Origin of the sequence: Streptomyces sp. NPDC059255 (assembly GCF_042752355.1) — a bacterium.
In the GTDB taxonomy this organism is placed as follows: domain Bacteria; phylum Actinomycetota; class Actinomycetes; order Streptomycetales; family Streptomycetaceae; genus Streptomyces.
Window position 1 is genome coordinate 106,181 of record NZ_JBHYZP010000015.1, and the last position, 57,671, is coordinate 163,851.

At 73.4% G+C, this 57,671-nt stretch carries 42 protein-coding genes (1 of these 42 cut by a window edge); 18 read left to right on the forward strand and 24 right to left on the reverse strand.

Features of this window, described 5'->3' with window-relative positions; all coding sequences use genetic code 11:
• Positions 1 to 94 precede the first annotated feature (94 nt).
• The 4 genes from ACFXKG_RS19365 to ACFXKG_RS19380 form a co-directional block, all read right to left on the reverse strand.
• The gene (locus tag ACFXKG_RS19365; RefSeq protein WP_365816955.1) at positions 95 to 535 is read right to left on the reverse strand and encodes a transcriptional repressor; all 441 of its coding nucleotides are present in this window, start codon (positions 533 to 535) and stop codon (positions 95 to 97) included.
• An 87-nt stretch (positions 536 to 622) separates the two neighbouring features.
• Complete coding sequence (locus ACFXKG_RS19370) at positions 623 to 1,552, reverse strand: metal ABC transporter permease (RefSeq protein ID WP_384840070.1); 930 nt, start codon at positions 1,550 to 1,552, stop codon at positions 623 to 625.
• Between the two features lie 2 nt (positions 1,553 to 1,554).
• Entirely contained in the window at positions 1,555 to 2,424 is an 870-nt protein-coding gene (locus tag ACFXKG_RS19375; protein ID WP_384840073.1) for a metal ABC transporter ATP-binding protein, read from the reverse strand.
• An 81-nt stretch (positions 2,425 to 2,505) separates the two neighbouring features.
• Positions 2,506 to 3,528 (reverse strand): metal ABC transporter substrate-binding protein, encoded by a 1,023-nt coding sequence (locus tag ACFXKG_RS19380; RefSeq protein WP_384840076.1) that lies wholly within the window; start codon positions 3,526 to 3,528, stop codon positions 2,506 to 2,508.
• Between the two features lie 155 nt (positions 3,529 to 3,683).
• Here ACFXKG_RS19380 and ACFXKG_RS19385 point away from each other — a divergent pair, with 155 nt between their 5' ends.
• Both ACFXKG_RS19385 and ACFXKG_RS19390 read left to right on the forward strand, forming a co-directional pair.
• A complete protein-coding gene (locus ACFXKG_RS19385) occupies positions 3,684 to 5,063 on the forward strand; it encodes a glycine--tRNA ligase (RefSeq protein WP_382888856.1) in 1,380 nt (459 codons plus the stop codon).
• A 190-nt stretch (positions 5,064 to 5,253) separates the two neighbouring features.
• Positions 5,254 to 5,469 carry a hypothetical protein gene (locus ACFXKG_RS19390; protein WP_384840078.1) on the forward strand — a complete coding sequence of 72 codons (216 nt, stop codon included), beginning with the start codon at positions 5,254 to 5,256 and terminating at the stop codon, positions 5,467 to 5,469.
• 101 nt (positions 5,470 to 5,570) lie between these two features.
• Here the strand turns inward: ACFXKG_RS19390 and ACFXKG_RS19395 are convergent, their stop codons facing one another.
• Both ACFXKG_RS19395 and ACFXKG_RS19400 read right to left on the reverse strand, forming a co-directional pair.
• A complete protein-coding gene (locus ACFXKG_RS19395; protein WP_384840081.1) occupies positions 5,571 to 6,155 on the reverse strand; it encodes a TetR family transcriptional regulator in 585 nt (194 codons plus the stop codon).
• Positions 6,156 to 6,319: 164 nt separating this feature from the next.
• A complete protein-coding gene (locus ACFXKG_RS19400; protein WP_384840084.1) occupies positions 6,320 to 7,339 on the reverse strand; it encodes an aldo/keto reductase in 1,020 nt (339 codons plus the stop codon).
• Between the two features lie 327 nt (positions 7,340 to 7,666).
• Between ACFXKG_RS19400 and ACFXKG_RS19405 the strand changes: the two genes are divergently transcribed.
• Complete coding sequence (locus ACFXKG_RS19405) at positions 7,667 to 7,918, forward strand: DUF6243 family protein (protein ID WP_384840086.1); 252 nt, start codon at positions 7,667 to 7,669, stop codon at positions 7,916 to 7,918.
• 121 nt (positions 7,919 to 8,039) lie between these two features.
• Here ACFXKG_RS19405 and ACFXKG_RS19410 read toward each other — a convergent pair whose 3' ends face one another.
• Entirely contained in the window at positions 8,040 to 9,389 is a 1,350-nt protein-coding gene (locus ACFXKG_RS19410) for an MFS transporter (protein ID WP_384840241.1), read from the reverse strand.
• A 284-nt stretch (positions 9,390 to 9,673) separates the two neighbouring features.
• Here ACFXKG_RS19410 and ACFXKG_RS19415 point away from each other — a divergent pair, with 284 nt between their 5' ends.
• Positions 9,674 to 10,600, forward strand: a complete 927-nt coding sequence (locus tag ACFXKG_RS19415; protein WP_384840089.1) for a helix-turn-helix transcriptional regulator — start codon at positions 9,674 to 9,676, stop codon at positions 10,598 to 10,600.
• Here ACFXKG_RS19415 and ACFXKG_RS19420 read toward each other — a convergent pair.
• Positions 10,549 to 12,105, reverse strand: coding sequence for an MFS transporter (locus ACFXKG_RS19420; RefSeq protein ID WP_384840092.1), 1,557 nt, complete (start codon positions 12,103 to 12,105; stop codon positions 10,549 to 10,551). The genes ACFXKG_RS19415 and ACFXKG_RS19420 overlap by 52 nt on opposite strands.
• Positions 12,106 to 12,170: 65 nt before the next feature.
• On the opposite strand from ACFXKG_RS19420, the gene dusB reads away from it, so the two are divergent.
• From dusB to ppdK, 3 genes are all read left to right on the forward strand, one after another.
• On the forward strand, positions 12,171 to 13,301 hold the full coding sequence (dusB, locus tag ACFXKG_RS19425) for a tRNA dihydrouridine synthase DusB (RefSeq protein ID WP_384840094.1): 1,131 nt from the start codon (positions 12,171 to 12,173) through the stop codon (positions 13,299 to 13,301).
• Positions 13,302 to 13,449: 148 nt separating this feature from the next.
• A complete protein-coding gene (locus tag ACFXKG_RS19430) occupies positions 13,450 to 16,854 on the forward strand; it encodes a S8 family serine peptidase (RefSeq protein ID WP_384840097.1) in 3,405 nt (1,134 codons plus the stop codon).
• Positions 16,855 to 17,244: 390 nt separating this feature from the next.
• Positions 17,245 to 19,971 carry a pyruvate, phosphate dikinase gene (gene ppdK, locus ACFXKG_RS19435; RefSeq protein WP_384840100.1) on the forward strand — a complete coding sequence of 909 codons (2,727 nt, stop codon included), beginning with the start codon at positions 17,245 to 17,247 and terminating at the stop codon, positions 19,969 to 19,971.
• A gap of 239 nt (positions 19,972 to 20,210) precedes the next feature.
• On the opposite strand, the gene ACFXKG_RS19440 is transcribed toward ppdK, so the two are convergent.
• From ACFXKG_RS19440 to ACFXKG_RS19460, 5 genes are all read right to left on the reverse strand, one after another.
• The gene (locus tag ACFXKG_RS19440) at positions 20,211 to 20,570 is read right to left on the reverse strand and encodes a hypothetical protein (protein WP_384840103.1); all 360 of its coding nucleotides are present in this window, start codon (positions 20,568 to 20,570) and stop codon (positions 20,211 to 20,213) included.
• On the reverse strand, positions 20,567 to 21,430 hold the full coding sequence (locus ACFXKG_RS19445) for an extradiol ring-cleavage dioxygenase (RefSeq protein ID WP_384840105.1): 864 nt from the start codon (positions 21,428 to 21,430) through the stop codon (positions 20,567 to 20,569). Before ACFXKG_RS19445 ends, ACFXKG_RS19440 begins: the two co-directional genes overlap by 4 nt.
• Entirely contained in the window at positions 21,423 to 22,364 is a 942-nt protein-coding gene (locus ACFXKG_RS19450) for a citryl-CoA lyase (protein ID WP_384840108.1), read from the reverse strand. Before ACFXKG_RS19450 ends, ACFXKG_RS19445 begins: the two co-directional genes overlap by 8 nt.
• The gene (locus ACFXKG_RS19455) at positions 22,357 to 23,580 is read right to left on the reverse strand and encodes a CaiB/BaiF CoA transferase family protein (protein WP_384840110.1); all 1,224 of its coding nucleotides are present in this window, start codon (positions 23,578 to 23,580) and stop codon (positions 22,357 to 22,359) included. The genes ACFXKG_RS19450 and ACFXKG_RS19455 overlap by 8 nt, the downstream gene beginning before the upstream one ends.
• An 85-nt stretch (positions 23,581 to 23,665) precedes the next feature.
• Positions 23,666 to 24,487: an IclR family transcriptional regulator C-terminal domain-containing protein gene (locus ACFXKG_RS19460; RefSeq protein ID WP_384840113.1), complete on the reverse strand. Its 822-nt coding sequence runs from the start codon at positions 24,485 to 24,487 to the stop codon at positions 23,666 to 23,668.
• 244 nt (positions 24,488 to 24,731) lie between these two features.
• Here ACFXKG_RS19460 and ACFXKG_RS19465 point away from each other — a divergent pair, with 244 nt between their 5' ends.
• Both ACFXKG_RS19465 and ACFXKG_RS19470 read left to right on the forward strand, forming a co-directional pair.
• A complete protein-coding gene (locus ACFXKG_RS19465) occupies positions 24,732 to 26,180 on the forward strand; it encodes an amidohydrolase family protein (protein WP_384840116.1) in 1,449 nt (482 codons plus the stop codon).
• A 355-nt stretch (positions 26,181 to 26,535) separates the two neighbouring features.
• Complete coding sequence (locus ACFXKG_RS19470; RefSeq protein WP_384840119.1) at positions 26,536 to 27,558, forward strand: ArsR/SmtB family transcription factor; 1,023 nt, start codon at positions 26,536 to 26,538, stop codon at positions 27,556 to 27,558.
• Here the strand turns inward: ACFXKG_RS19470 and ACFXKG_RS19475 are convergent.
• From ACFXKG_RS19475 to nirB, 3 genes are all read right to left on the reverse strand, one after another.
• A complete protein-coding gene (locus ACFXKG_RS19475) occupies positions 27,528 to 28,685 on the reverse strand; it encodes an alkaline phosphatase PhoX (RefSeq protein ID WP_384840122.1) in 1,158 nt (385 codons plus the stop codon). The genes ACFXKG_RS19470 and ACFXKG_RS19475 overlap by 31 nt on opposite strands.
• A gap of 186 nt (positions 28,686 to 28,871) precedes the next feature.
• Entirely contained in the window at positions 28,872 to 29,246 is a 375-nt protein-coding gene (gene nirD, locus ACFXKG_RS19480; protein WP_384840125.1) for a nitrite reductase small subunit NirD, read from the reverse strand.
• On the reverse strand, positions 29,243 to 31,792 hold the full coding sequence (nirB, locus tag ACFXKG_RS19485) for a nitrite reductase large subunit NirB (protein WP_384840128.1): 2,550 nt from the start codon (positions 31,790 to 31,792) through the stop codon (positions 29,243 to 29,245). The genes nirD and nirB overlap by 4 nt, the downstream gene beginning before the upstream one ends.
• A gap of 269 nt (positions 31,793 to 32,061) precedes the next feature.
• On the opposite strand from nirB, the gene ACFXKG_RS19490 reads away from it, so the two are divergent.
• Positions 32,062 to 32,841, forward strand: coding sequence for a TSUP family transporter (locus tag ACFXKG_RS19490; RefSeq protein ID WP_384840131.1), 780 nt, complete (start codon positions 32,062 to 32,064; stop codon positions 32,839 to 32,841).
• A 402-nt stretch (positions 32,842 to 33,243) separates the two neighbouring features.
• Here the strand turns inward: ACFXKG_RS19490 and ACFXKG_RS19495 are convergent, their stop codons facing one another.
• A complete protein-coding gene (locus ACFXKG_RS19495) occupies positions 33,244 to 34,032 on the reverse strand; it encodes an aminotransferase class IV (protein WP_384840134.1) in 789 nt (262 codons plus the stop codon).
• An 87-nt stretch (positions 34,033 to 34,119) separates the two neighbouring features.
• On the opposite strand from ACFXKG_RS19495, the gene ACFXKG_RS19500 reads away from it, so the two are divergent.
• The 3 genes from ACFXKG_RS19500 (at position 34,120) to ACFXKG_RS19510 (ending at position 35,760) form a co-directional block, all read left to right on the forward strand.
• A complete protein-coding gene (locus ACFXKG_RS19500; RefSeq protein WP_384840137.1) occupies positions 34,120 to 34,764 on the forward strand; it encodes an NADPH-dependent FMN reductase in 645 nt (214 codons plus the stop codon).
• Between the two features lie 79 nt (positions 34,765 to 34,843).
• A complete protein-coding gene (gene cutA / locus ACFXKG_RS19505; RefSeq protein ID WP_384840140.1) occupies positions 34,844 to 35,215 on the forward strand; it encodes a divalent-cation tolerance protein CutA in 372 nt (123 codons plus the stop codon).
• Entirely contained in the window at positions 35,212 to 35,760 is a 549-nt protein-coding gene (locus ACFXKG_RS19510) for a gamma-glutamylcyclotransferase family protein (protein ID WP_384840143.1), read from the forward strand. Before cutA ends, ACFXKG_RS19510 begins: the two co-directional genes overlap by 4 nt.
• Here the strand turns inward: ACFXKG_RS19510 and ACFXKG_RS19515 are convergent.
• The 6 genes from ACFXKG_RS19515 to ACFXKG_RS19540 all read right to left on the reverse strand — a co-directional run bounded on the left by ACFXKG_RS19515 (position 35,744) and on the right by ACFXKG_RS19540 (position 49,613).
• The gene (locus ACFXKG_RS19515) at positions 35,744 to 36,568 is read right to left on the reverse strand and encodes a vancomycin high temperature exclusion protein (RefSeq protein WP_384840146.1); all 825 of its coding nucleotides are present in this window, start codon (positions 36,566 to 36,568) and stop codon (positions 35,744 to 35,746) included. The two genes, ACFXKG_RS19510 and ACFXKG_RS19515, sit on opposite strands and share 17 nt — an antisense overlap.
• Positions 36,569 to 36,733: 165 nt before the next feature.
• Positions 36,734 to 38,611: a hypothetical protein gene (locus tag ACFXKG_RS19520; protein ID WP_384840148.1), complete on the reverse strand. Its 1,878-nt coding sequence runs from the start codon at positions 38,609 to 38,611 to the stop codon at positions 36,734 to 36,736.
• Positions 38,608 to 42,321, reverse strand: coding sequence for a DUF5682 family protein (locus ACFXKG_RS19525; protein ID WP_384840151.1), 3,714 nt, complete (start codon positions 42,319 to 42,321; stop codon positions 38,608 to 38,610). Before ACFXKG_RS19525 ends, ACFXKG_RS19520 begins: the two co-directional genes overlap by 4 nt.
• A complete protein-coding gene (locus ACFXKG_RS19530; RefSeq protein ID WP_384840244.1) occupies positions 42,308 to 43,462 on the reverse strand; it encodes an AAA family ATPase in 1,155 nt (384 codons plus the stop codon). The genes ACFXKG_RS19525 and ACFXKG_RS19530 overlap by 14 nt, the downstream gene beginning before the upstream one ends.
• Positions 43,463 to 43,617: 155 nt before the next feature.
• On the reverse strand, positions 43,618 to 48,678 hold the full coding sequence (locus ACFXKG_RS19535) for a hypothetical protein (RefSeq protein ID WP_384840154.1): 5,061 nt from the start codon (positions 48,676 to 48,678) through the stop codon (positions 43,618 to 43,620).
• Positions 48,675 to 49,613: a DUF4132 domain-containing protein gene (locus ACFXKG_RS19540; protein ID WP_384840156.1), complete on the reverse strand. Its 939-nt coding sequence runs from the start codon at positions 49,611 to 49,613 to the stop codon at positions 48,675 to 48,677. Before ACFXKG_RS19540 ends, ACFXKG_RS19535 begins: the two co-directional genes overlap by 4 nt.
• A 152-nt stretch (positions 49,614 to 49,765) precedes the next feature.
• On the opposite strand from ACFXKG_RS19540, the gene ACFXKG_RS19545 reads away from it, so the two are divergent.
• The 5 genes from ACFXKG_RS19545 (at position 49,766) to ACFXKG_RS19565 (ending at position 57,267) form a co-directional block, all read left to right on the forward strand.
• Positions 49,766 to 50,647, forward strand: coding sequence for a sirohydrochlorin chelatase (locus ACFXKG_RS19545; protein ID WP_384840159.1), 882 nt, complete (start codon positions 49,766 to 49,768; stop codon positions 50,645 to 50,647).
• Positions 50,648 to 50,748: 101 nt separating this feature from the next.
• Positions 50,749 to 52,095 (forward strand): deoxyguanosinetriphosphate triphosphohydrolase, encoded by a 1,347-nt coding sequence (locus ACFXKG_RS19550; protein WP_384840162.1) that lies wholly within the window; start codon positions 50,749 to 50,751, stop codon positions 52,093 to 52,095.
• A gap of 211 nt (positions 52,096 to 52,306) precedes the next feature.
• Positions 52,307 to 53,584: an NAD(P)/FAD-dependent oxidoreductase gene (locus ACFXKG_RS19555; RefSeq protein ID WP_384840165.1), complete on the forward strand. Its 1,278-nt coding sequence runs from the start codon at positions 52,307 to 52,309 to the stop codon at positions 53,582 to 53,584.
• A 156-nt stretch (positions 53,585 to 53,740) separates the two neighbouring features.
• Entirely contained in the window at positions 53,741 to 55,645 is a 1,905-nt protein-coding gene (gene dnaG / locus ACFXKG_RS19560; RefSeq protein ID WP_384840168.1) for a DNA primase, read from the forward strand.
• 452 nt (positions 55,646 to 56,097) lie between these two features.
• Positions 56,098 to 57,267, forward strand: a complete 1,170-nt coding sequence (locus tag ACFXKG_RS19565) for an RNA polymerase sigma factor (protein ID WP_384840247.1) — start codon at positions 56,098 to 56,100, stop codon at positions 57,265 to 57,267.
• Positions 57,268 to 57,418: 151 nt separating this feature from the next.
• Here the strand turns inward: ACFXKG_RS19565 and ACFXKG_RS19570 are convergent, their stop codons facing one another.
• Positions 57,419 to 57,671, reverse strand: the end of a protein-coding gene (locus tag ACFXKG_RS19570; protein ID WP_384840171.1) for an ABC transporter ATP-binding protein. Its footprint extends 1,679 nt past the window's final position; 253 of the gene's 1,932 nt are visible here — the last part of the coding sequence; the start codon falls outside the window, past its right edge; it ends in the stop codon at positions 57,419 to 57,421.

Genomic DNA, 57,671 nt, shown 5'->3' on the forward strand with positions numbered 1-57,671 from the left:
CCCGCCCCCCGCGCCGGCGGGGGCGACGCCCCCTCTATGGGGGGGGGGGGGCCCCGCCCCCCGGGGCGGGCCCCCCACCACCCTCCACTCCGGTTCAGTTCTTGGTGGCCGCCGCCGCGCACTCCGCGCAGGTGCCGAAGATCTCCACCGTGTGCGCCACGCTCACATACCCGTGCTGCGCGGCGACCGTCTCCGCCCACTGCTCGACGGCGGGCCCCTCGACCTCGACCGCCTTGCCGCAGATCCGGCAGACGAGATGGTGATGGTGGTCGCCGGTCGAGCAGCGCCGGTAGACCGATTCGCCGTCGTTCGTGCGCAGTACGTCGACCTCGCCGGCGTCGGCGAGCGACTGGAGCGTGCGGTAGACCGTGGTCAGACCGACCGAGTCGCCCCGGTGTTTGAGCATGTCGTGGAGATCCTGAGCGCTGCGGAACTCGTCCACCTCGTCGAGCGCCGCCGCCACCGCGGCGCGCTGGCGGGTCGATCGGCCGCGCACGGGGGCCGCGCTCGGTCCGCCGCTGGGCGCAGTCGTCACAGGTGCCTCCTTGCCTCTGCCCGTGTCCCTCGGGCGTTGCCCGCTTGTTCTACGGGCCCATTCTGCCAGTCCGGGACCGGCCCGCGGTCATGCCGGGGCGTCCTCCGTGGGTCGCCGGGCACCGGGGACGTCCGGAGGGCCCGCCGGTTCCGGCCCGGTTCCGGCCGCCTGTACGAGGCCCGCTTCCGCGTTCCGCAGTGCGCGGGCCCGGCGTCGGGCCAGCGGCGTCGCGAGCGCGGTCAGGAGCACGAAGACCCCGATCGCGATCAGCACGATCGTCGCGCCGGGCGGTACGTCCTGGTAGTACGAGGTGACCGTGCCGGCCACCGTCACCGCCGTACCGATCACGACGGCCAGCACGAAGGTGACCACGAACGAGCGCGTGACCTGCTGCGCCGCCGCCACCGGCACCACCATCAGCGCGCTGACCAGCAGCAGCCCCACCACCCGCATGGCGACCGTGACCGTCACGGCGGCCGTCACCGCGATCAGCAGGTTCAGGGCGCGCACGGGCAGCCCGGTGACCCGGGCGAACTCCTCGTCCTGGCTGACGGCGAAGAGCTGCCGCCGCAGCCCCACCGTGACCAGCACCACAAAACCGGCGAGCAGCGAGATCGCGGTGACGTCGGACGGCGAGACCGTCGAGAGCGAACCGAAGAGGTACGAACTGAGGTTGGCGTTGGAGCCGTTCGGCGCGAGGTTGATCAGCAGCACCCCGCCCGCCATGCCGCCGTAGAAGAGCATCGCCAGCGCGATGTCGCCGCGGGTGCGGCCGTACGCCCTGATCAGCTCCATCGTGACGGCGCCGGCGACCGCGACGAGGGTGGCCATCCAGATGGGGCTGGTGGAGAGCAGGAAGCCCAGACCGACGCCGGTCATCGCCACATGGCCGATTCCGTCGCCCATCAGGGCCTGGCGGCGCTGGACGAGGTAGATGCCGACGGCGGGCGCGGTGACGCCGACCAGGACGGCGGCGATCAGCGCCCGCTGCATGAGGGCGGTCTCAAGGATTTCCATGGTCAGGTCAGCAGTCCTGTACGGAGCGGCTCGCCGGCCGCGTGGGGGTGACAGCTCGGATCGGTCGGAAGGCCGGGGCCGGAGCCGGGCGGGGCGTGCCCGTCGGCCGCCCTGGGCGGCGGCCCGTCGTGTACGACGCGGCCGTCGCGCAGCACCACGGCGCGGTCGATCAGCGGCTCCAGGGGGCCCAGTTCGTGGAGGACGAGCAGGACGGTCGTGCCGGCGGCCACCTGCTCGCGCAGGGTCGCCGCCAGGATCCGCTGGCTGGCCAGGTCGACGCCGGCCATCGGCTCGTCCATGATCAGCAGTTCGGGTTCGGCGGCGAGCGCCCTGGCGATCAGTACGCGCTGGTGCTGGCCGCCCGACAGGGCGCCCACGGAGTCCCTGGCGCGCTCCCCGAGGTCCACCAGGTCGATGGCCCGCTGAACGGCCGCCCGATCGGCCTTGGTGGGCCATCCCAGCCGCGCCCGGCTCGTACGGGAGAGCCGGCCGGAGGAGACCACCTCGCGGACGGTCGCGGGCACGCCGCTCGCGGCGGTGGTGCGCTGCGGTACGTAGCCCACGCGCCGCCAGTCGCGGAAGCGGCGCAGCGGGGTCGAGAAGAGCGAGATCTCGCCGTCGCTCAGCGGGACCTGGCCGATCACGGAGCGTACGGCGGTGGACTTGCCGGAGCCGTTGGCGCCGAGCAGGGCGACGACCTCGCCGCGGCGCACGGTGAGGTCGATGCCGCGCAGCACGGGGCGCGAGCCGAGCGTGGCGGTGGCGCCGCGGACGGTGAGGACGGGCGGCGCGGCCGGCTGCCCGCCGCCCGTGCCGGGATGCGCGGCGGCGGGTTCCGCCGCCGCGGCGTGGTCGCTCTCCACCGTCGCCATGTCAGGCGCCTCCGTCGCTGCTGTCGCCGCGGTCGCGGCCGTTTCCGCCGTTGCCGGGCGAATCGTTTCTTTTGTGCCGGGTCACGTCAGGTCCTTCGCGCCGAGCGCGGTGCGCAGCGCGCCGAGGTTGGACCGCATGACCTGGATGTAGTCGCGGCCCCTGGTCTTGTCCGTGATCCCCTCCAGGGGGTCGAGGACGTCGGTCCTGAGCCCGGAGTCCCCGGCCAGCGTCTTCGCGGTCTTGTCGCTGGCCAGCGTCTCGAAGAATACGGTGGTGACCTTTTCCCGCTTCGCGACGGTCTCCAGTTCCTTCACCCGGGCGGGGCTCGGCTCCGACTCGGGGTCGATGCCGGCGATGGCCTCCTGCTCCAGGCCGTAGCGCTCGGCGAGGTAGCCGAAGGCGGCGTGGGTGGTGATGAAGGTCTTGGTGGCCGTGTCGGCGAGGCCCGTCTTGAACGACGTGTTCAAGCCGTTCAATTTGGTGACCACCTTGTCGGTGTTCTCCTTGTACGCGGCGGCGTGGGCCGGGTCGGCCTTCTCGAAGGAGGCGCCGACGCCCCGGGCGACCTCGGCGAACCGCACCGGGTCGAGCCAGATGTGCGGGTCCTTGCCGTCCGTGCCCGCCTCCTCGTGTCCCGCCCCGTCCGTGGCGGCCTCACCGGAGTGGCCGTCGTCGTGTCCGTCCTGCTCGTCGTCGCCGTGGTCGTGCGCGCCGGCCGCCGTGCCGTGGTTCTCCAGGGTGGTGAGGGTCGTCGCGTCGACCACCGTCTTCACCCCGGACTGGTCGATGGCCTTGTCCACGGCGGGCTGGACGCCCTTGAGGTAGAGGATGACGTCGGACTCGCCGAGCTGGGCGGCCTGCCGGGGCTTCAGCTCCAGGTCGTGCGGCTCGACGCCGGGCTTGGTGAGGGTGGTGACGGAGACGTGGTCGCCGCCGATCGCCAGGGCCAGGTACTCCATGGGATAGAACGACGCGGTCACCGCGAGCTTGCCGTCCCTCTTCTCCGCGGCGCCGGAGGAGGAGCAGGCGGACAGTGCGACTATGGCGAGTGTGACCGCTCCGGCGAGAGTGGCGGTGGGTATGAGGCGTCGTCGTACGTTCATGACAGTCATTTTCAACAAACCTGGAAACGATTGTCAACAAGAGGCGGTCGGCGGCCCGGAATGCTTGTTGCCGCGCACCGATTTGATCGAAGGGGTGCGCGCGCCGCTAATCTGAAGCATTCGCCGTTCGTCGTCGTCGTAATGAAGAGAGACCCGTGGCCGCCGACAAGATCGACAGCATCGTCAACCTGAGCAAGCGCCGTGGCTTCGTCTACCCGTGCAGTGAGATCTACGGTGGTCAGCGGGCCGCCTGGGACTACGGGCCGCTCGGAGTCGAGCTGAAGGAAAACCTCAAGCGCCAGTGGTGGCGCTACATGGTCACCTCGCGCGAGGACGTTGTCGGACTCGACTCCTCGGTGATCCTCGCCACGGAGGTCTGGGAGGCGTCCGGCCACGTCGCGACCTTCACCGACCCGCTCACCGAGTGCACCTCCTGTCACAAGCGCTTCCGCGCCGACCACCTGGAGGAGGCGTACGAGGCGAAGCACGGCAAGGCCCCCGCGAGCCTCTCCGAGCTGAACTGCCCCAACTGCGGCAACAAGGGCACCTTCACCGAGCCCAAGCAGTTCTCCGGTCTGCTCTCCACCCACCTCGGCCCGACGCAGGACTCCGGCTCGGTCGCCTACCTGCGCCCCGAGACCGCGCAGGGCATCTTCACCAACTTCGCGCAGGTGCAGCAGACCTCGCGCAAGAAGCCGCCGTTCGGCATCGCGCAGATGGGCAAGTCCTTCCGGAACGAGATCACTCCGGGCAACTTCATCTTCCGCACGCGCGAGTTCGAGCAGATGGAGATGGAGTTCTTCGTCAAGCCGGGCGAGGACGAGCAGTGGCAGGAATACTGGATGGAGCAGCGCTGGAACTGGTACCGCGACCTGGGTCTCCGTGAGGAGAACATGCGCTGGTACGACCACCCGGCCGAGAAGCTCTCGCACTACTCCAAGCGCACCGCCGACATCGAGTACCGCTTCCAGTTCGGCGGCAGCGAGTGGGGCGAGCTGGAGGGCGTCGCCAACCGTACGGACTACGACCTCTCCGCGCACTCCAAGGCGTCGGGCCACGACCTGTCGTACTTCGACCAGGAGGCCGGCGAGCGCTGGACCCCGTACGTCATCGAGCCCGCCGCCGGTGTCGGCCGCGCGATGCTGGCCTTCCTCCTCGACGCGTACAACGAGGACGAGGCGCCCAACGCGAAGGGCGTGCTGGAGAAGCGCACCGTGATGCGCCTCGACCCGCGCCTCGCGCCGGTGAAGGTCGCCGTGCTGCCGCTCTCCCGCAACCCGCAGCTCTCGCCGAAGGCCAAGGGCCTCGCGACGGACCTGCGGCGCAACTGGAACATCGAGTTCGACGACGCGGGTGCCATCGGCCGCCGCTACCGCCGCCAGGACGAGATCGGCACGCCGTTCTGCGTGACCGTCGACTTCGACACCCTGGACGACAACGCGGTGACGGTGCGCGAGCGCGACACGATGAAGCAGGAGCGCGTCTCGCTGGACCGGATCCAGAGCTACCTGGGCGAGCACCTGCTCGGCTGCTGACCCCGGCGGCTCCTGCGGCCCCGGAGGCCCACCCGAGGCATCCAGAGGCCCGAGAGGTACGGACAGGCCCCCGGTTCCGTCACGGAACCGGGGGCCTGCTCGCGCGCGCCGCCAACTCGGCAGGGGAGCGGAGCTGTTGACGCCGACCGTGCGGCACACTGGGCGCTCCCCGACAAGAGAGGAACGGATCATGCCGTCCTCCACCACCAGCAAGGTCAGCCGATGGGACCAGCACGGACGGGAACACGTCGTCCGTGTCCAGAAGGCGGGTGTGCAGCGGTCGTTGACGTGTGACACCTGCGGCTGGCGGAAGGGGGCGCAGTTCCTTCCCTGGCTCAAGGCCGAGGAACACCTCACCGAGGCCCACCAGGCCACCGTGGACCCGGCGAAACCGGCGACGGGCTGACGCCGGGCGGTCGGCGGGCGCCGGGCGGGCCGGAGAGGCACGGGCGGGCAGGAGAGGGCCGGAGAGGCACGGACGGGGAGGCTCCGTCCGTGCCTCTCCGGTCAGGGCTTGAGGCCGCGCAGCAGCAGATCGGCGACGGCGGTGAACTCGGCGTCGATCGTGGGCTTCTGCCACTGCGGGGCGTAGCACGGGTCGTGGAAGCGCGCCGTCGCGACGAAGAGCGCCCCGGCCGCGCCCGCCGGGTCGGGCGCCGCGAACTCGCCCGCCCGTACGCCCTCTTCGACGATCCGGGTGAGCTGTCCGGTGAGCTTCGTCAGATGCGTGTCCACCGCGCCGCTGTGCTCCCCGGCGAGCACGGTGTACGTGGCGAACAGCTCGGGGTCGTCCCCCGCCTTGTGGCGCTTGGCCTCGAACAGGGTCCGCAGCCAGCCGCGCAGCTTCTCCGGCCCCGCCCCGTCCGCCCCGTCGACGATCTCCTGGAGCGCCGCCTCCGTACGGCTCAGCCAGCGTGCCGTGACCGCCTCGCGCAGCGCCGCCTTCGTCCGGAAGTGCCGGTACACGCTGCCGTGGCTGACCCCGAGCAGTCGCGCCACGTCCACCACGGTCGCCTTCGCCGGGCCGTAACGGCGCAGCACCTCCTCGGTGGCTTCCAGGATGCGCTCGGCGGTCAGGGTCTCGGGGGTCATGGGTGTCTGCCCGGCCTTTCATGACTCGTGCGGCTCGTGCGGCGTGACGTGGCAGCGGTACGCGCCCCGCGTGACAGATGACATTACCTGTCAGGTCCGACAACCCGACGGGTGAGCCGTCCGAGCTGCCCGCCGGCTCCGCGCGCGGTCCTGCCGCGCCCCGGTCACCGCTCGCTGTCCAGGGACGACATCTGGGTGGCCGGATAGCGGTCGCCCGCCGCGACACCCGCCGGGAAGGCCTGGTCGAGGGCCTTGAGATCGGCGGCGTCGAGCGTGACGTCCAGGGAGCCCAGCGCCTCGGCCAGCCGGTCGAGGCGGCGGGCGCCGATGAGCGGGACGATGTCCTCGCCCTGGGCGAGGACCCAGGCGATGGCGATCTGGGCGATTGTGGCGCCCTTCCGCTCGGCGATCTCGCGCAGGGAGTCGACCAGCGCCAGGTTGTGATCGAGGTTCCCGCCCTGGAAGCGCGGGCTCATCGCCCGGAAGTCCCCCGGGCCCAGCTCCTGGTCACGGGTGAAGTGGCCGCTGATCAGCCCGCGCGAGAGCACCCCGTACGCCGTGACGCCGATGCCCAGCTCACGGACGGTGGACAGGATGCCGTCCTCGATCGAGCGCGAGATCAGGGAGTACTCGATCTGGAGGTCGGCGATCGGCGCGACGGACGCGGCCCTTCTGATCGTGTCGCTGCCCGCCTCGGAGAGGCCGATGTGGCGCACATGGCCGGCCTGGACCAGCTCGGCGATGGCGCCGACCGTCTCCTCGATCGGGACATCGGGGTCGACGCGGGCGATCCGGTAGATGTCGATGTGGTCGGTGCCGAGGCGCTGGAGGGAGTACGCGGCGAAGTTCTTGACGGCGGCCGGGCGTCCGTCGTGTCCGCCCCAGCCGTTGTCCGGGTCGCGCAGGGCGCCGAACTTGACGCTGGTGAGCGCCCGTTCGCGGGCACCGGCGGGCGCGGTGCGCAGGGCCTCCGCGATCAGCAGCTCGTTGTGTCCCATCGCGTAGAAGTCGCCCGTGTCGAGGAGGGTGACGCCCGCGTCGAGCGCGGCGTGCAGGGTGGCGATGGACTCGGCGCGGTCCACCTCTCCGTACAGCCCGGACATGCCCATGCAGCCGAGGCCGAGGGCGGAGACCTGGGGGCCCGTGGCGCCGAGGGGACGGGTGGGGAGGTCGTGGGTGGTCATGGCGGTCTTCCTTCGTGGGGTGAATCCGGGGCCGGTGGCCGGGGCCCGGAAGCCTGACACCTCCGACGATGACATGACGGATGACAGATTTCAATATCTGTCACCCCTGTATTTGTCCGGGTTGTCGTCCGCCCCCCCCGCAGGGACGCCCCTGGCGGAGCCGCCCCCGCCGGGCCGGCCGTCGGAAAATGCGTTACGTCCCGGTCGCGCCCGGTGGTAGCGTCACGGGCATGTTCTTCCAGATCTACGAGTGAGAGCGCGGCGGTCCCCGCACCGCCCCCCACCGACGAATCCGCAGATCACTTCTCATCACTTCGGGAGAACCCCGTGGCAAAGAGCCGCAACAACCTTCTCGGCGTGGGCGGACAGCGCACGAAGCTGAGCCGCACGGACCCGCAGTCCACCGGCACCGCCCGCGACGCCAACCGCAAGGCCGCCGCCGACCAGAAGCAGGAGCTGCTGCGCAAGATGCGTGAGCGCGCGACCGGCCAGGGAAAGACCGGTCAGGGAACGGCCGTTCAGGGCGCCCGGCAGGACGACGCGACCCCGGCGAACGGTGAGGGCTCGGCGCAGGACTGACACCGTCCGGCCCGTGTGAACACGTACGAATCCGCATGATTCCGTGCGAACCCCGTGCGAACGGCGCGGGTGTGGCCCCGGATCACCTCGTGATCCGGGGCCACACCGCTGTTGTCCCGCCTCAGCCGATCGCGCGCGGCAGCCGCAGGCTGAGGAGCGCCGTCAGGACCACCGCCGCGAGCTGCGCCAGCAGCGTCACCGCCAGCGCGTCCCGCATCCCCACCGAGGGCACCAGCGTCAGGAAGAGCGAACCGAGCGTCGCCACCCCCAGCGCCAGCGCGGACTGCTGGGTCGTCACCAGCACCCCGCTGCCCACCCCGGCCCGCTCGGCCGGCACGTCCGAGAGCACGATCCGGATGATCACCGGAAGTTGGAGCCCCTGGCCGAGTCCGGCCAGCGCGATCCCCGGCAGCAGGTCCAGCGTGCCGAGCGCGGGCCAGTCGTGCCATACGGTCAGCACCAGCAGCGCCACGCCGATCCCCTGGAGCAGCGAGCCGGCCGTGACGACGAGGCTGCCGTACCGCCGGATCAGCCTTGGCCCGGCCAGCGACGCCCCGAAGAACGCCACCGCCATCGGCACCAGCGCCACCCCGGCGGCCACCGCCCCCATCCCCAGCCCCTGCTGGAGCGCGACGGCGATCACGAACATGAAGCCGCCGAAGCCGATCGAGAACGGCAGGATCAGCGCCAGCCCCCGGCGCAGCGGGACCAGCCTGAACAGGCTCGGCGGCACCAGCGGCGTACGCCCCTCCCGGTCGGCCCGCCGCTCCACGCGCAGGAAGACGTACGCCACGACCGGGAAGGCGGCCAGCGAGACCCACGTCCACGCGGGCCACCCCGCGGCCCGGCCCTCGGTGAGCGGCGCGAGCAGCGTCACCAGGGAGAGCGCCAGCAGCAGCGTCCCCGGTACGTCCACGGGCGCGGGCCGCTGCGAGCGCGTCTCGGGCACCGAGCGGAACGCCAGCACCAGGCCCGCCAGCGCCACCGGCACGTTGACCAGGAAGATCGCCCGCCAGCCGGTGCCCGCCAGGTCCGCGGCGACGAGCACACCGCCGAGGATCTGGCCCACCACCATCGCCAGCCCCGCGGTGGCCCCATACAGGCTCAGCGCCTTGGCGCGGCGCGGCCCGGTGGTCGAGGCGTGGATCGTGGCCAGCACCTGCGGCAGCATCAGCGCCGCAGCCGCGCCCTGCGCGACACGGGCCCCGACCAGCGTCCACGCGGTCGGCGCGAGTCCGCAGGCGAGCGAGGTGAGACCGAAGGCCGCCATACCGGCCAGGAAGAGCCGCCGTCGGCCGAACATGTCCCCGAGTCGGCCGCCGAGGACGAGGAGCACGGCGTAGGAGAGCCCGTACCCGGCGACGACCAGCTCCAGCAGCGCGGGTCCCGCCGCCAGGTCGCGGTCGATGGTCGGCAGGGCGACATTGACGATGAAGAAGTCGATCAGGGGCAGCGCCGCGCCGAGAAGCACGGTGAACAGCCCGAGCGCACCGAGGACGGAGCCGTGGTCCTGTACGTCGTGGTCGCCTGCGCCGCGACTGCCTGTGCCGCGATCGCGGGTTCCGTGGTCGCGTGACGCGGCCGCCGTCGCGCCGGTCCCGATGGTGCCGGCGGCGGTGGACGGGGTGGGGAGGGGTGCGGATGTCTTGCTCACCTCATCGAGGTTGCTCCCCTTCGGAGCCTGGTACCAGAGTCTCTTTATCCGGGTATCAGCACTACCTGGCAACCGGCTCGGCCGTGCGGCACCCTGGAACCATGAGCACCGCTGCGGGGACCGTACAGGCCGGACAGGCGACCGACATCCGGCGGCACGAGCTCGCGGGGTTCCTGCGGAGCCGCCGGGAGCGCATCACGCCCGAGCAGGTCGGGCTCGACCGGGGGCCCCGGCGCCGTACGCCGGGGCTGCGCCGCGAGGAGGTCGCCCAGCTCTCCGCCGTCGGCGTCACGTGGTACACGTGGCTCGAACAGGCCCGGCCCATCCAGGTCTCCGCGCAGGTCCTCGACGCGCTCGCCCGCGCCCTCCTTCTCGACGCCGGCGAGCGGGCGCACCTCTTCTCGCTGGCCGGATCCGTCGACCCGGCCCCCGGGACGCCCTGTCCCACCATCACCCCCGCCCTGCGGGACATGCTGGCCCGGCTCGACCCCTTCCCGGCGTGCGTGCAGAACAGCCGGTACGACATCCTCGCGTACAACCGGGCCTACGGCGTGCTCATGTGCGACCTGGACGCCGTGCCGCCCGAGGACCGCAACTGCATCCTGCTCGCCTTCACCAACGAGGAGTGGCGTTCCGCGCTGACCAACCGGGACGAGACCGTCCGGATCATGGCGGCCAAGTTCCGGGCCGCCATGGCCGAGCACCTCGCCGAGCCCCCGTGGAAGACGCTGCTGGGGCGGCTGCGCGCGGCCTCGCCCGAGTTCCGGGAGATCTGGGAGCGGCACGAGGTCGTCGCCCCGGTGGGCGACCGGACCAAGCGGTTCGTCAACGCGCGCGTCGGCCAGCTCAACCTGGAGCAGACCAACCTCTGGCTCGGACCGGCCTCGGGGCCCCGGCTGGTCACGTACGTACCAGTGGACGAGGAGTCCCGGCTGCGGCTGGATAAGCTGGCACGGATCCCGAAGGATCGGGAGGCTCAGGCGCCGGCCCTGGTGTCCGCGGCGTCCGCGGTGTCCGCGCGGACCTGATACCCCGGCGCGCCTGCCGAAGAAGGCTCGGAGGGCTCGAAGGGCCTGAAGGACTCGGAAGGATCGGTCGCCAGACGGTCCGCCGTACGCCGCGCCGTCCCCCGCGCCCACGCACCGCTGGTCAGCAGGCCCACGAGCAGGACACAGAGCCCGCACGCCGTGATGATCCACCACGCGGTGCCGCTCGCGCCGTCGAAGGCCGTACGGTACGCGGCCGATCCGACCCCGCCGGCCGCGCCCGCGGCGACCCCGCCCGCCAGTACCGCCCCGATCACCGCGACCCCCAGCGTCTGGCCGATCTGGCGGCTCGTGGAGGCGACGGCCGCCGCCACACCCGCCTGGGCGCGGGGCATCCCGGAGACGGCCGTGTTGGTGATGGGGGCGTTCACCATGCCGAAGCCGAGCCCGAAGAGCACGTACCCGGTGAACATCAGCCCGGTCGTCGCCCCGGTGCCCAGCGTGGCGAAGAGCAGCCCGCTCGCCGTCATCGCCGCGCCGGCGATCAGCAGCGACAGACGCGGGCCGCGGTTGCCGACGAGTCGGCCCGACAGCGGGGCGCAGAGGAAGGTCAGCGCCGCCATGGGCAGCATGTAGAGGCCGGCGTGGAGCGCGCCGAGGCCGCGCACGTTCTGGAGATAGAGCGTGTTCAGGAAGAGGAAGCCGCCCAGCGCCGCGAAGGCGCACACGGCGATCACCGTCGCCCCGCTGAACGGCGCGCTGCGGAAGAAGCGCAGGTCGATCAGGGGTTCGGCGCGCCGGGGCTCGTACAGCACCAGCCCCGCCAGACAGAGCGCGGAGAAGCCGGCGAACGACACGATCAGCGGCGAGCTCCACCCCTCCGAGGGCGCCTCGATGATCGCGTACGTCAGCGCCCCGAGGACGCCGATCACCAGGAGCTGTCCCACCGGGTCGGGTCGGCGCGGCTTCGGGGCGCGGGACTCGGGGACGTACCGCCAGGTCAGCAGCAGCGCGGCCAGCCCGATCGGCAGGTTGATCCAGAAGATCGACCGCCAGCCGACCGAATCCACCAGCAACCCGCCGACCAGCGGCCCCGCCGCCATCGAGATGCCCACGACGGCGCCCCAGACGCCGATGGCGCGGGCGCGCTCGCGCGGTCCTGTGAAGGTGTTGGTGATGATCGACATCGCGACGGGATTGAGCATGGAGCCGCCGACGGCCTGCACCATGCGGAACGCGACGAGCGAGGTGAGGTCCGGTGCGAGGGAGCAGAGCACCGAGCCGAGCGTGAAGAGGGCGAGACCGGTCATGAACACCCGGCGGCGGCCGATCCGGTCGGCGGTGGAGCCTGCCAGCATCAGCAGCGAGGCGAGGACGAGGGTGTAAGCGTCGATCGTCCACTGCATCCCGGAGACCGACGCGCCCAGGTCTCGTTGGATGGAGGGCAGGGCGACGTTGAGGACGGTGTTGTCGAGGCTGACGACCAGAAGGCTCATGCAACAGATCGCCAGAACAAGCATTTTCCGCCGGTGGCTCATTTCTGGCATGTCTCGATGGTACGACTGACTAGTACGGCTAACTAATGAACGCCCGCGTGCGCGACAATGGCGGGATGACCGCTCCACTCACCATCGGCCCGTACCCCGTGACCCCGCCCGTCGTGCTCGCCCCCATGGCCGGGATCACCAACGCCCCCTTCCGCACCCTGTGCAGGGAATTCAGTGGGGGGAAGGGGCTGTTCGTCAGCGAGATGATCACGACGCGGGCCCTGGTCGAGCGCAACGAGAAGACGATGCAGCTCATCCACTTCGACGCGTCCGAGACACCGCGCTCGATCCAGCTGTACGGGGTGGATCCGGTCACCGTCGGCAAGGCCGTCCGCATGATCGTGGACGAGGATCTCGCCGACCACATCGACCTCAACTTCGGCTGCCCGGTGCCCAAGGTGACCCGCAGGGGCGGCGGCTCCGCCCTGCCCTACAAGCGGCCCCTGCTGCGGGCGATCCTGCACGAGGCCGTCTCGAACGCGGGCGATCTGCCGGTCACGATGAAGATGCGCAAGGGCATCGACGACGACCACCTCACCTATCTGGACGCCGGGCGGATCGCCGTCCAGGAGGGTGTGACGGCGATCGCGCTGCACGGCAGGACCGCCGCCCAGCACTACGGCGGCACCGCCGACTGGGAGGCGATCGCCCGGCTCAAGGAGCACGTACCGGAGATCCCGGTGCTCGGCAACGGCGACATCTGGTCCGCCGGGGACGCGCTGCGCATGGTGCGCGAGACCGGCTGCGACGGCGTGGTCGTGGGCCGGGGCTGCCTGGGGCGGCCGTGGCTCTTCGGCGATCTGGTGGCCGCGTTCGAGGGGACGGGGACGGTCGCGGCGCCGACGCTGCGCGAGGTCGGGGGCGTCATGCGGCGCCACGCCCAGCTCCTGGGGGAGTGGATCGGGGACGAGGCCCGCGGGGTGATCGACTTCCGCAAGCACGTGGCCTGGTACCTGAAGGGTTTCTCGGTCGGGTCGCAGCTCCGCAAGCAGCTCGCGATCACCTCGTCGCTCGCGGAGCTGGACGAGCTGATGGCCGGGCTCGACCTGGACCAGCCGTGGCCGGACGGCGCGGACGGGCCGCGCGGGCGTACGTCGGGGAACAACCGGGTGGTCCTGCCGGACGGCTGGCTGAAGGACCCGTACGACTGTGCGGGGATCGGCGCGGACGCGGAACTGGACACGTCCGGCGGCTGAGCCCGGCGGCGGGCGAGCCCGGAGGCCGGGCCGACCCCTGCCGGGCCGTGCGTTGTGGAAACGTTATATTCCGGTCCTCCGGTGATCACACTGTCCCAGCAGCCTTCGTCTTTCTCTGACTCTCCGACGAGAAGGACGGGCAGCTCCGATGCGCAGGCCCATCAGGCCCATCAGATCCATTAGATCCATCAGACCCCGCAGGCCCGGGGTACCCGCCGGGTACCGGTCGGGCGCCGTCGCCGTCGCGGTGGCGCTCGCCGCCGGACTGGCGACCACGGCGGGCGCCGTGACACCGGACCTGCCGGGCGGCGGCCAGGGATTAGGGCGGGGATCCGTTCCGCAGGAGGCCACGGTCACGCTGATCACCGGTGACCGGGTCGGTGTGGACGGCCGCGGCAACGTGACGCGGGTGGTTCCCGCCGAGGGCCGCGAGGACATCCGGATGTCGGTCCGCCGGGAGGGGGACCGTACGTACGCGATCCCGACCGACGCCCTGCGGCTCGTCGGCCAGGGCACCGTGGACCGGCGGCTGTTCGACGTGACCGGACTGGTCGAGGCCGGGTACGACGACACCCGCCGGGACACGCTCCCGCTGATCGTCTCGTACCGGAAGGCGGGCGCCGGTACGGCGAAGTCGCGCGTGGCCGCGGCGGGCGCGCGGGCCGGGCGGAGCCTCCCCTCCGTCGACGGGCAGGCCCTCACGGCGGCCAAGGACGGGGCCACCGACGTGTGGCAGGCCCTGACCGCCGGGGCCGGGACGTCCGGGGCCCGGGTCGCGGCCTCCGGCATCAGCCGCGTGTGGCTCGACGGCAAGCGCCGGGTGAACCTGGACCGGAGCGTGCCGCAGATCGGCGCGCCCACCGCCTGGGAAGCCGGGTACAAGGGCGACGGCGTCAAGGTCGCCGTCATCGACACCGGCGTGGACCAGACGCACCCGGACCTGGCGGGGGTGGAGGTCGAGGAGCGGAACTTCTCCGACGCGGCCGACGCCGTGGACCGTGCCGGCCACGGCACCCACGTCGCCTCGACCATCGCCGGCGGCGGCGCCCAGGCCGGCGGGAAGTACCAGGGCGTCGCCCCCGGGGCGGAGATCCTGGACGCCAAGGTCTTCGACGACGACGGCTACGCCTCCGACTCGGGCATCCTCGCCGCGATGCAGTGGGCGGCCGACGAGGGCGCCAAGGTCGCGAACATGAGCCTCGGCGGCTTCGACGACGCGGAGATCGACCCGCTGGAGGAGGCCGTCGACTCGCTCTCCGCGAGCAGCGGCATCCTCTTCGTCGTCTCGGCGGGCAATTCGGGCCCCGGCGCGGGCACCATCGGCTCGCCCGGCAGCGCCCCGGCGGCGCTCACGGTCGGCGCCGTCGACCGCGAGGACGCCATCGCCGACTTCTCCTCCGTGGGACCGACCGCCGACGGATCGCTCAAGCCCGACATCACCGCGCCCGGCGTGGACATCGTCGCGGCAAAGGCGGCCGAGGGAAGCGTCGGCACCCCGGCGGGCGACGGCTACATCGCGCTGAGCGGTACGTCGATGGCGGCGCCGCACGTCGCGGGCGCCGCGGCGATCCTCGCCCAGCGGCACCCGGACTGGAGCGGCGAGCGGCTGAAGCGGGCCCTCACCGCTTCGGCCGTCGCCACCCCGGGGCTGACGGCGTTCCAGCAGGGCACGGGCCGTACCGACGTGGCGAAGGCGATCACCCAGACCGTCGTCACCGAGGAGACCTCGCTCGGGTTCGGCACCCAGCGCTGGGTGCCGGAGGGCGCCGCGCCGGTCACCAAGGAGGTCACGTACCGCAACGAGGGCACCGCGGCCGTCACCCTCGATCTGGCGGCGGACGCCGTCGGCCCCGACGGCGCACCCGCGCCCGGCGGGCTGGCCACGACCGGCACGCGCCGGATCACCGTGCCCGCCGGCGGCACGGCGAAGGTCGCGCTGACCCTGGACACCCGCGTCAGCGACCGGTACGGCGCCTTCTCCGGCGCGCTGGTGGCGACGGAGGCCGGGAAGCCCGAGGGGCAGAGCCTGCGCACCGCCTTCGGCGTCATGCGCGAGGCCGAGTCGTACGACGTCACGATGGAGCTGCTGGACAACAACGGCGAGCCCGCCGAGGCGTCCCCCACGTTCGTCGACCGCGAGACCGGGGAGCAGCGCCGGGAGTGGACCGGCGACGGCAGGGTCACGCTCCGCCTGCCCAAGGGCGACTACCTCGTGGACGCGCCGATCATCACCCCCACGGGCGGCGGGGACACCGAACTCTCGCAGCTGATCCGGCAGAAGCTGAGCGTCACCGAGGACACGAAGGTCGTCTTCGACGGGCGCGAGGCCAAGCCGTTCGACCTCACGGCACCCGTGGCCGGGCAGCCGGTGCAGGCGTCCATGTCCTGGAACCTCGACCACGCCGGCGGCGGCACCTACGGCCTGTTCCACATGGCCTCGCTGGACGGCTTCTCGACCGCCTCGGTCGGCGACTCCGTCTCGGGCGAGGAGTTCCAGGCCGAGGTCAGCACCATGCTGGCGGCCGGCGGGGACACGTACAGCCTGCTCTACACGCGCGACGGCAGCATGTTCGACGGCTTCACCCACCGGGCCGACCGGAGCGAATTCGCCCTGATCGAGGCGCGGGTGGGCTCCCCGGCGCCGGGGAAGCTGGGATCGGTCCACCCCATGTGGTGGAACGACTTCATGGGCGTCGGCGGCGGCGGGGGCGCCGAGGTCCCCATCCCCAGCACCTCGAAGCAGTACGTCACCACGCCGCCCGGCTACTCCTGGTCCTTCGGCGCCGGGCAGATTCCCGCCGACGTGCCCTCCGAGGGCTGGTACGAGGTGCTGTACGACCGGGACGCGGGCCGGCGGTACGAGGCGGGCAAGACCTACGGCGTCACCCTCAACGTCGGCGTCTTCGCCCCGGACCTCCGGGCCGGGGATGTGCGGCGCGTCCAGGACTTCGCGGTCGTGTGCCAGCCGGTGTTCTCCGACACCTCCGGGCGTCCCGGCCACACCGCGGAGGCCGAGGTGAAGGCCGAGATGACGGTGGACGGGAAGAAGCTCGTGGAGCAGGACAACCCGTGTGTCCAGGTCTCCGGGCTGCCCGCGAAGGAGTCCGCGTACACGGTGCGCATCGACGCGTCGCGCGAGCCCGGGGTCGCCCGGGTCTCCACAAGGGTCAGCTCCGAGTGGACGTTCACCTCCGCCTCGCCCGGCGACGAGGTGGTCGACCTGCCGCTGTCCACCCTCGGCTTCCGGCCGGAGCTGAGCCCGACCAGCACCGCGGAGGCGGGCGCCACCCTGCGGGTGCCGCTCGTCGTCCAGGGCAACGCGGTCGGCAAGGGGATCGCGTCCCTGACGGTCGAGGCGTCCTACGACGGCGGCGCCACCTGGCGGAAGGCGCCCGTCACCACCGAGGACGGCGAGCGCGGCATCACGCTGGACCATCCCGCGTCCGCCACCTCGGTCTCGCTCAGGGGCGCGCTGAAGGACACCGAGGGCAACGGGTACGAGGTGACGATCGTGGACGCGTACCTGCTGGCGTCCGGTGCGCCGAAGGCGTGATGTCCACGCGTGATTCTCGCCACGTTTGATGATGGAGAAGCTCAGATGAGCGGATCTTGAGTGGCTGCGCCATGGCTGTACCTCTGGAAGGGGTGGCACTGCGTGCCACCCCTTCTGCCTTCAAGAAACGAACTCACACGTCGATGTCAACGCTCATCTGAGCGCGAGAAGTCATGGGCAGGTCATGCCCGCTTCGAGGCGTGAAGGAGTGACGCGCCCCGCGCCCCCGCCGAGGTCGCTTTCGATCCGGTGGCGGACGGGTGGTTAAGGCCGTATGACAGTTAAGTGGCCGTGCCCAGGCGCCTTCGATCTGGGTATGTTCCTCGCCAGCCAGGTTCCCAGGCAGGTTCCCAGCCGGGTCAGTCACCGCGTCGTCGAGGAGTCGAGACCGTGCCGGAAAACAGTGATTCCCACGTAACCACCTCCGAGAAGTACGTCTACGACTTCACCGAGGGCAACAAAGACCTGAAGCATCTCCTCGGCGGCAAGGGCGCCAACCTCGCCGAGATGACCAACCTCGGGCTGCCCGTCCCGCCCGGCTTCACCATCACCACGGAAGCCTGCAACATCTACCTCGACAGCGGTACGGAACCGGCCGCCCTGCGCGACGAGGTCGGCACCCATCTCGACGCCCTCGAAACCCGGATGGGCAAGAAGCTCGGCCAGTCCGACGACCCGCTGCTCGTCTCCGTACGCTCCGGCGCCAAGTTCTCCATGCCCGGCATGATGGACACCGTCCTCAACGTCGGGCTCTCCGACGCCTCGGTCGCCGGGCTCGCCGCGCAGGCGGGCGACGAGCGCTTCGCGTGGGACTCGTACCGCAGGCTGATCCAGATGTTCGGCAGGACCGTGCTCGGCGTCGACGGCGAGCTCTTCGAGGACGCGCTCGACGAGGCCAAGCGGGCCAGGAACGCCGCCACCGACGTCGATCTGCCCGTGGCCGATCTGAAGAAGCTGGTCAAGCACTTCAAGGCGATCGTCACGCGCGAGGCCGGCCGCGACTTCCCGCAGGACCCGCGCGAGCAGATGGACCTCGCGATCCGCTCGGTCTTCGAGTCCTGGAACACCGACCGGGCCAAGCTCTACCGCCGCCAGGAGCGCATCCCCGGCGACCTCGGCACCGCCGTCACCATCTGCTCCATGGTCTTCGGCAACCTCGGCCAGGAGTCGGGCACCGGCGTCGCCTTCACCCGCGACCCGGCCACCGGCCGCCAGGGCGTGTACGGCGACTACCTCCAGAACGCGCAGGGCGAGGACGTCGTCGCGGGCATCCGCAACACCGTCCCCCTCGCCGAACTCGCCACCATCGACAAGGCGTCGTACGAGCGGCTCCTGGCCATCATGGAGACCCTGGAGACCCACTACCGGGACCTGTGCGACATCGAGTTCACCATCGAGCGCGGCCAGTTGTGGATGCTCCAGACCCGCGTCGGCAAGCGCACGGCGGGCGCCGCCTTCCGGATCGCCACCCAGCTCGTGGACCAGGGGCTGATCGACGAGGCCGAGGCGCTCCAGCGGGTCAACGGCGCCCAGCTCGCGCAGCTCATGTTCCCGCGCTTCGACGAGGAGGCCAAGCGCGAGCTGCTCGGCCGGGGCATCGCCGCCTCGCCGGGCGCCGCCGTCGGCAAGGCCGTCTTCGACTCGTACACCGCGATCAAGTGGTCGCGCTCCGGCGAGAAGGTCATCCTGATCCGCCGCGAGACCAACCCCGACGACCTCGAAGGCATGATCGCCGCCGAGGGCATCCTCACCTCGCGCGGCGGCAAGACCTCGCACGCCGCCGTCGTCGCCCGGGGCATGGGCAAGACCTGTGTCTGCGGCGCCGAGGAGCTGGAGGTCGACACGAAGGCGCGCCGGCTGACCGCGGGCTCCACCGTCATCGAGGAGGGCGACGTCGTCTCCATCGACGGCTCGACCGGCAAGGTCTACCTCGGCGAGGTCCCCGTCGTGCCCTCGCCGGTCGTCGAGTACTTCGAGGGCCGGATGCACGCGGGCGCCGACGACGCCGACGAACTGGTCGAGGCCGTCCACCGGATCATGGCCTACGCGGACCGCCGCCGCAGGCTGCGCGTGCGCGCCAACGCCGACAACGCCGAGGACGCGCTGCGCGCCCGCCGCTTCGGCGCCCAGGGCATCGGGCTCTGCCGTACGGAGCACATGTTCCTCGGCGAGCGGCGCGAGATGGTCGAGAGGCTGATCCTGGCCGACACCGAGGACGAGCGCGAGACGGCACTGGGTGCCCTGCTGCCGCTCCAGAAGAAGGACTTCATCGAGCTGTTCGAGGCGATGGACGGACTGCCGGTGACGGTCCGGCTGCTCGACCCGCCGCTCCACGAGTTCCTGCCCGACATCACCGAGCTGTCGGTACGGGTCGCCCTCGCCGAGGCCCGCAAGGACCACAACGAGAACGATCTGCGCCTCCTCCAGGCCGTGCACAAGCTGCACGAGCAGAACCCGATGCTCGGGCTGCGCGGCGTCCGGCTCGGCCTGGTCATCCCCGGGCTCTTCGCCATGCAGGTACGGGCCATCGCGGAGGCCGCCGCCGAGCGGCGGAACGCCAAGGCCGACCCGCGCGCCGAGATCATGATCCCGCTCGTCGGCACGGTCCAGGAGCTGGAGATCGTCCGGGAGGAGGCCGAGCGGGTCATCGCCGAGGTCGAGCGCGCATCCGGCTGCGAACTCAAGCTGTCGCTCGGCACGATGATCGAGCTGCCGCGCGCGGCGCTGACCGCCGGGCAGATCGCGGAGGCCGCCGAGTTCTTCTCGTTCGGTACGAACGACCTCACCCAGACCGTCTGGGGCTTCTCCCGCGACGACGTGGAGGCCAGCTTCTTCACGGCGTACCTGGAGAAGGGCATCTTCGGCGTCTCGCCGTTCGAGACCATCGACCGTGACGGGGTGGGCGCGCTGGTACGGAGCGCGGTCGAGGCGGGCCGCGCCACCCGCCCCGGGCTCAAGCTGGGTGTCTGCGGGGAGCACGGCGGCGACCCGGAGTCGGTGCACTTCTTCCACGAGGTCGGCCTCGACTACGTCTCCTGCTCGCCGTTCCGGATCCCGGTGGCGCGGCTGGAGGCCGGGCGCGCGGCGGCGGAGTCGGGCGGCAGCGACTCGCGGTAGCGGCGCGGCCGTTGAGTACGGGGCGGCCGAGTGCCCGTACAGGACACCGGGGCCGCGTGTGGGCCCCGTACAAGGACGCCGGGGCCGCGTGTGGCCCCGTACAGGACACCGGGCCACATGAAGGCCCGTACAGGACACCGGGGCCGTTCTCGCGGCTCATCCCTCACCCTCGCCGGGCCGGCGGGGAAGGTCCCGGGGTACAGGAGGGGCGGGCGCGCTGTGCGGCGTGCCCGCCCCCGTCACGTGCTGATGTCGGGATACGGCAGGGTCATGTGGGCCAGCCGCCGCGCGTACTCCGCCTGGAACTCCATCGGCCCGTGGTCGCGTTCGAAGAGGCCGATGAAGAGCGTGAGCGTCAGGAAGGGGTGCGCGCCCATCGCGAACAGCGCCGGGTAGTCGTGCGTCGCCAGCGCCTCGCGCTCCGCGTCGTCGAACCGCAGCCAGGTCGAGGACTCCCCCTCCGCGCAGTTGAGCAGCCGGTTGGCGTACTCGCGCTCCCACAGGGCGAGGGTGGCGCGCGGCTCCGCCCGGTAGCGCTCGACCAGTTCGGGGTCGCGGTCCACCGTGTAGAGGAACTTGTTCAGCAGGTACTTGCTCATGCCGGGCCTCCGTCCGGATACCAGGTGAAGTACGCCTCCATCGTGTGGAACAGGTCGAGGGTGTCCACGTACGCCGCCCGCCGCCCCTCGCCCGCGACGCCCATCATCAGCAGGAAGTCCATGAAGCCGTGGGTGGCGTTGCCCGGCAGGTGGAGGCTGTCGAGGGTGACCTCGGCGAGCGCGCCCTCGATGTCCCCGGACGCGATCCACTCGACCGCCTTCCGGTCGAACTCCGGGTCGGGGCCGGTCGGTCCGAACTGGCGCGGGCCGCCGAGTTCGAGCGAGAGGTGCCCGGTGCCGATCACCGCCACGCGTGTGCGCGCCGGCCAGGACTCGACGAGTCGGCGCAGCGTCCGGCCCAGCTGCACGAACCGCTGCGGGCGGGGCAGCGGCGGCGCGAAGATGTTGGTGTACACGGGCACGATCGGCAGGTCGTTCTGCGGGCGCAGCGTGATGATCGGACACGTGATGGAGTGGTCGATCCGCAGCTCGTTGGAGAACGCGAGGTCGAACCCGGCGTCGAGGCCCTCCCGCAGAATATGCGCGGACAGCTCCTCCTGGCCGGTCAGCACCATTCTCGGCAGGCCGAACTCGCGTTCCTCGTTGGAGAAGTTGGCGTCGTAGAACGGTGCTTTGCCGACGAGGAACTGCGGCATGTTGTCCAGCCACAACTGGTGGAAGTGGTCCGAGCCGACCATCACCAGGACCTCGGGGCGCGCCCGGGTCAGCGTCTCCCGGAACGCCTCCACCTTCCGTACCCACTCGTCGGCGAACGCGGGCCGGTCGGGGCCGGTGGCGTTGCTCGCGCGGTAGTAGAACGGGTGGTGGGTGGACGCGATCACCGCGACCAGCTCAGCCATGGGGGCCTCCGTGGGCTTCGCGCGCCGGTGGGAAGTCGGGATCGGGGCGGTACGGATCGGGCGGTACGGGACGGTTGTTGAGGTCCACCGAGAGGAAGACCGCCTCGCCGACCGGGTTGCGCAGCTCCTCCGCGAGCTGCCCGATCAGCCCCGCTGTGCGGGCCAGCAGCGCGAACGCGCGCAGCAGTTCCGTCGGCAGTCCGAGATCGGCCAGGGCGGCGCCGCAGACGCCGGCTCCGTTCAGTGGCAGCGTCCGGCGCAGGACCTGGGGGTGTACGCGTCCGATCGCGGCGAACAGCGACAGGTGGGGCCCGTACAGCCCCTCCTCGGCGGCGATCCGCTGGAGCCGGGGGGTGCGCGGGTCGCCGTCCTTGTGTACGTGGTGGCCGAGACCGGGAACGCGTTCCCCGGCCGCGCGGCGGGCCCGCACCAGGCGGAGGGCGACGGCGTCCCATCCCGCGTCGTCGGCGGGCGGCGGGCCCTCCAGGGCGGCCAGCGCCTCGTGGAGGAAGCGCCCGCAGTCCTCGGTGACCCCGAGGAAGCGGGAGCCGCCGCCGAGCAGTCCGGCGGCGAGCGCGCCCTGGACGGAGTCCGGCGCCGACAGATACGTCAGCCGGGTCACCAGCGCGGTCGGGGTGAACCCGTGGTCGGCCAGGGCGGCGAGCACGGCCTCGAAGACCCGTACCTCCCCGGCCGAGGGGCGCCGCTGGGTCGCGAGCCGGAACGCCAGCTCACCGAAGCCGACCGTGCCCATGATGTCCGCGGCCAGGTCCTCGCCGAGGAGGGTGATGGACGTACGGGTCGACGCGCCGAGTGCCGTCGGATAGCCCGTTTCCGGGCCGGGGCGCGCTGCCGTGCCGGGGCCCGTCGCCGGACTCGCCTCGGGGCCCGTTGCCGGACTCGCCTCGGGGTTCGGCTCTGGGGCCTCACCCATCGCCGTTCCCCTGACGCCCGGTGTGCGGGGCGGCGAGCCAGGCCCGTATCTCCGCCCCGTGCTCGTCGAGTTCGGGCGGCGGCAGTGTGTAGCGGGCCGGGGTCCCGGAGAACCGGATCGGGTGGCGCGTCGTCGGCACGGCCCGGTCGCCCTCGCCGACCTCGACCACCGGATCGAGCCCGAACCGCTCGGCCATCGCGAAGCCGCCGTCGATGGTCTGCACGGGGCCGCTCGGCACCCCGGCCTCGATCAGCAGCTCGAACCACTCGACCGCGCCGCGCTCCGCGAGACGCCCGGTGAGCACCGGCCGCAGCGCGTCGCGGTGGGCGGTGCGGTCCGCGTTGCGCGCGAAGCGCGGGTCGTCCGCGACCTCCGGGATCCCGAGGACCGCGCAGAGCGCGCGGAACTGGGTGTCGTTGGCGGCGGCCACGATGAGGTCGTCGTCGGCGGTCGGGAACGGCTCGTACGGGAAGACGCTCGGGTGCGCGTTGCCCATCCGATACGGCACGACGCCCCCGGCGGCGTACGCGGAGCTGTGGTTCACCAGCCCGGTCAGCGCGGAGGAGAGCAGATTGACCTCCAGGCGCTGGCCGAGACCGGTGGCGTCCCGGTGGCGCAGCGCCGCGAGGACACCGATGGCGGCGTGGTTGCCCGCCATGACGTCGAAGACCGAGATCCCGGCGCGGTACGGCGGGCCCGCCGGGTCCCCGGTGAGGCTCATCAGCCCCGACACGGCCTGGACCATCAGGTCGTAACCCGGCACGTGGCGGCCGGCGCCGGAGCCGAATCCGCTGATCGAGGCGTACACGACACCGGGGTTGACCGCGCTGACCGCGTCGTAGCCGAGCCCGTACCGGTCCAGGCCGCCCGGCTTGAAGTTCTCGATCAGCACGTCGGCGCGCCGGGCCAGCTCCCGGGCGAGCCCGGCGTCCGTGGCGTCCCGCAGATCCAGGGAGACGGAGCGCTTCCCCCGGTTGACCCCGAGGTAGTACGTCGAGACCCCGTCGCGGACGGGCGGCGTCCAGGACCGGGTGTCGTCGCCGGCGGGGCCCTCCACCTTGATCACCTCGGCGCCCAGGTCGGCCAGCAGCATCGTGGCGTACGGGCCGGCCAGCACGCGGGAGAAGTCGGCGACCAGCACGCCGGACAGGGCCCCGGGGGCGGGTCCGGACCCCGGCCCGGTGGGGGAGGCGAGCGGTGGGGAGTCGTTCGGCATGCGGGATCGCCTCTCCTCGTCCGCACAACGGACGTATGTCCGTTGCGTGTCCGCTGCGACGAGTCTGGCAGGCGCCGAGCGCCTGTCAAGGGCGCGGAACGCCCCGGCCGGCCCGGGTGGTGTGCGGGACGGTCTCCAGCCGGGCGAAGTCGGCGCTGATGTCGCCCGCAGCTTGGAGCAGCCGGGGGAGATGACTGTCGACCAGTTGCTCCACCGTCGTCTCGGCCGCGTGGGCGTTGACGTTCAGCGCCGCGACCACCCGCCCCGACCCGTCGCGCAGCGGCGCCGCCACGGACCGGATGCCGAGCGTGAGTTCCTCGTCCGTCAGCGCCCAGCCGCGTGCCCGGACCTCGCGCAGCGCCTCCTCGCGCTCGGCGCGCCCCGGCTGCCGGCGGGGCACCAGCCCGGACCTGCTCGGCTCGGCGAGCACCGCGTCGACCTCCCCGGGCGGGAGCGCCGCGAGCAGCACCTTGCCGAGCGAGGTCGGGAGCGCCGGGAAACGCGTCCCGATCTGCACCGCCAGGGCCACGATCCTCGGCACGGCGACCCGCGCCGTGTAGATGATGTCCGAGCCGTCGAGCTGGGCGATCGAGCACGACTCGCCGGTGCGCTCCGACAGCCTCTCCATGTGCGGGCGGGCCACGTCCCACAGCCCCGTCGAGCGTACGTAGGCCACGCCCAGCTCCAGCACGCGCGGGGTCAGGGCGAATCCGGCGCCGGCCGGGCGCGCGTACCCCAGCTCCTGGAGGGTCAGCAGGATGCGCCGCGCGGTCGGGCGGGCCAGTCCGGTGGCGGCGGCCACGTCGCTCAGGGACATCGAGGCGCGGTGCGGGGTGAAGGCGGCGATCACCTCCAGGCCGCGCGCCAGGGCCTCGATGAAATCCGGACCGGTGCCTTCACGCGGCATGGTTTCTCCTCGGCTCGCTCGGTGTCCGTCAGCCGGACGCTATATCGTGCCGCCCCTTCCAGGTACCAATGGCAGGGCCAGCCGAGCTCCTTGACACCTCGGCGCGCCCTCCGCAGAGTGGCGAGGGACATCTGAAGACCGTAGTGCGGATGGTGGTCCGCTGCGTGGTCGCGTACGTGGCACGGGTCCGGTCCGCTGCATGGCAGGGCCCCCGCGAGACGGGCCCGGGGCAAGGAGTTCAAGGATGAGTGAACGGACCGAGTTCGGGCAGGGCAGGCCCGTCCTTCTGCGGGGCGGCACGGTGCTCCCGATGGACGACCGGGGCCGGGTCCTCCACGACACGGACGTCCTCGTGGCCGGCGATCGGATCGCGGCCGTCGGCCGGGAGCTCTCCGTACCGGAGGGCACCGCCGTGATCGACGCGACGGACGGGATCGTCATGCCCGGCATGATCGACACCCACCGCCACATGTGGCAGACCGTCATGCGGGGATACGGCGCCGACTGGACGCTGACCCAGTACTTCGTCTGGTACTACCTGGAGTCGGGCAAGCTCTTCCGGCCGGAGGACGTGCACGCCGGGAACCTGCTCGCGGCGATCGAGGCGATCGACGCGGGCGTCACCACCGTCGTCGACTGGTCGCACGGCCTGCAGACGGTCGACCACGCCGACGCCGCCGTCGACGCGCTCAGGTCGGTGCCCGGCCGCTTCGTGCTCGCGTACGGCAACATCCAGCAGCCGCCCGCCGAGTGGAGCACGGCACCGGAGTTCCGGGACTTCGTGCGCCGCTGCGGCACCGACGACGACATGTTCGGCCTCCAGCTCGCGTTCGACGTCACCGGCGACCCCGCCTTCCCGGAGCGGCACGCGTTCGAAGCCGCCAGGGAACTCGGGCTCGCCGTCACCACCCACGCCGGCGTCTGGGGCGCCACCGGCGACGACGGCATCAAGCTCATGCACGACCACGGCTTCATGACCCCCGGGACGGTGTACGTGCACGCCGCCTCGCTCTCCGCCGACTCGTACCACCGGATAGCCGCCACCGGCGGATCCGTCTCGGTCTCCACGGAGAGCGAGCAGAGCGCCGGCCAGGGGTACCCGCCCACCTGGGCGCTGCGCGCCCACGGGATCCCGGTGTCGCTCTCGATGGACACCAGCGTCTGGTGGAGCGGCGACCTGTTCTCCGCCATGCGGACCACGCTCGGCGCCGACCGCTCGCGCGAGCACCTGGAGGCGCACGCCGAGGGCAGGACCGTCACGCACTGCGCGCTCCGCGCCGACCAGGTCGTCGACTGGGCGACCCGGGGCGGCGCGCGGGCCCTCGGCCGCGACCACGACCTCGGCAGCCTGGAGGTGGGCAAGAAGGCCGACATCGTCCTCATCAAGAACGACCGCTCGCCGGTGTCCTTCCCGCTGCTCAACCCGTACGGCCATGTCGCGTTCCAGGCCCAGCGCGGGGATGTGCACACCGTCCTGGTCGACGGTCGCGTCGTCAAGCACGAGCACCGACTCGTCGGCGTCGACCTCGCCGCCGCCCGCCGCGCGGCCGAGCGGACGGTGGACCACCTGCGGTCGACGCTGGGGGAGGAGGCGTGGCGCAAGGGCATGAACCCCGACATCCCGGAGGCCGCCGTCCTCGACAACCCGTACACGTACACGGAATACCGCAGCAGTTCCACGCACGGCGGCTGAACGCGCCCGCTGCTTGTTGAATAAGAATCAACAAGCGGGCGGGGCGGGAGCGCGGAAGGGGCACGCGACAGGGGCACGGCCGGAGGATCCCCACCCACCGGCCGTGCCCATTACGCGAGTCGGACACGGAGCCGCAACCCGACCGACCGCCGCCAGGCGCCCAAAGCCCCCCACGGCCTCCGTCGCGCCTTTTCGGTCGTTCGGGTTTCATGCCCGACGAGGTACAGGATTTCGCTGGACACGGGACCCCCGCGACGCTTTTCAACTGTGGCTGAAACACCGTGGTAACAGCCGGTGATGGCGTGCATACTCAGTGACGGGGTGCCATGGTGGACGCAACAGGTGGGGTTGGTAAATGCTGCGTATTCATTTCACCGGAAAAGACCTGGGCGGGGTCAGGATGGCCGCCGGGCCCGATCCGTTATGGGAGACGATTCTCAGCTTTCATCGAATACGGGATCGGCGCGGACCGCTTGTCTACGGCGAATGGCGCGGGGAAACACGTACCAGGTTGAAAGGCGAAACAAGATTTCTCTCGGCGCTCGTTCCGCAGCGCGGCTATTTCCCGGATTTCCTCACCCCCGCGCAAGGGCGCCTCGGCGTGGAGGCGGGACTCGAAGCGCTGCGCGCCACCCCGCAGGAGCGGGTCCGCGCCGAGCTGGCCCTGCTCGCCGTCGGCGGAGCCCGCCCGGCGCGCAAGGACCCCGGCGGGCGCCTCGCCCTGCTCGCCGACGGCGGACCCGGCTGTCTCGCCCGGCTCGTGGAGGCGGTGCGTACGTACCACCGCGTCGCCGTCGAGCCGTACTGGCCGCAGATACGGGCCAGGGTCGACGGCGACCGCGCGCTGCGCGGCCGGGCCCTGCTCGACGGCGGCGCGGGGCGGCTGCTCGCCACGCTCCCGCCGATGCTGCGCTGGAACGGCTCCGTCCTGGAGGCCGACTATCCCGTCCGGCGTGACATGCGCCTGGACGGGCGCGGGCTGCTGCTTCAGCCGTCGTTCTTCTGCCGCTCCACCGCCGTGGTCCACCGCGACCCGACGCTGCCGCCCGTCCTGGTCTACCCCGTCACCCACTCCGACGCGCCCGCCGTCGCGGAGCGCGGCGGACCCACGCTCGGCCGGCTCCTCGGCCACACCCGCTCGGCGGTCCTCCAGGCCATCGAGCAGGGCGCGACCACCAGCGAACTCGCCCGCAGGACAGGGGTGTCGCTCGCCTCGGCCAGCCAGCACGCCTGCGTGCTGCGCGAGTCGGGGCTCGTCGTCACGCTGCGCCACGGCAACGCCGTGCTGCACACGCTGACCCCGTTGGGCACGGCCCTGCTGGAGGGCCGTGCCACGGCGGACGGGCTCTACGCCCGGAACGGCCCCGTCACCTCGTAGGTGATCCCGCCGGAGGAGACCCCGCTGGTGCCGCGCTGACTGGAGAAGTAGAGGCGCGTGCCGTCGGGCGAGAAGGCCGGTCCGGTGATCTCCGAGCCGGACTGGCCGTCGATCCGCAGGAACGGCGCCACGACATCGTCGGGAGTGATCACACAGATCTCCATGTTCCCGCCGTCCTCCGCGACGAAGAGATCGCCGGACGCGGCACCGGTGACGTTGTCGACCCCGGTGAGCGGCGCCGTACCGGACACCAGGGAGTCGTCGTACGCCAGCTCGATCGTGCCCGCCGCCGCGTTGTACTGCCAGACGCGGTTGTCGCCCTTGGTGGTGAACCAGCAGGTGTCGTCCGCGTAGTAGCACCCCTCACCGCCGTTGAAGCGCTTGGCGCCGGAGACCTGGTTGCGGGTGGCCGTCGAAGCCCCGCTCGGGTCGGGGACCGCCGCCCAGCTCACCGGCCCGCTGGTGGCTGTCCCGGCGACGAGGACCTCCAGCCGGCCCGCCGAGAGATCGCCCCATGTGGTGGGCGTGAAGCGGTAGAAGCAGCCGTCGGTGGTGTCCTCGGTGAGGTAGACGGTGCGGCGCACGGGGTCGGCCGCCGCCGCCTCGTGCTTGAAGCGGCCCATCGCGTCGCGCCGTACCGCCGCGGCCACGCCCCACGGGTCGGTCTCGTACACATAGCCGCGGTCGACCTCCTCGCAGGAGAGCCAGGTCCGCCACGGGGTGCTGCCGCCCGCGCAGTTCTGCCGGGTGCCGGAGAGGATCCGGTACGCGCCGGTGATCGCGCCCGCCGCGGAGAACCGGACGGCGCTCGCCCCGCCCGACGGGTTGATCTCCGAGTTGGAGACATAGATCCAACCGGTGCCGTCCGCGTAACAGGCCCCGCCGTCCGGCGCGTTGTGCCAGGTGTACGACGTGCCGGTGACCTGCCGGCCCGACCGGGCGACGACCCGGCTGGTGAACCCGGCGGGCAGCCGGACGCCGTTGGCGTCCGCCGAGCCGAGCGCCCCGTAGGGGCCGGTGCCGGGCTGCGCGGGTGCGGCGAGGGCCGCGCCGCGCCAGAGGGTGCCACCGAAGGCCGCGGCCGAGGTGCCGATGACCGCTCCGCGCAGGAAGTTGCGACGTTCCACGGGTCGCTCCAGGGGGTGTGGTGACCGCCCCGCGACACCGGCCGGCGCCACGGGGTCGCACGGCGCAGGAGCGTAGCGGCTGTGCGTGGCCGGTGGCTGAACACCTGGCGGACTTTGCCGGTGCCGGTGCCGGGGCCGGCCCCGGCACCGGTCCCGACACCGGCACCCGCCGTGCTGCCCGGGGCGTCAGGCCGTGGCGGGTACCCGCGCCCGTACCCGTATCTCGTACGCCTCGACGGCGACCTCCTCGTCGTCCAGGCAGCGGCCGGTCGCCAGCTCGAAGCGCTGCTTGAGCAGCGGCGACGCCACGAAGAACCGTCCCTCGTGCGTACCGGTCAGGCCCCGGGACAGGACGTACGCCCCGGAGAACGGATCCCGGTTGGAGACGGCGTACGGCCGGCCCGACCGGTCCAGGAACACCGCCACCTGACGGCCGTCCGGGAGCAGCGCGGCCACCCCCCGGCCCGGGATGAGCGCGGGCAGCTCGCAGACGGGGAACCACTCGTCGTCCCCGAGCAGTACTTCCAGCGTGTCCGACGCGGTCAACTCTGATGCGGTCATCTGGCGTTCGCCCCTTCCAGGGTGAGGAAGACCAGGTCCGGCTTGACCTGATCGCGTTCCGGTACGAACTTCACCGACGGGTCCCGCGCGTCGGGCGCGTTGACGAACGACACGAACCGCCGCAGCCGCTCGGGGTCGTTGATCGTCTCCGCCCACTCGTCCCGGTATCCGTCGACATGCGCGGCCATCAGTCCCTCCAGCTCCGCGCAGAGCCCCAGCGAGTCGTGGACCACCACGTCCCGCACATGGTCGAGACCGCCCTCGATCCGCTCCAGCCACGCGGAGGTGCGCTCCAGCCGGTCGGCGGTGCGGATGTAGAACATGAGGAACCGGTCGATCAGCCGCACCAGTTCGGCGTCACTGAGATCCTGGGCCAGCAGATCCGCGTGGCGCGGGTCGGCGCCGCCGTTGCCGCCGACGTACAGGTTCCAGCCGTTGGCCGTGGCGATGATCCCGAAGTCCTTGCCGCGCGCCTCCGCGCACTCGCGCGCGCACCCCGACACCGCCGACTTCAGCTTGTGCGGCGAGCGCAGCCCCCGGTAGCGCAGCTCCAGGTCGATCGCCATCTTCACCGAGTCCTGTACGCCGTAGCGGCACCAGGTCTGCCCCACGCAGGACTTGACCGTACGGAGCGACTTCCCGTAGGCGTGCCCCGACTCGAAGCCCGCGTCCACCAGCCGGGTCCAGATCAGCGGCAGCTGGTCCACCCGGGCGCCGAACAGGTCGATCCGCTGGCCGCCCGTGATCTTCGTGTAGAGGCCGAAGTCCCGGGCCACCTCGCCGATCACGATCAGCTTCTCCGGGGTGATCTCGCCACCGGGGATCCGCGGCACGATCGAATACGATCCGTTGCGCTGGATGTTGGCGAGGAAATGGTCGTTGGTGTCCTGGAGCGCGGCCTGTTCGCCGTCCAGTACGTATCCGCTCATGCCCAGCGCGGGGGCGAGCGAGGCGATGATCGAGCCGACGGCCGGCTTGCAGATCTCGCAGCCGTCACCGCCGCGCGCCCCGTCCCGGCCGTGCCCGTCGAGCAGCGCGGCGTACGAGGTGAGGCGCAGGGTGCGGACGATCTCGTACAGCTCGCTGCGGGTGTACGGGAAGCAGCCGCACAGCCCCTTGTCCGCCGGGCCGTTGCCGCTCGCCGCCAGCAACTGACCGATCACCTTGACGCAACTGCCGCAGCCCGTACCGGCCTTGGTGCACTTCTTCACCTCGGGCAGCGACGAGCAGGCGCAGATGGCGCCCTTGGTGACGTTGTGGCAGCTGCAGATCACCGCCTCGTCCGGCAGGGACTCCGGACCCATCGCCGGCGGTGCGCCGAGCCCGGCCGGCAGCACCAACTGGGCCGCGGAGACCGGCGGGACACTCCCGGTGAGCGGGCGCAGCATGCCGTACGCGTCGGCGTCCCCGACGAGCACACCGCCGAGCAGCGTGCCTGCCCCGTCCACGACCAGCTTCTTGTAGACACCGGCCTGCGCGTCGGAGTAGACGACGTCCAGACAGCCCGGCGCGGCGCCGTGCGCGTCACCGAACGACGCCACGTCCACGCCCAGCAGCTTCAGCTTGGTCGACAGATCGGCGCCGGTGAAGCCGGACCCGTCCGGCCGGGCGCCGTCCGCCGCGAGCAGGTCCGCGACCGTCGTGGCCATCTCGTACCCGGGCGCCACCAGCCCGTACACCCGCCCGTCCGAGGCCAGCGCGCACTCGCCGATCGCGAAGACGGCGGGGTCGGACGTACGGCACTGCGCGTCCACCGCGATGCCGCCGCGCTCCCCGACCGTCAGCCCCGCGTCGCGGGCGAGCTGGTCGCGCGGGCGCACCCCCGCCGAGAAGACGACGAGATCGGTGTCGAGCGCGGAGCCGTCCGACAGCGCCATCCCGGTGACGGTCCCGGCGGCGTCCGTCGTCACCTCCTGCGTCCCCACACCGGTGTGGACGGTCAGCCCCATCGACTCGATCGTGCGCAGCAGGGCCGCGCCGCCGCCCTCGTCGACCTGCACGGGCATCAGCCGGGGTGCGAACTCCACGATGTGCGTGTCGAGCCCGAGCCCCTTGAGCGCGCCCGCCGCCTCCAGACCGAGCAGCCCGCCGCCGACGACGGCGCCGGTGCGGGCCGTCATCGCGTACTCCTCGATCGCGAGCAGATCCTCGATGGTGCGGTAGACGAAACAGCCGGTGGCGTCCTTGCCCGGCACGGGCGGCACGAAGGGGTACGAGCCGGTGGCCAGCACGAGCGTGTCGTACGGGAAGACGCGCCCGGCCCGCGACGTGACCGTGCGGGCGGCGCGGTCGACGGTCTCGGCCGGGTCGTCGAGATAGAGCTCGATGGAGTGCCGCGTCATGAAGTCCGGCTCCACGAGGCTGAGGTCCTCGGGCGTACGGCCGTCGAAGTACGAGGTCAGCCGCACCCGGTCATAGGCGGGGCGCGGCTCCTCGCAGAGGACCACGACCCGGGACCGCTCGGTCACGCCGCGCTCGGCCAGGGCCTCCAGGAACCGCTGACCGACCATTCCGTGGCCGACGACCACGATCGTGGGGGTGGACATCTCGGGGCCTCCATCGGGTAGGTCGTGGCTGGAAGCCTGCGCGGTGGCTGTTACCCGGCCGCATCGCCCCCGTTTCCCGTACGGAACGCTGCGCTCAGCGCGCCCGGCGTGCGGGTGTGAGGGGCGCGGGAGGGGAGAGCGTTTCCTGGCGTGGCGTGGCTGGCGCGTGGCGTGCGGCGGGCGCCCGAAGCGTTCCTTTACGTCGTTCGCCCAGGTCGTGTGCCTATGTGGTTGGACAGGCCATGTATCCGCTTCATAAGGTCGCGACCGTGCCCGAGATATCGCTGACCGTCCTTGTCCTGCTCTGCCTCGCCGCCGCCGTGGCGGGCTGGATCGACGCAGTGGTCGGTGGGGGAGGGCTGCTGCTCCTGCCCGCGATGCTGCTCGGGCTGCCGCAGGTCTCCGCCGCGCACATCCTCGGCACCAACAAGGCCGTGGCCATCGTGGGCACCACGGGCGCGGCGGTCACCTTCGCGCGCCGGGCGCCGGTGGACGTGGGGACGGCCGTACGGATCGGGGTCATGGCCCTCGCCGGGTCGATGACGGGCGCGTTCTTCGCGGCGGGGATCAGCAGCGCGACCCTGCGTCCGGTGATCATGGTGGTGCTGCTGGGGGTGGCCGCCTTCGTGCTGCTGCGGCCGGCGTTCGGCCGGGAGCGGGCGGGCGGCCCGGTGGGGCGGCGCCGTACGGTCCTCGCGATCGTGCTGGTGGGCGGCGGGATCGGTTTCTACGACGGACTCTTCGGGCCGGGGACGGGAACGTTTCTGGTGCTGGGGCTCACGGCGGTGCTCCACCTGGATCTGGTGACGGCGTCCGCCACCGCGAAGATCGTGAACGTCTGCACGAACGCCGGGGCGCTCGCCATGTTCGCGTACCAGGGCACGGTGCTGTGGCAGCTCGCAGGGCTGATGGCGGTCTTCAACCTGGCGGGCGGGATGCTCGGCGCGCGGATGGCGCTCAGCAAGGGCAGCGAGTTCGTCCGCGGGGTGCTGCTGGTGGTGGTGTTCTCGCTGGTCGCGAAGCTCGCGTTCGACCAGTGGACGGCGTGAGGGGCCCCGCCCCCGTCGGCTGCCGGCCTGACGGGGACGGGGCGAACGGCGCCGTGTGGCGCCGGGCGGGACGTGGCGGGGAGGAGGGCCCGCCGGCCGGCCTCCCCGCGCGCCGCTCGCCCGGCGGCGCAGGGGCCGGCTCCCGCCGACGGCGGGGGTGGCCGGAAGGCCCACCTCCGCCGCGACCCGGATGGTGCCGACGGACGCGGATACGGAAGCACCGAAGCGCCGAAGCACCGAACCACGGGGGCCGTCTCCTCGCCGTCACCTCCGAGATAAGGCGCCCGGAGCGGCGCGCGCCTTCCGGCCCGTTCCGAACGGGTGACGGAGAGCCGGTCCGGAGTCGGTTCGCAGTCGGTTCTGAGCCGGTTCGGCCGGGCGGTGCCCGTGTGCGTCCGTGCCTCAGATCCGGTCCCACGCCACCGTCTCGTACACCTCGCGCACCGCCTTGAACAGCGCGTCGTCGCCCGGCAGGACCGTTCCGTCGATCCGCGCGACCGGGGCGATCCCGTGCGAGTTGGTGAGGATGGCGGCCCGGTACGAGGAGAGTCCCGCGAGGGTGACCTCACGGCGTACGGAGGGCAGTCCGGCGGCCGGGAGCAGCGGCTCCACCAGTGCCATGGTGATGCCGGTCAGGGCCGGGGCGTCCGGCCAGATCACCGAGTCGCCGTCCCAGAAGGCGACATTGGCGATCGCGCTCTCCGACACCACCCCGCCCGGGCCGACCAGCAGCGCGTCGTCGAACCCCGCGCGCCGCGCCAGCTGTCCGTAATGCACCTGGGCGAAGCCCCCGAGGTGCTTGATGTGCGCCACGGGCCGCTGGTACGGGACCGACATCAGCCCCTGCGCCCGCTCCGTCAGGGCCACGGGCGGCCGTACGGTCACCATCAGCGTCGGCTCGGCCGTGCCCTCGGACCGGTGGACGTACACCCGCGCCGAGGCGTCCCGTACCTCGCCGAGCGCGTGCCGCAGCAGCCCCCGTACGTGCTCGCCGTCCAGCCCGGTGCCGAACAGTTCGCGGGTCGCGGCGTCCAGCCGGGCGAGGTGCAGGCCGAGACCGCGCGTCCGGCCGTCCCTGATCTGGAGGGCGGTGAAGTGCCCGTACGAGTCCAGCGCGCGCAGGCGCAGATCGTCGGCGGTGGCGGGCCGCCCGTCGACCTCGGTCACGAGGAGCGGTGAAGTGGTCGTCATGCCCCTCACCGTATGCCGGTCGCCCGGTCGCCCGGCCGGCCGGCGGCGGCTTGACCCCAACCTTGGTTGAGGTAACAGGCTTGCCTCATGCCTACGAACATGTCCAGCAAGGCGGGCCCGGCGGCCGTCACCGGCCCGGCGGCCGTCACCGAGCCCGCGCCGCTGAAGCTCGCCGTCATCCTCGGCAGCAACCGCGAAGGGCGCTTCGGCCCCGTCGTCTCCGACTGGTTCCTCTCCCGCGCCGCCCGGCGCGCCGACTTCACCACCGAACTCATCGATCTCGCGGGCGTGGAGCTGCCGACCGCCCTCTCCTTCCGGCCGGAACCCGCCGTCCGGGCCGAACTCGCCAAAGTCTCCGCGCCGTTGGCGGGCGCGGACGCGTTCGTCGTCCTCACGCCCGAGTACAACCACTCCTTCCCCGCCACCGTGAAGTCGTTCATCGACTGGCACTACGCCGAGTGGCAGGCCAAGCCCGTCGGCTTCGTCTCGTACGGTGGGATCTCCGGCGGCCTGCGCGCCGTCGAGCAGCTCCGGCAGGTCTTCGCCGAGCTGCACGCCGTCACCGTCCGGGACACCGTCTCCTTCCACAACGCGGGCGGCCACTTCGACGAGACGGGCCGGCCCAAGGATTCCGCCGGCTGTGACGCGGCGGCCACCGCGATGCTCGACCAGCTCGCCTGGTGGGGCCTGGCGCTGCGGGAGGCGAAGGCCGTCCGCCCGTACGGCGGCTGACGGGGAGAGGGGGAGGACACGCGGGCAGGTTCTGTGGTGTGGTACGACCACCCGTGCGACCTCCCGAAGGAGCCCTGCCGTGTCCGCGCCCCTGCCACCGCTTCCGCCCTCGTCCGCGCCCTTGTCTCCTTCCGCATATCTGACCGTGCTCACCACGACGGACAGCGCCGACAAGGCGGAGGCGCTGGCCCGGGGCGTGATCGAGGCGCGGCTCGCCGCCTGCGCGCAGATCTCCGCGCCGGTCACCTCCGTCTACCGCTGGCAGAGCGTGATCGAGACCGCCGAGGAGTGGCAGATCCTGTTCAAGACGGTCGCGGAGCGCTACGACGCCCTGGAAGCACACCTGAAGGCCGCCCACGACTACGACACACCCGAGATCATCGCCCTGCCGGTGGTGAGGGGAAGCGCGGAGTATCTGGCGTGGCTCACGGAGGAGACCGCCGGCGCATGACGGCGGTCGCACCGGACCCGTCCGAGGGCCGCCCGTCCGAGGGCCGCCCGTCCGAGGGCCGCCCGTGCGGCGGCCGGCCCGGGGGGCCACTGCCGTTCTTCGTCTACGGCACGCTGCGGCCCGGCGAGCACAACCATGACCTGTTCCTGCGCGGCCGTACGGTGCGCGAGGAGCCGGCCCGCCTCGCGGGGGCGTGGCTGTACGACGGCCCCGGCTACCCGTACGCGGTCGAGATCCCCGGGACCGAAGCCGGGAACGTGGGTGGGAGGGGGAACGAGCCGGTCGTCGTGGGGGAGCTGGTGACGGCCACGCATGAGGCGTACGGCGAACTGCTCGCGGTCCTGGACGAGTTGGAGGAGTACGCGGCGCCCGGGGATCCGCGCAACCTGTACGAGCGGGCCGTCCGCGACGTCCTGCGCGCCGACGGCACCACGGCCCCGGCCTGGGTGTACTTCGCAGCGCCCCGGGTGGCGCGCCGGCTGCGGCGCGGGGGACGGCTGATCGCGGGCGGCGACTGGATCGCGTACGTCACTCCGCCTCCGTAGCGCCTCCCGGGCGGCCGTGGGTGTCGGCCTGGACGCGGGCGTCGGTCCGGGCTCCGGCGTCGGCCTGGACGCGGGCGTCGGCCAGCGCCTCCGCCACGCCCGGTTCCGGCGGCCCGAGGAACATGGGCTGCCGGTCCGTGAGGGCGTCGGTCGCGGCCTTCCCGGCGGCGAAGATCTCCCGCACCCCGCCGTAGTACCACGTGACGTTGCGCGGTTCGGCGACCGCGACCCCGTACGCGTCGACCCCCGCGGCCTCGCAGAGCGCCACCGCACGCCGAACGTGGAAGCCCTGCGTCACCAGCAGCGCCCGCTCGACCCCGAAGATCTTCCTGGCCCGTACGCACGAGTCCCAGGAGTCGAATCCCGCGTAGTCGCTGACGATCCGCCCGTCGGGCACCCCGCGCTCCACGAGGTAGGTGCGCATGGCGTCGGGCTCGTCGTACTCCACCCGGCTGTTGTCCCCGGTGACCAGCACGACCTTCACCGTGCCCGCGCGGTACAACTCGGCGGCGGCGTCCAGCCGATGGGCGAGATACGGCCCCGGCCGGTCCTGCCGCAGCCCGGCGCCGAAGACCACGGCGACGTCCCTGGCCGGCGCGTCCGCGACCGTACGGACCCGGCTGTCCGCGACCGCGTGCACCCAGGCCGCCGGCGCCAGGGCGAACACACTGCCCAGCATGACGGCCTGCACGGCGCGCCGCCGTCGCACGCGGCCCTCACCGAGCAGTGCCTTGACCCCCGTCAGCGCTCTCGCCGGCCGCCACGCCGTCACCGACTTCAGCGCCTTCGCGGGTCTGGGCAGCGGCATGTTCCCCCCTGAGGTGGTCCCGGTGGGCTCGGGCGTGGGCCCGAGCGGCCCGTCCCCTGTACGACGATCGACAGCGCCCAATAGTTCGTGACGCACCGGTCGTCCTGCCCAGTCCTGCCCATCCTGCCCGGCCTGCCCGGCCCGTCCGGCCCGTCCGGCCTATGGTCAGCCGACGGATATCTCCGGCGGTGCCCAGGCCGCCAGCAGCAGTGATTCGGCCGCCGCCGCCGTATAGACCGACGCCGCGAGCCAGGCGAGGGCGAAGCCCTCGGGATCGGCGGGGAGCAGCCGGCCCAGCACGTCGTGGCGGCGGTCCGCCGCCGCCTCGGCCAGCGCGAGGGCCCGCCGCGCGCCGGTGGTGAGGCCCACGGCCCGCAACCGGCGGGGGAGTTCGTCCGCCACCCCCGCGGCGGACACCGCGCGCCCGCCCGCCACCGCGCGGTCCACGGCCCGGCGCAGCAGATCCAGCTCGACGGGGAGCGCCGGCCGTGCACCCGGCACGGGGGTCACCGGCCGGTCGTCCCCCACGGCGGGGAGGTGCGAGCGGTTGAGCCGGCGCAGCCCCAGGTCCACCCGGACGGGCTCGCCGTCGTGGCCCGTCCAGGAGGCGGCCAGTACGTGCACGAGGTCGGGGCGGTCCGGTACGACCCGGGCGACCAGCCGCAGGGCCGACCCGGGGCGGGTGGCGAACAGCGCCAGGTTCTCCGCGTAGGGCAGCTCCGGCCGCTCGTCGGGCGCCGCCAGCCGCAGCACGGGCCCACCGGACACGGCGAACCCCGTCCCCCCGCCGCCCGGCTCGGGGCCGGTGAGGACGCCGTCGAGGAAGAGCAGATCGCCACCCGCGCCCCTGGTCTCGACGGGCTCGGCCAACCACCGCAGAGCCGAAGCCAGTTGCGCCGCCGGCGGTCGCTCCCAGAGCGCGGCGAGCGGCGCGTCCCGCCACCCCGCACCCGGCGCCCGTACGGAACGCACCGGACCGCCCCCGCCGATCCGCCCGTCCGGCGAGACCGTCGGCGAGGTGAGGATCACCCCGCCGCCGTCGCCCAGCTCCCGGAGGGCGAGCGCGCAGCCGCCGGGCAGCGGCGTCCCCGACGCCTGAAGGGCCCGGCCGGGACCACCGGGAGCCACGTCGGAGCGGGTACGGAGCGAGCCGTCCGGGGCGAGCGCGTACACGGTCGCGCCCGCGTAGCCGGACGCCGTCACCACGGGCTCGGTGAACAGCCCGTACAGCCGGAGCGGCCCCTCGGGCCGGTAGTCGCGTCGGGCGGGCGCCGCCGCGTCGGCCGGGCGGCGCACCAGACCGAGGAGTTCGGCGAGTTCGCCGGAGAGCTCGGAGAGCCGGAACGCGGGGTCGTCGGAGCGGGCCTCGCCGAGCCGCCGCGCGATCCTGACGGCGGTGGCGGCCGGCCGGGGCAGCCCGGCCAGCCGCGCGGAGTGCGCGGCGTGCAGCAGCTCGGCGCGGTGCACGGCGCCGGACCCGGCGACACCCGAGACCAGCACGGCGGTCGCGGCATCGCCGAGGGAACGCAGCGCACCGGACTGCGCGGCGGTGAGCCGGAACAGGCCGCCTCCGCCTTCGTCAACGCCCTCGCCCCCGCCCGTGTGGTCGCCGTTGTCGCCCTCGCCCAGGCCAGGACCGACGCCCCCGCCCCCGTCGGTGGCCTCCTCCTCGCCCGCTCCTCCGTCCCCCAGGGCGAGCGGGGCGCTGGACAGCACGGCCGCGCGGTGCAGACAGGCAGGGGCGAGCAGGCAGTCGCACACCGCGCTCCCGGCGTCGGCCACGATCCCGCCCGTCACCCGCAGCGTGACCGCCGTGTCCTCCGCGACGCGCACGAGGATGCCCTCGGCAGTGGCCTCCACCGGCCAGCCGGCCACCTTCGCGACCGCCCCGTCCACCCGCTTGCGCAGCCGCGCGGGCAGCAGATCGAGCGCCCCGGCCGCGACCTCGGCGGACACGGGCGGCAGTACGGCCGTGGCAGGCGAGGCCGCGACGACGGATCCTGCGGAGCCGGTGGGCTCAGTGGAATGGGCGGAACCGGTCATCGGGCTGCTCCTCCTACACGTTCGCCGACCCAGCGGGCCAGCTCCAGGGGGCTGAGCGCCGCGACCGGCATGCCCGCCCCCACCAACTGGCCCGCCACGCCCGCCGAATAGCGCGGCCGTCCCTCGTCGTCCAGCGAGGCGCAGCCCAGGACCTGACAGCCCGAGTCGACCAGCGCCCGTACCTCGGCGAGCAGCGGGGAGACCGGGCCGCCCTCCTCGAAGTCGCTGATCAGCACGGTCAGCGTGCGCGACGGTACGGTCATCAGCTCGCGGGCGTGCCGCAGCCCGCGCGCGATGTTCGTACCGCCGCCGACCCGGACCTCCAGCAGCAGGCTCAGCGGGTCCTCCACCCGGTCCGTCAGGTCGACCACTTCGGTGGAGAACGCGACGAAGTGTGTGCTGACAGCCGGGACCCCGGCCAGCACGGAGGCGGTGAGCGCGGCCCAGATCGTGGACGCCTCCATGGACCCCGAGACGTCCACGACCAGGATCAGCCGCCAGTCCGCCGACTTACGGGCCCGGGTGCGGAAGACGGGCCGCTCCGGCAGGACCGTCACCGCGCCGGTCTCCGGGTCCCGGCGGGCCGTCGCCAGATTCGCGCGCAGCGTACGGGAGAGATCCAGCGGGCCACCGGGCCGGCGCGTCGGGCGCGGATGCGCGAGCCCGGTGAGCGCGGGACGCATCCGGTTGGCGAGTGCCTCCGTCAACTCGGCGACCAGCCGCGCCACCAGAGGCCGCAGCCGGGCGAGCTGCTGCTCGGGGAGACCGCCCGCGTACGACAGGACCGTACGCAGCAGCTCCACGGAGGGCCGGGCCGCCGCCGGGTCGAGTTCCAGCGCGGCATCGAGCCGGCCGGCCTCGGCGGCGGCGGCGAGCACCTCTTCGCGCACGCCGGGCCCGAAGAGCGCGGCCAGCTCCGCAGACCAGGAGCGCACATCGGGATACGGGGCCCCGTCCCCGCCGCCGCTTCCGCTTCCGGTCCGCTCCTCGCTCCGGGCGCCCTCGCCGTGCCCGTACCCGTACAACTCGTCGAGCGCCCCCGCGATCCGCGCCGCCCGGACGCCGAGCCCCCGCCCCTTGCCGAGCAGCAACCGCCACCGCTCCCCGGCGCCGAGAACCGGCTCCGCGCCCTCCGGTACGGGGCGGGCCGCCGCCGCGGTGCCTTCCCGGCGGAGCGAGGCGGAGGTACCCGGCTCCGCCCTTTCCGCCGTCGGCTCCTGCTCCGCCGCGCCGGCCAGACCCCGTGCCGCCAGGGCCTCCCGGCCCGCCAGGTCGGCCGAGGCGAGGAGCGCCAGGGCCGCCGGGTCGGAGAACGCGGGCGGGAGGGTGCCCGCGGCGAGGCCCGTGCGGTCCTGCACCGCGGCCAGCAGACGTGATCTGGCCGCGGGGGAGAGGATGTCGAACCCCGCCCGCAGCGCGGGCAGCCGGTCGAGGAACCCCCGGTCGGACAGCGACTCGACCCGTTCCAGCAGCGGGTCCAGCGCCCCGCCAGTCTCCAGCAGCGGGCCCGCCGCCAGCAGCGTCCCGCGCAGGAAGCCCGCCAGATCGGTACGGAGCCCGGATGTGGTCGCGCCGTCCACGCGGGACGCCACCCGGACGCCGAACTCCCGCGCCTCCCGCTGCCCCAGCAGGACCCGGGCCGCCCCCGCCGCACCCCGGATCAGCGGTGTCCCCTCGGCGTCGAGCCGCCGCAGCGCCGCGTCCAGCCGCAGTCCACCGCCCCCGGTCGTCGGGGCCTGGGATCCGTCCGCCGCACGTCCCGGGGCCGCTGTGGCCCGGTCCGCCAGCGCCACCAGGGCCCGCGCGTCCGCCGGATCCGTGGAGCCCGCCAGCCCGTCGAGGGCGCGGATCCCTGCCGTGGCCAGCTCCTCGTACGCCGCGTCGAGCGCGACCCGCTCCCACCCCGTCGGCAAGCCCGGCAGATGACCCGACCGGATCCGGTCCAACAGGGCGAGCCCCGCGAGCAGTTCGGGCAGGGTGCCCGAGTCCGGCAGCAGCGCGGCCGTCTCCGTCAGCCGCTCCGCCGCCAGTACGGGCAGCCCGCAGCGCGCCGCCTCCAGCAGGCCGGCCAGCACCTCGGCGGCCGTCGGGCCACCCGCGCTCCGCTCCGCCGCGCGCCGTCTGCGCAGCATCCCGGCCGCCGCCTGGTCGAGCGTCACCCCGTGCGCGCCCGCCAGGTCGAGCATCGCCGCCGTCGACGGGGTCCAGGTCACCACCCAGCGCGTGGTCAGCGGCGCCGCCTCGCCCACCGCCGCCACCTCGCCCTCCTCGCCGTACGGGATCCGGCAGGCGGCCAGCCGGCGCAGACACAGCTCGCGGCGCCGGTCCCGCTCCCCGCGGTGTGCGTCGAGGCGCAGTTCACGCCGGCCCGGATCGGCCGGAGTGGGCAGCGACAACTCGCCGAGCAGCGCCTCCACGGCAGGTCCCAGCCCCGAACGCGGGGTGCCGGGGGCCGGCCGGCCCTGCCGCGAGCCGACCAGGACCTTCTCCATGGCGGCGGCCACGACCCGGCCCCGCCCGAGCACCCGCCCCTGCGCGAGGACGGTCTGCACCGCCTCCACCAACTCCCCGCGCCCGGCGGCGGGCAGCCCGCGCAACGCCGCGAGGTCCCGGGCGACCCGGACGATCTCACGGGCGTCCACCGGTCCGCTCGGGTGCCCGGCGTCCCGTACGGACGCGCAGATCCGCACCGCGGCCGCCGTCAGCAAATCGTCCAGCAGCGCGCGGTCACCACCGGCGAGATACACCCCGCGCTGCCACTCCGGATCCCGGATCCCCGCCGGGTACCCGGACCGCTCGTCCAGCAGCGCGTACGCGTACGGCACGAGCGAGGTGACGACCTCCCCGGCGCCGTCCCCTGCGCTCGCGCAGGTGTCCGTCTCCGCACCGTCCGCCTCCGCACCGCCAGGCAGCAGCGCGGGCGCGTGAAAGGCCCCGATCACGGCGGCCGTACGGCGCCCTTGGTGCTCCGCCAGCCGCCGCCGCATGTTCGCCTCACGCCGCAGGTCGTACGGGTCCACCGCGCCCGCGTCGGCCCGCAGCGCCCAGCCGACCAGCAGCGCGGCCCGGCGCAGCGCCTCCGAGTCCGCCCCGGGGGCCACGGCCTCGACGAGCCGGTCCCACAGGTCGTCGCCGGGCCGCCCGCCGGCCCGGGCGCGCAGCGCGGCGGCGAGCGTGCCGGGCACGATGCCCGATCCGCCCCGCGGCTCCGGCGCAACCGCCCCGGTCTCCTCCCCGCGGCGCGCGGTCGCCCGCACCGCCAGCGGCAGGTCGAAGGCGACGACCTCCACCCCCGCCGCCCTCGCCCAGCGGATGGCGGCCAGCTCCGGCGAGAACTCCGCGAACGGCAGGAACACCAGCCCGCTCCCCGCCCCGTCCCCCGGGCCGTCCGAGCCCGCCGTGGTGCCCGCCAGCGCGACCGGCGGCACCGTCTCCGGGTCGGCGAGATACGGCAGCCAGGCCCCGAACTCCTCCGGCAGCTCGACGAACACCACCTCCGGCGCCGCCTCCGCCAGCATCGCCGGTACGGCCGCGGCCAGCGCCGGGGAGTGGTGCCGTACCCCGATCAGATACGGCTCCCGGCATCCGGCGAGCGCCTCCAGCGCCCCCGGGACCCCGGCGGCGTCGCCGCCCGCCCCACCGGCCGCGGCCTGATCGACCGGCGCCTGATCGACCGGCGCCCGACCGGCCCCCGCGTCACCCCAGCTCATGGCGCAGCTCCCACAGCGTCCGCCACAGCGGCGCCCCCGCCTCCGCACGGCGCCGGACCGGGCCGTCCCAGTAACCCAGCAGCCGCGCGTGGTCGGCAGGGTCGTCCTTGCGTACGGTGCCGAGCAGATGGCCCGGCAGTGTCCGTACGACATCCCGGCCCTCGCCGAGATAGGCCGCGCCCAGCCCCATCGACGTGGCGACGTGGACCGCCTCCGCCGTCGACATCACCGTCGAGGGGCGCTCGATCTCCCAGCCCTCCGCGCTCCGCCCGGTGCGCAGCTCCCGGAACGCCGTCACCAGCGCTTCGAGCACCGTGTCGTCCACCAGGAGTTCCGTGCCGCCGCGCGCCAGGGCCGCCGTCGCCTGGGCACGGACCAGCGCCGTCTCGGCCTCCAGATCGTCGATCGGGCCGACCGTCTCGAAGTTGAACCGGCGCTTCAGCGCGGCGGACATCTCGGAGACCCCCTTGTCGCGGAGATTGGCCGTGGCGATCAGCGTGAAGCCGGGGACCGCGTGCACCGTTCCCTCCCCGCCGTCCCCGCCCGCCAGTTCGGGCACCGACATCCGGCGCTCGGAGAGCAGCGAGACCAGCGAGTCCTGCACCTCCGGCAGCATGCGGGTGACCTCTTCGACCCGGGCCACGGCGCCGCGCGTCATGGCCGTGAGAACCGGGGAAGGCACCAGGGCTTCCCTGCTCGGGCCCTTGGCGAGGAGCATCGCGTAGTTCCAGCCGTAGCGGAGCTGGTCCTCCGTGGTGCCCGCGGTGCCCTGCACGGTGAGCGTGCTGGCGCCGCAGACGGCGGCGGCCAGCAGCTCGGAGAGCATCGACTTCGCCGTGCCCGGCTCACCGACGAGGAGCAGCCCGCGCTCGCCCGCCAGCGTCACCACACAGCGCTCCACCAGCGACCGGTCGCCCACGAACTTCCTTGTGACGACGAGCTGTTCGCCGCCCGGGGCGCGCAGTGGCTCAGCGCCGGAACCGCAGATGAACAGCACCACCGCGCGGGGCGTCAGCCGCCAGCTCGGCGGCCGCGGTCCCGTGTCGTACGCCGCCAGGAACGCCAGCTCCGCCGCGTACCGGTCCTCCGGGAGCTCCAGCTGCCGCCCCGGCCCTGCCCCGGAATCCCTCTCCGTACCCATCCCCGCGCCGTCCTTCTCCGTGCCTGTGCCGCCGCCCGACGGCCTGCCCGCCGGACCCGTACCTGTTCCCATGCCTACCGGTCCCGTTCCCATGCCTACCGGTCCCGCACCTGCTCCCACGCTCACCGGTCCCGCGCCGGGCCTCCCCGCGTCCGTCATCGTCGGCCTCCCCGGCGGCCGCGCCCGCCGCGCCCCTGGAACTCCTCGTACCCCGGCGCGTCCCCCTCGGCGACCCGCCGCCAGGCAGCCTCGAACAGCCGCTCCACCGGCCGGTGGCCGACCACGAACCCCGGTAGGTCCATCGCCAGGAGCGCCGTCTTCCAGCTCTCCGAGGGCAGTCGCGGCGCGGACGCCTCCAGCCAGCCGCCGGGCAGGAAGAGCGACCGGCCCGCCCTGGCCCGCTTGGCCTCCACCACCAGTTCGGTGGCGGCCAGTTCGGCCCGTGCCTTCTTCATCCGGGCGGGCTTCCAGCCGGTCCACGCGGACTGGTTCCGGTCCGTCGGATCCGGCAGCGCGAGCAGCATCAGATAGAGCGCCGCCGCGTCCTCGGAGAGCCCCGACCGCCCGGCCGCCTCCGCCACCAGCTCCGGGGCGCTGAGGCACGGGTTCTGCTGCGCCCCCGGCGCGCCGTCGGCCGAGACCAGCTCCATGAACTCGTCGCCCAGCACCGTCCGCAGGGCAGCCAGCGCGGGCGCGTGGCCCGCCATCGCCGCCAGCAGCTTCAGATCAGGATGGTCGGGCCCGCCCGCCCCCGCGTGTCCGGGCCCGCCCATGGCATCGCGCGGCAGGACCGCCGCCGGACGCAGCCAGACCGAGTCCGCGCCCTGGCCGTACCGGTCCGGCGCCAGCACCAGCGCCGGGGACAGCTCGAACAGCTCCTTCTCGCCCGCCGCGCGCGTCGGCGCCACCCCGTGCGCCTCGCGCAGCCGCGGCGACACCGGGTCCCACGCCGAGTCCCGGTCGACACCCAGGTGCAGCAGCAGCCCCGGGTCGGCCAGCCGCTCGCGCACCCTCCGCACCGTCGTCGGCAGGACGGCGCGCAGCGGGTCGCCGTACGGCAGCCGGTACGCCAGCCAGCGCACCGCGTCCACCAGCCCGGCCAGCTCGGACGCCGTCAGCAGCCGGTGCGGTTCGGCCGCCTCCAGCGCGCCGTCGACCAGGCGCTGTTCCGTACGGCCCGTCAGCGACTCCAGCAGCTCCGGGTTGAGCGCGTCGTTCACCACCGTCCCGCCGAACCCCTCGGCGACCATCCGCCGGACCAGCCACGCCGGGGTGGCCCGCCGACGGCCGCGCGCGGCGATCCACGCGCCGGCCACCGGCTCCACCGCGAAGCCGTCCGTCCACAGCTCCGCCACCCGCGCCGGATCACCGGGCAGCAGCAATGCGGTGTACGTGGTCAGCTCCGCCGCGCTCAGCGCACTCAGCGCGGCGCGCCCCACCTGGGCCTCGGCGCTCTTCGCACCCAGTGGCTCCAGATACCCGGCGCTCAGCACGTCCTGCCCCCGGTAGCCGTTCAGCCCGGGGGCTCCCAGCTGGAGCAGGGCGGCCGCGACAGCCGTCGTCCCGACCCGCTCCGCGAAGTCCACGGCCCACTCCGGGCGGTACGCCAGCGGCCCGCGCTCCCGGACCAGCTCCACCAGGCGACGCACCGCGGGCGCACGCAGCGGGTCGTCCGCCGCGCCCAGCACCTCCGACGCGACGACCGTGCCGCCGTCCCAGCCGCCGAAGGCCCCGGCCGGGTCGTACTCGACGGCATGCCAGAACGCGTCCTTCCCGTCGGTGCGCACATGGCCGAGGATCAGCAGCCGCCGCGCCCCCGCGTGCCGCACCTCTCCGCCGGACGCCTGGCCCTCCCCGCTCGCCGGGGTCCGCAGCTCCACCGTGCGCAGCCGGCCGCGCGGATCGATCAGCAGGGCGTCACCACCCGACCCGGTCCCCGCCCCGGCTCCGGCCGCCCCGGAGCCTTCGGCCACCACGGACAGCGCCGTGTCCAGGAACTCCAGGAGCCCGGCCCGCTGCTTCTCCTCCGTGGCGGGCGAGGCGGCCCGCACCGCGAGCGCGGCCATGCCCGCACCGCACAGCGTCACCCACCCCACGCTCACGCTCTTCAGTTCCGTACGGCCCGGGACCGCGCCCGGCGCCAGTACCTCGCGCACCCGCCGGATCTGGTCGAGGACCGCCGTGCCGCCCTGTGCCCGGGACGGGTAGTAGCGGGCGTACGGTGAGCGGGCGAAGCCGCGGAACGTCTCGCTCAGCACCCCGTCGAAGGCGTGCCGCGCCCCCGGCCCGCGCTGCCCGTCCGAGCCGTCCCGCGCGGCCCGCGCGGCGAGGGTGCGCACGCGCGCGGCGTGCCGCGCCGCCTCCACCAGCACCCCGGCCACGCCCGCCACCAGCGCCGGGTGCGTGACCCCGGGCAGCAGTTCACGCACCACTCCCCCGGCCTTCGCCACCGTCTCCGCGTGCGTCCCCTCGCCGACGGCGGCCAGCAGCGCCGCCGCGTCCTCGTCGGTCACCGTGCGCAGCACGGCCGAGCCCCGCTCGTCACGAGGGCGCAGCGCGTGCCAGTGGGCCAGCGGCGCCACGAGGGGTGTACCGGCCGCGTACGCCCCGCCGCGGTCGTTCTCCTCCACCTGGGCGAGACGGATGCCCTCGGCGTCGTACACATCGATGTGGGAGCGGTATCCGGTCGTCTCCCGGAGGTGCAGCACGGCCCCGCCGGGCAGCCGCAGCGGCGGCACGGGAAGGCTGGTGGGGAGGTGCCCGGGGAACGTGTCCGCGGGCAGCGGCACGGCCGGGCTGCGGCTGCCGTCCACCGAACAGGCCGTCAGCGTCCGCGCCTTCGGGTCGTGCGTCACCCACCACCCCAGCAGCCCGTCCGCCGTGCCGAACGGCGAGGACTCCTGACCCGGCTGTACGGGAAGCAGCCGGCACGCGTGTTCCACCAGCTGTACGCCGCCGCCCGTGAGCGCCGAGTCGAAGAAGCCGGGCACCGAGATCCGGCCCCTGCGGGCGGACTCCGGGTCGTACTCCCACCACTGGTCCTCGTGCAGCACCCAGACGGAGATGCCGTCCGAGGCGACCGGGCGGCGCTCCGCGGCGAACGAGGTGTCGCCCGCGTACACCGGCCGGCCGCCGTAGCAGCGTCCGCCGTCGGGCAGCTCGAACGACGCCGACCTGCTGTACGACCAGTGGTCGGACAGGTCGCCCGAGGGTGTGAACACCTCGGCGGGCCGCCCGGACCACACGGCCCGCCGGTCGTCGCCGTACCCGTGGGCGACCAGCCACTGGCCGCCCACGTAGCGGACCGCCACCCGGTGCCGGTCCTGGCCGGACCCGGACGGAAGGGGGAGGGTCCGCCGGTCGAGGACCTCGGCGGGCCCCACCGCCGCGGCCTCCGAGTTGAGGTGCACCAGCAGGGCCGGCCAGGCGTCCCCCACCTGGTAGAAGCGGTCCGCGCCGTGGCCGTGCCAGTGGTTCGAACCGGGCGGGGCGACCTCGCCGAGCCCCGGCAGGGCCTCCTCCAGCGCGGGCCAGCCCAGCTCGTCCAGGATGCCCGCGCGCAAGGTCCTCGCCAGGGCAGGGGCGGGCGAGACCGCCGTGATCCGGGCGACCGCCTCCGGCGCGGTGGCCAGCACCGGGCCGGACGAGAAGCGGCTCAGCCGCCTCAACTGCTCGCTCAGCTCCGGCAGTCCGAAGGGCCGCGACAGGTCGTCGGCCCGGTCTCCGAGCCAGCCCACGAGCGCCGTGCGCAGCGCGGGGTGGGCGACGATCCTGTCCAGCCGCTCCGTGGCGTCCCCGGTGTCCGCGGCCTCCTCCACACCGGCGCGCAGCAGCGCGGTGAACCGCGGATCGGCCGCGAGCGCCGCCAGGTCCCTGGCCCCCGCGGACGGGTCGGACAGCCACTCGTCGAGGCGGAGACAGCTGTCGCCCGGCGCGGGACCGGCCACCGGCACACCCCATGCCAGACACGCGTCGAGCAGATCCAGGTCCGCGCTCACGTGTCGGCCGCGGTTCCCCAGCAGCCGCACCGGCGTGCCGTCCGCCACCAGCCGGTCCACCAGCCGTTCGACCAGGGCCAGTTCGGCGGGGAGCCGCCGGGAGTTCCGCCAGCCGCGCCGCCGGTGACCGGCCCACCCGGAGAGCCACTCGGCGGCCGGCACCGTCCCGTCCACCAGCAGCTCGACCGCGCCGCACCGGTCCAGCAACTCCAGCCAGGAGGCGTCGAACTCCTCCGGCCGGTCCCCGCCCGCGGTCGGCAGCAGCGTCAGCAGCCGCTCCCGCACCGAGCGGTCCCCGGCCGCGACGGCTGACAGCGCGGGCAGCGCCGACTTCCAGAAGCTCCCCGCCGCCCGGTTCATCGCACCCGTGTGGATGATCTCCCCGAGCAGCGACCGCTCCTCCTCCGCCGCGTCCAGCCCCGCGCCCTTCGCGAGACGCCGCAGGTCCTCCAGCATGCCCGCGTACGGGGCGAGTCCGGCCGCGCACCGCTCCAGCGAGACCGCCCGGAACTGTCCGTACGCCTCCGCCGCCGACAGCCGGGCCGTCAGCGCCTTCGCGTGCTCACGCAGCGCCTTGCCGCTCAGCGCGCCTGCCCCCGCGAACTCCAGGAACACCTCACGCAGCCGCGTCTCGTCCACCGCCAGGGCATGCCGCTGCTCCGCCGCCCGCGCCTTGCCGAAGAACACCGAGGCGTGCTGCCGGGACTCGATCCCGAGGAAGAGCCGCGCCACCTGCTCGTAGAAAGTGGGCAGGAAGTGCGGTACGGACCGGTCCAGGCGCTCGCCGATCTCGTCGAACCCCTCCTTCGCCAGCCCCGGTTTGGTGGTGACGAGCCGGGTCAGCCGCTCCATCTCCTTCACCACGGCCAGCGCGTGATGCCCGTTGCCCGGGTCGTTGACCAGCGCCCAGGCGGGGAAGCCCAGCGACTGCCGCCTGACCCGGCCGACCGGCTCCGCCCGCGGCGCGCCGAACCCCAGGTACTCCAGCGACAGGTCCTCGGCCGCCCCGATCGCCTCGGGCACCAGCCGGACCACGGCGCGCCCGTCCAGCGCCGGGTGTCCGTACGCCCGCGCCGTGAGCACATCGCCCTCCGCGCCGCTCCCGTACGGCAGGACTCCTCCGGCGTCCAGCAGAACCCTGTCCGGCCCCCCGGCCGCACGCGCCGACCCGGCCCGCTCGCCCGGAGCCTCGTTCCCCAGCGGTCGTACGTCGCTCACAGCGCCTTCTCCTCGTCGCTCTCGACCACGCGGCCCGCGTACACCAGCGCGGCCATCCGCTCGCCCTCGGACCAGGCGACCGGCCCCACCTCGGCGAGCGGCAGCCGCCGCCCCGCCGTGTCGCGCCACTCCAGCGCGCCCGTCAGCGTCTCCCCTTCGGGGTAGTCGTCCCCCAGCCAGTAGGCCGCCTCCAGCGCCCGGCCGTCCTCCACCAGCGGACAGACCGCCTGGCCGCCGCGCACCCGGTAGCCGAGCGAGACCGCGCGCGCCGTGGCGTGCCGCAGCTGCGCGAACTTCCCGTCGGCGTACGCCCGCCACACCCCCGGCCCGGCCGCATCCACCGTCCCGGCCGCACCGGCGGTCCCGGCGGCCGCGTCACCGCTCCCCGCGAGGTCCGGCCGCCGCCACACCTCGCGGAAGAGCTGCTCCGCCCCCTGCTCGACCCCCAGCTCCGCGGCGAACTCCCGCAGCTCCGACAGATCTTCGAGGAGCACCGGATGGGGGAGCAGCACCGTCTCCACCTCTGCCGGATCCAGCCGCACCGAGTCCCCGTCCAGATCGACGATCCTCAGCCCCCGCACCGGATCCGCGTCCCGCAGGAAACCGGCGCGCGCGGTGTCCGCGGAGCCGTCCGGGGCCACCGGCGCCACCACGAGATCGCGCAGCACCGCCTGCCACGCCGGATCCGGCCATACCCGCGCCAGCAGGGCCACCGGGACCGGCAGCGACCGCACCAGCCAGCCGTCCACCTGCTCCCGGCACTCCCGCTCGTGCCGCTCCAGCCACTCCGCGAGCTGCCGCAGCCGCACCACCTCGGCGTCGTCCCTGAGCTTGGGCGGCACCTGTTTCAGCGTCCGCCCCGCGGCGTTGCGGCACAGCACCTTCGCGCCGTCCAGCGCGACGGCGTACCCACCCGACGTTTCGATCCAGCCCATGGCAGGACCCCCTCCCCGACCTCTGGTTTCCGAGCTGCCATGACACTAGGTGACGGGTCTGACAACGCCCCGGCGGTGTGTGTGAGGCTGTGGAAAACCTCCGTCACGGCCGCGCAACGGCCCGGCAATCCGGGCCGGGCAGTATCGGGCCCATGACGGAGCCGGCGAGCACGCACCCCCACACCCTGGTCGTCGTGGCCCACGGCAGCCGCGACCCGCGCGCCCTGCGCACCGTCACGGCGCTCCTGGACCGGGTGCGCGAACTGCGCCCCGGCGTGGACGTACGCCTCGGCCACATCGAGATCGAGGAACCCCTCCTCTCCGACACCCTGGCCTCCCTCACCGGCAGCCGGGCGAACCGGCCCGACCTGCTCGCCCGGCCCGATCTACCCGTCCGGCCCGACCTGCCCGTCCGGCCCGACCTGCCCGTCCGGCCCGATCTGCCCGTCCGGGCCGCCCCGCCCGCCCGGGCCGTGCTCGTACCGCTGCTGCTGAGTCGCGGTACCCACATCAAGCGCGACCTGCCGGCCTTCGCCGCCGCTGCCGCGCCCCGGCTGGAGATCCGCGTCGCCGCCCCGCTCGGCCCGCACCCGCTCCTGGTCGAGACCCTGTACGACCGCCTCCTCGAAGCGGGCTGGCCCGCGGAGACCGGGCACCGCGGCACGGGCGTCGTCCTGGCCGCCGCCGGGTCCCGCGACCCGGAGTCCGCCGCCGACACCCGCCGTACGGCCGCACTCCTCGGCGAGCGACTCGGCGGCGTCCCGGTCCTGCCCGCGTATGCCTCCGCGGCCTCGCCCACGGTCCCCGACGCGCTGCGCGCCCTCGCCGCCCGCGGCCGGCACCGGATCGCGGTCGCCTCGTACTTCACCGCGCCGGGATACTTCGCGACCCGCAGCACCGCCGCCGCGCCCTGGATCGCCGCGGCCCCGCTCGGCGCGCACCCCGCGATGGCCCGGCTGCTCCTGCACCGTTACGACGAGGCCCTCGCGGCGCCGCGCGACGCGACGGGCCACCGCCTCCTCGCCTCCGTATAACCCGCCCGGCCCCACGCCCCACGCTCACGGGTCAGGCCTCACGGAGCCCCCACCGCCCCGCCGCCGAGCCGTTCGCCGGGCCCGCCGGTTACGGTCGGCGCATGGCAGGCACCACCGGAACCACCCCACCGCCCCCCTCGGCACCGGCGGGCGCGTACGACGACCAGGCCACCGAACGCTGGGACGCCGAACCCGACAAGCGCCCCGGCCGCACCGCGTTCCAGCGCGACCGCGCCCGCGTGCTGCACTCCGCCGCCCTGCGCCGGCTGGCCGGAAAGACCCAGGTGGTCACCCCCGGCTCCCGCAGCCAGGAGTGGGACGCCAGTCCCCGCACCCGGCTGACCCACTCCCTGGAGTGCGCCCAGGTGGGCCGCGAGCTGGGCGCGGCCCTCGGCTGCGACCCCGATCTCGTCGAGACCGCCTGTCTCGCCCATGACATGGGCCATCCGCCGTTCGGCCACAACGGCGAGAAGGCGCTCAACCAATTCGCGGCGGACTGCGGCGGCTTCGAGGGCAACGCCCAGTCGCTCAGACTGCTGACCCGGATCGAGCCCAAACGTTTCGTCCGGTCCCCGGAGAGCGGCGAACTCCTCAGCGTCGGCCTCAACCTCACCCGCGCCGCGCTCGACGCCGCCACCAAGTACCCGTGGCCGCGCGGCGCCCACCCCACCCGGCCCGAATCGGTCAAGTTCGGGGTGTACGAGGACGACCTGCCGGTCTTCCGCTGGGCCCGCGCGGGCGCCCCGGCGGGCCGCGTCTGCTTCGAGGCACAGATCATGGACTGGTCCGACGACGTGGCCTACTCGGTCCACGACTTCGAGGACGCCCTGCACGCCGGCCATGTCGACCCCGCCGCCCTCGCCTCCGAGGCCGAGCGCGGCGGGATCTGGGAGGTCGCGGTCGGCCGCTACGTACCGGCGGACACCGACCCGGGCGAGCTGGCCGCGGCCCTCGACCGCCTCATGGCCCAGGAGTGGTGGCCGCACGGCTACGACGGCTCCGCCCTCGCACAGTCCCGCCTCAAGGACGCCACCAGCCAGCTCATCGGCCGCTTCTGCGAGGCCGCCGAGAGCGCGACCCGGCGGACGTACGGCACGGGCCCGCTCACCCGGTACGCCGCCGAACTCGTCGTCCCGCGCGGCGCCCGCCACGAGTGCGCCGTCCTCAAGGCCGTCGCCGACCGCTACGTCATGCAGCGCGCCGAACAGGAGGCCCTCCGCGCCGACCAGCGCGTCGTCCTGGCGGAACTCGCCCAGGCGCTGACGGCCCGCGCCCCGCACGGGCTCGACCCGCAGTTCCGCGCGCTGTTCACGGCCGCCGCCGACGACCCGGCGCGCAAACGCGTCGTCGTCGACCAGATCGCCTCGCTCACGGACGCCTCGGCCCGCTCCCTCCACGCGGAACTGACCGGCCACGCGGAACGGACCGGGAGAACAGAGAAGAACTGACCGACCGCACCTGAGGCGAATGAGCGACCCGCGCCCCTCGTAGCTCGCACATAGCGCTCACTTTCGATGCGGGCGTGTACGAAAGTAACCGGATCATGTCGGATCCCGTCGGATCCGGCCGAGAGTCAGGCCCGTGGAGCGCTCCCTCTTTCGCCATCACGCTCCGTGCGGGACGCTCACAGATGGCGGCAGCGCGAAGAGGAGGCATCAAGTGGTCGACGCACATCGGACATTTGTCATCGTCGGTGGAGGGCTGGCCGGGGCGAAGGCCGCGGAATCCCTCCGGAAGGAGGGATTCACCGGCCGGGTGATCCTCATCGGTGACGAGCGCGACCACCCCTACGAACGCCCGCCCCTGTCCAAGGGGTATCTGGCCGGCAAGGAGGAGCGCGACAGCGTCTTCGTCCAGGAACCCGCGTGGTACGCGCAGGCCCAGGTCGAACTGCACCTCGGCCAGAGCGTCACCGCCGTGGACCGCGACGCCCGGTGCGTGCATCTCGGCGACGGCACCTCCCTGCGGTACGACAAGCTGCTCCTGGCGACCGGCGCCGAGCCCCGCAGGCTGGACATCCCCGGCACGGATCTGGCGGGCGTCCACCATCTGCGCCGGCTCGCCCACGCGGACCGGCTGCGCCAGGTCCTTACCGCACTCGGCCGCGACAACGGCCATCTCGTGATCGCGGGCGCCGGCTGGATCGGCCTGGAGGTCGCCGCGGCGGCCCGCGGCTACGGCGCCGAGGTCACCGTCGTCGAGCCCGAGGCGACCCCGCTCCACCGCGTCATCGGCCCCGAGCTGGGCCAGCTCTTCACCGAACTGCACCAGGAGCACGGCGTACGGTTCCACTTCGGCGCCCGGCTCACCGAGATCACCGGCCAGGACGGCATGGTCCTGGCGGCCCGCACGGACGACGGTGAGGAGCACCCGGCGCACGACGTGCTCGCCGCGATCGGCGCGGCCCCGCGCACCGCCCTCGCCGAGGCCGCCGGGCTCGCGCTCGCCGACCGGTCCACGGGCGGCGGCATCGCCGTGGACTCCGCGCTGCGCACCTCCGACCCCGACATCTTCGCGGCCGGTGACGTGGCGGCCGTACCGCTGCCGGGCTGGGGAGCCTCGCTCGCCGTCGACCGGGTGCGCGTCGAACACTGGGCGAACGCCCTCAACGGCGGCCCGGCGGCCGCGCGCGCGATGCTCGGCCTGGACGTCGTCTACGACCGGGTTCCGTACTTCTTCTCCGACCAGTACGACCTCGGCCTGGAGTACTCGGGCTGGGCGCCGCCCGGCTCGTACGACCAGGTGGTGGTACGCGGCGACGTGGGGAAGCGGGAGTTCGTCGCCTTCTGGCTGAAGGACCGCAAGGTGCTCGCCGGGATGAACGTCAACGTGTGGGACGTCAGCGAGGACATCCAGCGCCTGATCCGCTCGGGCGCCCGCCAGGACCTGGACGCCCTCGCCGATCCCAACGCCCCGCTCGCCTCCCTGGCCACCTGACACGGCCTCCCCCTGGCCACCTGACAGCCGGCCTCCCCGCGTCCCCGGAACCCGGCCGCCGGAGCGGCCACGGAGGGGTCCGCGGAGGGACCGGTGGAGGAGTCGCCGGGCCGACGGGTGTCCACGGCTGTCGGCGCGCCCCCGTAGGATTCACGCGTGGCAGGCAGGATCAACGATGACGACGTGAAGGCGGTCCGGGACGCGGTCCCGATCGACGCCGTCGTGTCCGAGTACCTTCAACTGCGCAGCGCGGGCGGCGGCAATCTGAAGGGGCTCTGCCCCTTCCACGACGAGAAGTCCCCCTCCTTCCAGGTCAGTCCGAGCAAGGGTCTCTTCCACTGCTTCGGCTGCCAGGAGGGCGGGGACACCATCGCCTTCGTGATGAAGATCGACCATCTCTCCTTCTCGGAGACGGTCGAGCGCCTCGCCGCCCAGGCGGGCATCACGCTGCGGTACGAGGAGGGCGGGTACAACCCCGCGAGCCAGCGCGGCGAACGGACGCGCCTGGTGGAGGCGCACCGGATCGCCGCGCGCTTCTACGCCGACCAGCTCTCCGGGGACGAGGCCGCCATCGGCCGGACGTTCCTCGCCGAGCGCGGCTTCGACCAGGCGGCGGCCGAGCACTTCGGCGTCGGCTACAGCCCCGTCGGCTGGGACCACCTCACCCGCTTCCTGCGCGGCAAGGGCTTCACCGACAAGGAGCTGATGCTCTCCGGCCTCTCCCAGGACGGCCGCCGCGGCCCCATCGACCGCTTCCGCGGCCGGCTGATGTGGCCGATCCGCGACATCGCCGGCGATGTCGTCGGCTTCGGAGCGCGCAAGCTCCGCGAGGACGACAACGGGCCGAAGTACCTCAACACCCCCGAGACGGCGATCTACAAGAAGTCCCAGGTCCTGTACGGCGTCGACCTGGCGAAGAAGGACATCGCCAAGGCCAGCCGCGCCGTCGTCGTCGAGGGGTACACGGACGTGATGGCCTGCCATCTCGCCGGGGTCACCACCGCCATCGCCACCTGTGGCACGGCCTTCGGCGGCGATCACATCAAGATCCTCCGGCGCCTCCTCATGGACAACGGCAGCGCCCGGGTGATCTTCACCTTCGACGGGGACGCGGCCGGCCAGAAGGCCGCGCTGCGCGCCTTCGAGGACGACCAGAAATTCGCCGCCGAGACCTACATCGCCATCGCCCCCGACGGCATGGACCCGTGCGACCTGCGGCTCGCCAAGGGCGACGCCGCCGTCCAGGACCTGGCCGAACCGCGGACCCCGCTCTTCGAGTTCGCCATCCGCCAGATCGTCTCCCGGTACGACCTGGAGACCCCGGCGGGCCGCGCCGCCGCGCTCGACGAGGCCGCGCCGATCGTCGCCCGGATCAAGAACGGCTCCTCGCAGCACGAGGTCGCCGTCCAACTCGCCGGCATCCTCGGCATCCTCGACACCCAGTTCGTCGTCAAGCGCGTCGCGCAGATGGCCCGCTGGGCGCGCGACCGCGGCGGCCGGGCCCCGTCGGCCGGCCCCGAGCAGCGCGCGCGGCAGCCGTACGGGACCGAGGCACGCCAAGCCCCCTCCGGCCCCGCGCTCACCCTCCGCAGCCCCGCCCACCGCACCGAGCGCGAGCTGCTCAAGCTCGCCCTCCAGCGGCCCGAGCTGGTCTCCCCGGCCTTCGACGCGTACGGGGAGGACGAGTTCACCGCCCCGCCGTACGCCGCCGTACGCCGCGCGATAGAGGACGCGGGCGGCGCCGAGTCGGGCCTCCAGTCCGCCCCCGAGTATCTGGCCCGGGTCCGCGAGGCCGCGCCGAACGACGCGGTGCGCGCCATGGTCACGGAGCTCGCGGTGGAGGTCTTCCGCGGCAAGACCATCGACGAGGTCTACGCGGGACAGCAGCTCGTCCACGTCAGGCTGCGCGCCGTCGACCGCCGCATCCAGGACGTCACCGGCACGCTGACCCGGCTCGGCAGCCAGGGCGACCCGGAGCGGTACGAGGCCGTCCAGAAGGAGCTGTGGGTGCTCCAGCAGTACGGCCAGGCCCTGCGTGCCCGCGGCGCGGAAGCGCTCTGACCGCCGCCCTGACCCCCGCTCCTGGAGGCGCCCCGCACGGCCCCTCCCACAGCCCCTTCCACGGCCCCTCCCACAGCCGCTCCTGAGCCCGCCCGACAGCGCGGGCAGTGCCGGGACGCCGCGCCGGGTGACGGCACGGGGACGCCGCGCCGCCTTGGCTGTAACGGCCCGGTTACGGACCGGACTCAGAAAGTCGCCGCACGCCCCTCGTGGCGGCGATATCTCTTACCCCACACTGGGGTGCGGTGCCTGAGTCCTCGGAGCGCGGCCCGTCCACCGGCAGGTGGACATCCCACCCCCGCGGATCCGCTCATCGTGTACGGGACGGAAGGCGGCCCGGCCGCTCCCGTCCCGCTGCCGTACGCCCCCCGAACCGGCAGCGATCACCCTGGAGGTCGCCCCCCGTGCAGACCCAGACCCTGACCGAGTCACCGACCGAGACGACGACCGCGGTGCCGGCCACGGCGCCGACCGCGTCGCCGGACGCGCCCGCCGCCGGACGCGCCGGCGCCGTACCGGCGCAGAGCCGCGCGGCGCACCACCCCGAGACGGTCCCCGTCGACCCGACCGGTGAACCCGTGGCCCCCGAGGCCGGCCCGGCGTCCCTGAGCGCCCCGGAGCCCCTCACCGAACACCCCGTGGAGGTCCCCCTCGTGCCCGAGCCCGCGGCACGGCGGGGCAGCCGCGCCGACACCGGCGGGCCCTCGTCCGACCTCTTCCGGCAGTACCTGCGGGAGATCGGCCGTATCCCGCTGCTCACGGCCGCCGACGAGGTCGAGCTGGCCCGCCGCGTGGAGGCCGGTCTCTTCGCCGAGGAGAAGCTGGGCGCCGCCAGCGACCTCGACACGGAACTGGACTCGGAACTCGCCCTGGACCTCGACCGGCTGGTCGTCCTCGGCCGGATGGCCAAGCGCCGGCTCATCGAGGCCAACCTGCGCCTCGTCGTCTCCGTCGCCAAGCGCTACGTCGGCCGCGGGCTGACCATGCTCGACCTCGTCCAGGAGGGAAACCTGGGCCTGATCAGGGCCGTCGAGAAGTTCGACTACGCGCGCGGCTACAAGTTCTCCACGTACGCGACCTGGTGGATCCGCCAGGCGATGTCCCGCGCCCTCGCCGACCAGGCCCGTACGATCCGGGTGCCCGTCCATGTGGTCGAGCTGATCAACCGGGTCGTACGGGTGCAGCGCAGGATGCTCCAGGAGCGCGGTTACGAACCGGCCCCCGAGGAGGTCGCCGCCCACCTCGAACTCACCCCCGACCGGGTCAGGGAGGTACTGCGGCTCGCCCAGGAGCCCGTCTCGCTGCACGCCCCGGTGGGGGAGGAGGACGATGTCGCGCTCGGCGACCTGATAGAGGACGGCGACGCCGCGTCCCCCGTCGAGTCGGCGGCCTTCCTGCTGCTGCGCGAGCATCTGGAGGCCGTGCTCTCCACGCTCGGCGAGCGCGAACGCAAGGTCGTGCAGTTGCGCTACGGCCTCGACGACGGCCGGCCCCGCACCCTGGAGGAGATCGGCCGGATCTTCGGCGTGACCCGCGAACGCATCCGCCAGATCGAGTCGAAGACCCTCAGCAAACTCCGCGACCACGCCTATGCCGACCAGCTCCGGGGCTACCTGGACTGATCCGTACGGCCGGTACGGACCCGTCCGGGCAGCCCTCGGCACCGCGAGCACGGCCGGCGCCGCCACGTGAGGCCGACAGGGACCGGCAGAGGCCGGCCGGGACCGGCAGAGGCCGACCGCGGCCGGCCCCGGCGGTGGTCGGCCCCGGCCCTCAGTCGACCTCGGCGACCGCCTGGGCGAACTGCGCCTGGTAGAGGCGGGCGTAGGCGCCCTCGGCGGCCAGCAGTTCGTCGTGGGTGCCCTGCTCGACGATGCTGCCCTGCTCCATGACGAGGATGACGTCCGCGTCGCGGATGGTGGAGAGGCGGTGCGCGATGACGAAGCTGGTCCTGCCGTGGGCCAGGCGCGCCATGGCCTTCTGGATCAGTACCTCCGTACGCGTGTCGACCGAGCTGGTCGCCTCG

Bases quoted from the DNA above. Each gene is read 5' to 3' on its own strand.
- ACFXKG_RS19370 (WP_384840070.1), bottom strand. From the start codon at position 1,552: ATGGAAATCCTTGAGACCGCCCTCATGCAGCGGGCGCTGATCGCCGCC.
- ACFXKG_RS19375 (WP_384840073.1), bottom strand. From the start codon at position 2,424: ATGGCGACGGTGGAGAGCGACCACGCCGCGGCGGCGGAACCCGCCGCC.
- ACFXKG_RS19380 (WP_384840076.1), bottom strand. From the start codon at position 3,528: ATGAACGTACGACGACGCCTCATACCCACCGCCACTCTCGCCGGAGCG.
- ACFXKG_RS19390 (WP_384840078.1), top strand. From the start codon at position 5,254: ATGCCGTCCTCCACCACCAGCAAGGTCAGCCGATGGGACCAGCACGGA.
- ACFXKG_RS19395 (WP_384840081.1), bottom strand. From the start codon at position 6,155: ATGACCCCCGAGACCCTGACCGCCGAGCGCATCCTGGAAGCCACCGAG.
- ACFXKG_RS19400 (WP_384840084.1), bottom strand. From the start codon at position 7,339: ATGACCACCCACGACCTCCCCACCCGTCCCCTCGGCGCCACGGGCCCC.
- ACFXKG_RS19415 (WP_384840089.1), top strand. From the start codon at position 9,674: ATGAGCACCGCTGCGGGGACCGTACAGGCCGGACAGGCGACCGACATC.
- ACFXKG_RS19420 (WP_384840092.1), bottom strand. From the start codon at position 12,105: ATGCCAGAAATGAGCCACCGGCGGAAAATGCTTGTTCTGGCGATCTGT.
- dusB (WP_384840094.1), top strand. From the start codon at position 12,171: ATGACCGCTCCACTCACCATCGGCCCGTACCCCGTGACCCCGCCCGTC.
- ACFXKG_RS19430 (WP_384840097.1), top strand. From the start codon at position 13,450: ATGCGCAGGCCCATCAGGCCCATCAGATCCATTAGATCCATCAGACCC.
- ACFXKG_RS19440 (WP_384840103.1), bottom strand. From the start codon at position 20,570: ATGAGCAAGTACCTGCTGAACAAGTTCCTCTACACGGTGGACCGCGAC.
- ACFXKG_RS19445 (WP_384840105.1), bottom strand. From the start codon at position 21,430: ATGGCTGAGCTGGTCGCGGTGATCGCGTCCACCCACCACCCGTTCTAC.
- ACFXKG_RS19450 (WP_384840108.1), bottom strand. From the start codon at position 22,364: ATGGGTGAGGCCCCAGAGCCGAACCCCGAGGCGAGTCCGGCAACGGGC.
- ACFXKG_RS19455 (WP_384840110.1), bottom strand. From the start codon at position 23,580: ATGCCGAACGACTCCCCACCGCTCGCCTCCCCCACCGGGCCGGGGTCC.
- ACFXKG_RS19460 (WP_384840113.1), bottom strand. From the start codon at position 24,487: ATGCCGCGTGAAGGCACCGGTCCGGATTTCATCGAGGCCCTGGCGCGC.
- ACFXKG_RS19465 (WP_384840116.1), top strand. From the start codon at position 24,732: ATGAGTGAACGGACCGAGTTCGGGCAGGGCAGGCCCGTCCTTCTGCGG.
- ACFXKG_RS19470 (WP_384840119.1), top strand. From the start codon at position 26,536: ATGCTGCGTATTCATTTCACCGGAAAAGACCTGGGCGGGGTCAGGATG.
- nirD (WP_384840125.1), bottom strand. From the start codon at position 29,246: ATGACCGCATCAGAGTTGACCGCGTCGGACACGCTGGAAGTACTGCTC.
- nirB (WP_384840128.1), bottom strand. From the start codon at position 31,792: ATGTCCACCCCCACGATCGTGGTCGTCGGCCACGGAATGGTCGGTCAG.
- ACFXKG_RS19495 (WP_384840134.1), bottom strand. From the start codon at position 34,032: ATGACGACCACTTCACCGCTCCTCGTGACCGAGGTCGACGGGCGGCCC.
- ACFXKG_RS19500 (WP_384840137.1), top strand. From the start codon at position 34,120: ATGCCTACGAACATGTCCAGCAAGGCGGGCCCGGCGGCCGTCACCGGC.
- ACFXKG_RS19510 (WP_384840143.1), top strand. From the start codon at position 35,212: ATGACGGCGGTCGCACCGGACCCGTCCGAGGGCCGCCCGTCCGAGGGC.
- ACFXKG_RS19515 (WP_384840146.1), bottom strand. From the start codon at position 36,568: ATGCCGCTGCCCAGACCCGCGAAGGCGCTGAAGTCGGTGACGGCGTGG.
- ACFXKG_RS19520 (WP_384840148.1), bottom strand. From the start codon at position 38,611: ATGACCGGTTCCGCCCATTCCACTGAGCCCACCGGCTCCGCAGGATCC.
- ACFXKG_RS19525 (WP_384840151.1), bottom strand. From the start codon at position 42,321: ATGAGCTGGGGTGACGCGGGGGCCGGTCGGGCGCCGGTCGATCAGGCG.
- ACFXKG_RS19530 (WP_384840244.1), bottom strand. From the start codon at position 43,462: ATGGGTACGGAGAGGGATTCCGGGGCAGGGCCGGGGCGGCAGCTGGAG.
- ACFXKG_RS19540 (WP_384840156.1), bottom strand. From the start codon at position 49,613: ATGGGCTGGATCGAAACGTCGGGTGGGTACGCCGTCGCGCTGGACGGC.
- ACFXKG_RS19545 (WP_384840159.1), top strand. From the start codon at position 49,766: ATGACGGAGCCGGCGAGCACGCACCCCCACACCCTGGTCGTCGTGGCC.
- ACFXKG_RS19550 (WP_384840162.1), top strand. From the start codon at position 50,749: ATGGCAGGCACCACCGGAACCACCCCACCGCCCCCCTCGGCACCGGCG.